Origin of the sequence: Pseudoalteromonas sp. SWXJZ94C, assembly GCF_015864385.1 — a bacterium.
Lineage (GTDB): Bacteria > Pseudomonadota > Gammaproteobacteria > Enterobacterales > Alteromonadaceae > Pseudoalteromonas.
On record NZ_JADYXF010000040.1, the window covers coordinates 1 to 48,921 of the forward strand.

Annotated in this window: 44 protein-coding genes and 1 tRNA gene; 27 read left to right on the forward strand and 18 right to left on the reverse strand. The window is 37.9% G+C overall.

The window, feature by feature from the left end; translation table 11 throughout:
• Positions 1–335, reverse strand: a 335-nt coding sequence (locus tag I6F65_RS16160) for a transposase (protein WP_197113913.1), incomplete at its 3' end; no start/stop codon positions are given.
• A gap of 976 nt (positions 336–1,311) precedes the next feature.
• Between I6F65_RS16160 and I6F65_RS16165 the strand changes: the two genes are divergently transcribed.
• From I6F65_RS16165 to I6F65_RS16200, 8 genes are all read left to right on the forward strand, one after another.
• Positions 1,312–2,487, forward strand: a complete 1,176-nt coding sequence (locus I6F65_RS16165; protein WP_197113916.1) for an exo-beta-N-acetylmuramidase NamZ domain-containing protein — start codon at positions 1,312–1,314, stop codon at positions 2,485–2,487.
• 9 nt (positions 2,488–2,496) lie between these two features.
• Positions 2,497–4,155, forward strand: coding sequence for a penicillin binding protein PBP4B (pbp4b, locus tag I6F65_RS16170; protein WP_197113918.1), 1,659 nt, complete (start codon positions 2,497–2,499; stop codon positions 4,153–4,155).
• A gap of 191 nt (positions 4,156–4,346) precedes the next feature.
• Positions 4,347–5,723: a Na+/H+ antiporter NhaC family protein gene (locus I6F65_RS16175; protein WP_197113921.1), complete on the forward strand. Its 1,377-nt coding sequence runs from the start codon at positions 4,347–4,349 to the stop codon at positions 5,721–5,723.
• Between the two features lie 269 nt (positions 5,724–5,992).
• Positions 5,993–6,688: a hypothetical protein gene (locus tag I6F65_RS16180; RefSeq protein WP_197113922.1), complete on the forward strand. Its 696-nt coding sequence runs from the start codon at positions 5,993–5,995 to the stop codon at positions 6,686–6,688.
• Positions 6,689–6,995: 307 nt separating this feature from the next.
• The gene (locus I6F65_RS16185) at positions 6,996–8,738 is read left to right on the forward strand and encodes a potassium/proton antiporter (RefSeq protein ID WP_197113924.1); all 1,743 of its coding nucleotides are present in this window, start codon (positions 6,996–6,998) and stop codon (positions 8,736–8,738) included.
• 385 nt (positions 8,739–9,123) lie between these two features.
• Positions 9,124–10,548 (forward strand): 3'-5' exonuclease, encoded by a 1,425-nt coding sequence (locus tag I6F65_RS16190; RefSeq protein ID WP_197113926.1) that lies wholly within the window; start codon positions 9,124–9,126, stop codon positions 10,546–10,548.
• Positions 10,538–11,167 carry a DarT ssDNA thymidine ADP-ribosyltransferase family protein gene (locus I6F65_RS16195; RefSeq protein ID WP_197113928.1) on the forward strand — a complete coding sequence of 210 codons (630 nt, stop codon included), beginning with the start codon at positions 10,538–10,540 and terminating at the stop codon, positions 11,165–11,167. Before I6F65_RS16190 ends, I6F65_RS16195 begins: the two co-directional genes overlap by 11 nt.
• A gap of 17 nt (positions 11,168–11,184) precedes the next feature.
• Positions 11,185–12,807 (forward strand): ADP-ribosylglycohydrolase family protein, encoded by a 1,623-nt coding sequence (locus tag I6F65_RS16200; protein WP_197113930.1) that lies wholly within the window; start codon positions 11,185–11,187, stop codon positions 12,805–12,807.
• A gap of 126 nt (positions 12,808–12,933) precedes the next feature.
• On the opposite strand, the gene I6F65_RS16205 is transcribed toward I6F65_RS16200, so the two are convergent.
• From I6F65_RS16205 to I6F65_RS16215, 3 genes are read right to left on the reverse strand one after another with little or no spacing between them, the layout of a single operon-like run.
• On the reverse strand, positions 12,934–13,557 hold the full coding sequence (locus I6F65_RS16205) for a hypothetical protein (protein WP_197113932.1): 624 nt from the start codon (positions 13,555–13,557) through the stop codon (positions 12,934–12,936).
• The gene (locus I6F65_RS16210) at positions 13,544–14,167 is read right to left on the reverse strand and encodes a sigma-70 family RNA polymerase sigma factor (RefSeq protein ID WP_166108893.1); all 624 of its coding nucleotides are present in this window, start codon (positions 14,165–14,167) and stop codon (positions 13,544–13,546) included. The genes I6F65_RS16205 and I6F65_RS16210 overlap by 14 nt, the downstream gene beginning before the upstream one ends.
• 14 nt (positions 14,168–14,181) lie before the next feature.
• The gene (locus I6F65_RS16215; protein ID WP_197113934.1) at positions 14,182–14,817 is read right to left on the reverse strand and encodes an energy transducer TonB; all 636 of its coding nucleotides are present in this window, start codon (positions 14,815–14,817) and stop codon (positions 14,182–14,184) included.
• Positions 14,818–14,962: 145 nt separating this feature from the next.
• Between I6F65_RS16215 and I6F65_RS16220 the strand changes: the two genes are divergently transcribed.
• The 3 genes from I6F65_RS16220 (at position 14,963) to I6F65_RS16230 (ending at position 16,561) form a co-directional block, all read left to right on the forward strand.
• Positions 14,963–15,469, forward strand: a complete 507-nt coding sequence (locus I6F65_RS16220; RefSeq protein WP_024612191.1) for a DUF3087 domain-containing protein — start codon at positions 14,963–14,965, stop codon at positions 15,467–15,469.
• Positions 15,470–15,503: 34 nt separating this feature from the next.
• Positions 15,504–15,953, forward strand: a complete 450-nt coding sequence (locus tag I6F65_RS16225; RefSeq protein ID WP_197113936.1) for a low molecular weight protein-tyrosine-phosphatase — start codon at positions 15,504–15,506, stop codon at positions 15,951–15,953.
• Between the two features lie 98 nt (positions 15,954–16,051).
• Entirely contained in the window at positions 16,052–16,561 is a 510-nt protein-coding gene (locus I6F65_RS16230; protein WP_197113938.1) for a hypothetical protein, read from the forward strand.
• A 67-nt stretch (positions 16,562–16,628) separates the two neighbouring features.
• Here the strand turns inward: I6F65_RS16230 and I6F65_RS16235 are convergent, their stop codons facing one another.
• Complete coding sequence (locus tag I6F65_RS16235; protein WP_024612194.1) at positions 16,629–17,726, reverse strand: TonB family protein; 1,098 nt, start codon at positions 17,724–17,726, stop codon at positions 16,629–16,631.
• 255 nt (positions 17,727–17,981) lie between these two features.
• Between I6F65_RS16235 and ribA the strand changes: the two genes are divergently transcribed.
• The 6 genes from ribA (at position 17,982) to csrA (ending at position 24,049) form a co-directional block, all read left to right on the forward strand.
• Positions 17,982–18,605 (forward strand): GTP cyclohydrolase II, encoded by a 624-nt coding sequence (gene ribA / locus I6F65_RS16240; protein ID WP_024612195.1) that lies wholly within the window; start codon positions 17,982–17,984, stop codon positions 18,603–18,605.
• A 77-nt stretch (positions 18,606–18,682) separates the two neighbouring features.
• Positions 18,683–19,471 carry a BPSS1780 family membrane protein gene (locus tag I6F65_RS16245; protein ID WP_024612196.1) on the forward strand — a complete coding sequence of 263 codons (789 nt, stop codon included), beginning with the start codon at positions 18,683–18,685 and terminating at the stop codon, positions 19,469–19,471.
• Positions 19,471–19,923: a regulatory protein RecX gene (locus I6F65_RS16250; protein ID WP_024612197.1), complete on the forward strand. Its 453-nt coding sequence runs from the start codon at positions 19,471–19,473 to the stop codon at positions 19,921–19,923. The genes I6F65_RS16245 and I6F65_RS16250 overlap by 1 nt, the downstream gene beginning before the upstream one ends.
• Positions 19,924–19,942: 19 nt before the next feature.
• On the forward strand, positions 19,943–22,543 hold the full coding sequence (gene alaS / locus I6F65_RS16255; RefSeq protein WP_197113939.1) for an alanine--tRNA ligase: 2,601 nt from the start codon (positions 19,943–19,945) through the stop codon (positions 22,541–22,543).
• 6 nt (positions 22,544–22,549) lie between these two features.
• Positions 22,550–23,767 (forward strand): aspartate kinase, encoded by a 1,218-nt coding sequence (locus I6F65_RS16260; protein WP_166108900.1) that lies wholly within the window; start codon positions 22,550–22,552, stop codon positions 23,765–23,767.
• 90 nt (positions 23,768–23,857) lie between these two features.
• On the forward strand, positions 23,858–24,049 hold the full coding sequence (gene csrA / locus I6F65_RS16265; RefSeq protein ID WP_004587515.1) for a carbon storage regulator CsrA: 192 nt from the start codon (positions 23,858–23,860) through the stop codon (positions 24,047–24,049).
• 51 nt (positions 24,050–24,100) lie between these two features.
• On the opposite strand, the gene I6F65_RS16270 is transcribed toward csrA, so the two are convergent.
• The 3 genes from I6F65_RS16270 to I6F65_RS16280 form a co-directional block, all read right to left on the reverse strand.
• Positions 24,101–24,568, reverse strand: coding sequence for a YcxB family protein (locus tag I6F65_RS16270; protein WP_197113941.1), 468 nt, complete (start codon positions 24,566–24,568; stop codon positions 24,101–24,103).
• 133 nt (positions 24,569–24,701) lie between these two features.
• Positions 24,702–24,893, reverse strand: coding sequence for a hypothetical protein (locus tag I6F65_RS16275; protein WP_024612200.1), 192 nt, complete (start codon positions 24,891–24,893; stop codon positions 24,702–24,704).
• 58 nt (positions 24,894–24,951) lie between these two features.
• A complete protein-coding gene (locus I6F65_RS16280) occupies positions 24,952–25,125 on the reverse strand; it encodes a DUF1328 family protein (RefSeq protein ID WP_006794345.1) in 174 nt (57 codons plus the stop codon).
• A gap of 520 nt (positions 25,126–25,645) precedes the next feature.
• Here I6F65_RS16280 and I6F65_RS16285 point away from each other — a divergent pair.
• From I6F65_RS16285 to I6F65_RS16305, 5 genes are all read left to right on the forward strand, one after another.
• Positions 25,646–25,888: an OadG family protein gene (locus I6F65_RS16285; RefSeq protein ID WP_007583814.1), complete on the forward strand. Its 243-nt coding sequence runs from the start codon at positions 25,646–25,648 to the stop codon at positions 25,886–25,888.
• A gap of 11 nt (positions 25,889–25,899) precedes the next feature.
• Positions 25,900–27,681, forward strand: coding sequence for a sodium-extruding oxaloacetate decarboxylase subunit alpha (gene oadA, locus I6F65_RS16290; protein ID WP_197113943.1), 1,782 nt, complete (start codon positions 25,900–25,902; stop codon positions 27,679–27,681).
• Between the two features lie 13 nt (positions 27,682–27,694).
• Positions 27,695–28,825, forward strand: coding sequence for a sodium ion-translocating decarboxylase subunit beta (locus tag I6F65_RS16295; protein ID WP_166108902.1), 1,131 nt, complete (start codon positions 27,695–27,697; stop codon positions 28,823–28,825).
• A gap of 140 nt (positions 28,826–28,965) precedes the next feature.
• Complete coding sequence (locus I6F65_RS16300) at positions 28,966–29,937, forward strand: aldo/keto reductase family oxidoreductase (RefSeq protein WP_166108903.1); 972 nt, start codon at positions 28,966–28,968, stop codon at positions 29,935–29,937.
• 13 nt (positions 29,938–29,950) lie between these two features.
• Complete coding sequence (locus I6F65_RS16305; protein WP_166108904.1) at positions 29,951–30,124, forward strand: hypothetical protein; 174 nt, start codon at positions 29,951–29,953, stop codon at positions 30,122–30,124.
• A gap of 143 nt (positions 30,125–30,267) precedes the next feature.
• On the opposite strand, the gene I6F65_RS16310 is transcribed toward I6F65_RS16305, so the two are convergent.
• Positions 30,268–31,581 (reverse strand): peptidoglycan DD-metalloendopeptidase family protein, encoded by a 1,314-nt coding sequence (locus tag I6F65_RS16310; RefSeq protein ID WP_024612203.1) that lies wholly within the window; start codon positions 31,579–31,581, stop codon positions 30,268–30,270.
• Positions 31,582–31,904: 323 nt separating this feature from the next.
• Between I6F65_RS16310 and tyrS the strand changes: the two genes are divergently transcribed.
• Positions 31,905–33,104, forward strand: coding sequence for a tyrosine--tRNA ligase (gene tyrS / locus I6F65_RS16315; protein ID WP_166108905.1), 1,200 nt, complete (start codon positions 31,905–31,907; stop codon positions 33,102–33,104).
• An 87-nt stretch (positions 33,105–33,191) separates the two neighbouring features.
• Here the strand turns inward: tyrS and I6F65_RS16320 are convergent, their stop codons facing one another.
• From I6F65_RS16320 to folE2, 4 genes are all read right to left on the reverse strand, one after another.
• Positions 33,192–34,136 (reverse strand): cobalamin biosynthesis protein, encoded by a 945-nt coding sequence (locus tag I6F65_RS16320; protein ID WP_197113945.1) that lies wholly within the window; start codon positions 34,134–34,136, stop codon positions 33,192–33,194.
• Positions 34,137–34,844 (reverse strand): 5'-methylthioadenosine/S-adenosylhomocysteine nucleosidase, encoded by a 708-nt coding sequence (gene mtnN / locus I6F65_RS16325; RefSeq protein WP_197113947.1) that lies wholly within the window; start codon positions 34,842–34,844, stop codon positions 34,137–34,139.
• A 130-nt stretch (positions 34,845–34,974) separates the two neighbouring features.
• Positions 34,975–35,571: a DUF2726 domain-containing protein gene (locus tag I6F65_RS16330; protein WP_024612207.1), complete on the reverse strand. Its 597-nt coding sequence runs from the start codon at positions 35,569–35,571 to the stop codon at positions 34,975–34,977.
• A gap of 113 nt (positions 35,572–35,684) precedes the next feature.
• Positions 35,685–36,605: a GTP cyclohydrolase FolE2 gene (folE2, locus tag I6F65_RS16335; protein ID WP_024612208.1), complete on the reverse strand. Its 921-nt coding sequence runs from the start codon at positions 36,603–36,605 to the stop codon at positions 35,685–35,687.
• A gap of 233 nt (positions 36,606–36,838) precedes the next feature.
• On the opposite strand from folE2, the gene arcB reads away from it, so the two are divergent.
• Positions 36,839–39,157 carry an aerobic respiration two-component sensor histidine kinase ArcB gene (gene arcB / locus I6F65_RS16340; RefSeq protein WP_024612209.1) on the forward strand — a complete coding sequence of 773 codons (2,319 nt, stop codon included), beginning with the start codon at positions 36,839–36,841 and terminating at the stop codon, positions 39,155–39,157.
• A gap of 17 nt (positions 39,158–39,174) precedes the next feature.
• Here the strand turns inward: arcB and arcA are convergent, their stop codons facing one another.
• The 4 genes from arcA to trmB all read right to left on the reverse strand — a co-directional run bounded on the left by arcA (position 39,175) and on the right by trmB (position 44,098).
• Positions 39,175–39,891 carry a two-component system response regulator ArcA gene (arcA, locus tag I6F65_RS16345; RefSeq protein WP_024612210.1) on the reverse strand — a complete coding sequence of 239 codons (717 nt, stop codon included), beginning with the start codon at positions 39,889–39,891 and terminating at the stop codon, positions 39,175–39,177.
• A 493-nt stretch (positions 39,892–40,384) separates the two neighbouring features.
• Positions 40,385–41,989, reverse strand: a complete 1,605-nt coding sequence (locus I6F65_RS16350) for a sensor histidine kinase (protein ID WP_197113949.1) — start codon at positions 41,987–41,989, stop codon at positions 40,385–40,387.
• A gap of 299 nt (positions 41,990–42,288) precedes the next feature.
• Complete coding sequence (locus I6F65_RS16355) at positions 42,289–43,314, reverse strand: methyltransferase (RefSeq protein ID WP_024612212.1); 1,026 nt, start codon at positions 43,312–43,314, stop codon at positions 42,289–42,291.
• Between the two features lie 58 nt (positions 43,315–43,372).
• Positions 43,373–44,098, reverse strand: coding sequence for a tRNA (guanosine(46)-N7)-methyltransferase TrmB (gene trmB / locus I6F65_RS16360; RefSeq protein ID WP_197113950.1), 726 nt, complete (start codon positions 44,096–44,098; stop codon positions 43,373–43,375).
• 161 nt (positions 44,099–44,259) lie between these two features.
• On the opposite strand from trmB, the gene mutY reads away from it, so the two are divergent.
• Together mutY and I6F65_RS16370 are read left to right on the forward strand one after the other, a co-directional pair.
• The gene (gene mutY, locus I6F65_RS16365; protein ID WP_197113953.1) at positions 44,260–45,321 is read left to right on the forward strand and encodes an A/G-specific adenine glycosylase; all 1,062 of its coding nucleotides are present in this window, start codon (positions 44,260–44,262) and stop codon (positions 45,319–45,321) included.
• A 33-nt stretch (positions 45,322–45,354) separates the two neighbouring features.
• Positions 45,355–45,627, forward strand: coding sequence for an oxidative damage protection protein (locus I6F65_RS16370; protein ID WP_024612215.1), 273 nt, complete (start codon positions 45,355–45,357; stop codon positions 45,625–45,627).
• Between the two features lie 56 nt (positions 45,628–45,683).
• Here I6F65_RS16370 and I6F65_RS16375 read toward each other — a convergent pair whose 3' ends face one another.
• Positions 45,684–48,461 (reverse strand): ATP-binding protein, encoded by a 2,778-nt coding sequence (locus I6F65_RS16375; protein ID WP_197113951.1) that lies wholly within the window; start codon positions 48,459–48,461, stop codon positions 45,684–45,686.
• 259 nt (positions 48,462–48,720) lie between these two features.
• Here I6F65_RS16375 and I6F65_RS16380 point away from each other — a divergent pair.
• Positions 48,721–48,796 (forward strand) — tRNA-Phe (locus I6F65_RS16380).
• Positions 48,797–48,921: the final 125 nt, after the last annotated feature.

Consider the following 48,921-nt stretch of genomic DNA (forward strand, 5'->3'; position numbering starts at 1 on the left):
TGAGCAAGCATCGTTGCATCAGATTTGTCTGTTTTGTGAATTATGTTTAAAGCGTCTGCATACTTTTTAGCTTTACCTGGATTCGCTAAAATAATATTAAAGCCTTGCTCGTGTAAAAAATCCATCAGTGCTTCATGATAAACACCCGTTGGTTCGAGGGTGATAACGAGCTCACTAGCAGCACTTTTAGTTGTATTTAAAAGCCATTTTTCTATTGTTACAAAGTCTTGGCGCTTGTTTTTAAAGACTTTTGTTTTAATTTTATTTGTAAGCTGGTCTCTCAACCACGATAAATCAATCTTCTCTTTACTAATATCAATGCCGATAAACATCATCTCTACTTACTCCCCTTGTACATACAGCATCTACTTAAATAAAAGTGTGCTTGGATACCATTCAGTTTCTGAGAATAGAAAGTCAGGGCTTTATCTACCGAGCAGTATTAAATACTAGACGCAGAGGCAAGCTCACTGACTTCGATGTGATAAATGATAGCTAATCATTTATCAACGAGAGATACAAGACGCTGAGCTTGCTTGCGTGAGAAGCGCGAGCTTCTAATCACTTACCACCGATATAACTGATACTTTATTTACGAGCGTTGCTCGTCGCGTCAGCAAGCTATACGCCTACAAGTAAAACCAGCTCTAATCTTTAATTTAAACTCCGAGCTTATTCATTCGTTGTAGACGCTGAGCTTGCTCGCGTGAGGAGCGCTTACCACCGATATAACTGATACTTTATTTGCGATCGTTGCTCGTCGCGTCAGCAAGCTGTACGCCTACAAGTAAAACCAGCTCTAATATTTAAATCCAAACTCCGAGCTTATTCATTCGTTTTAGACGCTGTGCTTGCTCGCGTGAGAAGCGTCAGCTTCTAATTACTTACCACCGATATAACTGATACTTTATTTACGAGCGTTGCTCGTCGCGTCAGCAAGCTGCACGCCTACAAGTAAAACCAGCTCTAATATTTAAATCCAAACTCCGAGCTTATTCATTCGTTTTAGACGCTGTGCTTGCTCGCGTGAGAAGCGCTAGCTTCTAATTACTTACGACCGATATAACTGATACTTTATTTACGAGCGTTGCTCGTCGCGTCAGCAAGCTGTACGCCTACAAGTAAAACCAGCTCTAATCTTTAATTTAAACTTCGAGCTTATTCATCCGTTGTAGACGCTGAGCTTGCTCGCGTGAGAAGCGCCAGCTTCTAATCACTATATCTACTCAAGCCCACTTAACCCCTTTCTAAAGCTGCTCTTTAATATTACCTATGTTACTTTAAACGTCTTGTTTAAAAGGATATTACAGTATGTTTAAAACCCTATTTATTACGTTTTTTTTTATTATTAGCGCTATTTTTATTTCCAGTGCCCAAGCCAACGAGGCTAATAACTCACTTGTTGTAGGTGCGCAGCAATATGCTAAATATTTACCGCAGTTAAAAAATAAACGCGTAGGGCTGGTAGTTAATCAAACATCAACAGTAGGGCAAACTCACTTAGTAGATGCTCTGCTGACTAAAAACATAAATATAACTAAAATTTTTGCACCTGAGCATGGCTTTAGAGGCGATCACGATGCAGGCGCTCATGTAAAAAATGCCGTTGATAGCAAAACCGGTATTCCGCTTATTTCTATTTACGGTAAAAATAAAAAACCAAGCCAAGCTGCTTTAGCTGATGTTGATGTCATTATTTTTGATATTCAAGATGTGGGAGTGCGCTTTTATACCTATATAAGCTCTATGCACTACATGATGGAAGCCGCAGCAGAGCAGGGGATAGAATTTTTAGTACTCGACAGACCCAATCCAAATATTGCCTACGTTGATGGGCCAATATTAGAGCCAGAATTTAAATCGTTTGTAGGCATGCACCCAATTCCTGTGTTACACGGCATGACCGTTGGCGAACTTGCCAAAATGATCAAGGGCGAGGGCTGGATCAATAAAGCGCCAGATTTAAAATTAACGGTGATCCCTGTTGATCATTACACTCGCAAAAGTACATACAGCTTGCCTGTAAAACCCAGCCCTAATTTACCTAACGATCAAGCCATTGCACTTTACCCATCGCTTTGCTTTTTTGAGGCAACGCCTATCAGTATTGGCAGAGGTACCGACTTTGCGTTTCAAGTAATTGGCTATTCGCCAGTTGCATTAGGTAATTTCAATTTTACGCCGCGTGCAATTAAAGGCGCTGCTTTAAACCCTAAATTTAAAAACCAAACCGTGCAAGGGCTCGATTTAAGACAAGTAAACATCACAGGTCTAAATTTAACTTACTTAATAAATGCGTACACGGAGCTTAGTAAAAATAACATCTCATTTTTTGAGCGTGCTGACTTTATGGATAAACTAGCGGGTACTAATAAACTACGCTTAGCTATTGAAGCAGGACAATCAGAAGCGCAAATAAAACAAAGCTGGCAGGCGGGGCTTTCGCAATTTAAAGCGCAAAGAGCGCCTTACTTGCTATATAAATAAGGGCTGCCCATGTTTATTGCTTTAAAACCACAAAGTATTGATTATATAAAAAAAGCATTTATAGCGGCTTTGAGTTTTATTGTAGTGGGTTGTAGTACACCACCGGAACCTATTGGCTCGCTGCCACTGCTTACAAAAAGCCAACTTTTAGAGCCGCCTAACGCACAAGTGGTCGTTACGTTTCCTGAGGTAAATCCAAGTAGCCGGTTTTATGTAAATAACCGAGGAACGTTTAAAGCTTACAAAGGACGCGGTCAATTATTAATACAAAACCACAACGCACAAAGCGCCGATATTTATATTAATAATCAAAAGCTCGACGTTAGCCAACTGAGCGCAAATACTTTGTATAATTACAGCTTGGCAAAAAGCACTCACAATGGTGTTAATACATTTAAGGTTGAAAATATAATTCCTGAAGGCGCAAGTTTAACGCTGCGTTTTGCATTCCCTACTTTAAATAGTCAGCCTGTTAAGCCTGTTGATTTTAGTGAAGTAGATGCACTTATTGAGCGTGATGTAAAAGCGGGTTTTCCTGGGGCTGTACTGGCTGTTGTTAAAAATGGTGAACTAATAAAATTAACCGCCTATGGCGATGCAAAACAATATCAGCAAAGTGATTTAATGTTACTTCGGCCAGAGCCAATGCAAACTAATACCTTGTTCGATCTTGCCTCAAACACCAAAATATTTGCAACCAACTTTGCACTTATGAAATTAGTAAGCGAAGGGTTATTGAATATTAATAAACCCGTGCAAAGCTACCTAAGCGAATATAAAGGTGAAGGGCGAACTGAGCGTACAATAAAAGATTTACTCACTCACAGCGCCGGATACCCACCAGTATTTGACTTTCATCGCAAAGATGGTCGTTATGGTGATGCGTTTTATTCGCAAAATAGCAAAATCACCAAACAGCTATTACTTACCAGCGTACCTTTTAGTAGTAAATCATCTGGGCAGCATGTTTATTCAGATATTGATTACATGATTTTAGGCGTGCTGATTGAGCGCATTACAGGGCAGCCTCTTGACGAATACCTAGAGCAGCAAGTTTATGCGCCATTAAAACTAACTAACACGTTATTTAATCCACTTAAAAAAGGCTTTAAGCGTAATCAATTTGCAGCCACCGAGCTTAGCGGTAACACGCGAGACGGGCGCATTAAGTTTGATAATATTCGCACCGGTGTTTTACAAGGGCAAGTACATGACGAGCGCGCCTACTACTCACTTGATGGCGTAGCAGGGCATGCGGGATTATTTAGTAATGCCCACGACTTAGCCGTGCTTTGTCAGCTATTATTAAATAGCGGTGGCTACGGCGACCAACAATTATTTAGTGCCAGTGCCTTAGCACAATTTTTAACGCCTCAAAGCAGCGATGAAACCTATGGGCTTGGCTTTAGGCTTGCTGGTAACAACCAAGCGAGGCGTTGGCACTTTGGTCCTTATGCAAGCGCACAAGCATACGGGCACACCGGTTGGACGGGGACAGTAACTGTAATCGACCCCGCTTACGACTTGGCTATTGTTTTACTTACTAATGCTCGCCATAGCGCAATTAAAGGTTCGCTAAAACGTTACGAATTTACAGGTAAAAAATTCGAAACCGCACAGTACGGATCGGTGGTGTCGCTTATTTATGAGGCGTTACTAAATCAATAAGCTATCGTATAGGTTAAAACGTGCTAACTGTGCCACCTTAAGTGATTTATTTACAGGTGACTTGAGTAAGGCAATCCATTAAGCTAAGCGGTCTATAAAACTAAGCCGGTTTATGTTGTTAGGCTTAACAAATAAGCGTTAAAGCGCGTACAAAGCGAGTATCACTCGCTGATAATTAAGGTTAACTTTTTATGCATTGGTATTCTATTTTACCGCCGTTGATAGCGATTGCTATCGTGTTTTGGCGAAAAGAAGTAATTATGGCGCTACTTGTTGCTGTTGCTTCTTCTGAGTTTTTACTCGCCTTTCAGGGCGAAGGTAATAGCTTGTTTGACACTTTTTTAAATACCATTGAACGTATTATTTCGGTTGCAAGCTCGCCAGGTAATACACGCATATTAATATTTAGTATTTTAATTGGTGCACTGCTTGCCTATATTCGCGAATCTGGCGGCGTTGCAGCAACTGTTAATATGCTAATGAATAAAGGCATTGCAAAAAGTAAGCGCCAAGTAGGCTTTTTAACCATGTTTACCGGCATTGCAGTGTTTATAGAATCTAACCTGAGCGTACTTACCTCCGGTATTTTATCGCGTGGCTTATTCGACAAATTTAAAATGAGCCGAGCGCGTCTAGCTTACATTATTGACAGCACCAGTGCGCCAGTGTGTATTTTAATACTACTTAATGGCTGGGGCGCATTTGTACTTGGTTTGTTAGGTAACTACGAGCTAGGTGAGTCGGCTGTATCGGTATTGTGGGGCAGCGTAGGGTATAACTTTTACGCCATAATTACCCTTGCCATTGTTTTTTACACAATCGCGTTTGATAAAGTGCACGGCCCAATGAAAGAAGCCGAAGAAAAACTAGAGCTTCAAACAACCGACTTAAAAGATGAAATAAAAGCCTCTAAAGCGCGTTACATGTTAATCCCGCTTATTACGCTAATTACCAGCATGGTTGGTTTTATGTATTACACCGGTAATGGTGTACTTGCCCAGGGCAGCGGTTCTAAATCAGTATTGTACGCAACGGTTTTAGCCATTGTTGTAGCTTACTTTTTAATGATTGGCTCACGTAAATTTACGCACCATCAATTAGTTGATACCGGTTTTAAAGGTATGGGCGAATTAATGCCGCTAGTCGCCATTGTACTGCTTTCGCTTACACTTGGCGCAAGCCTTAAAGAGCTTGGCACTGGCGTATTTGTAGCGTCACTTGTTGGCGACTACTTACCTATTTACTTAATCGTACCGGTGCTGTTTTTAACTGGTGCGGTTATGTCGTTTACTACAGGTACATCGTGGGGTACGTTTGCTATATTAATCCCAATTGGTGTGCCACTTATTCAAGCGTTAGGTTTACCGCCATCACTTGTTGTTGGTGCTATTTTGGGTGGTGGTATATTTGGCGATCACTGCTCGCCTATATCCGACACCAGCGCAGTATCGGCTATTGCATCGGGGTGTGATTTACTCACCCACGTTAAAACGCAGCTACCGTATGCCTTATTTGGCGGTGGTCTTACGTTTGTAGCTTACTTAGTTACAAGCATAATTGTTTTGTAAGAGCGTACTATAGAAGTAATGCTTTAATAAACGAGCAATAATAATTACCTAAAAGCCTGCAACTATGCAGGCTTTTTAATGCGTTAAAATCTTCCACTCTAAATATCAGTAATACTTTGAAGAATATTACGTTTGTAAAATTGTTTAGTATTTAATATCAATTTATACAAGTTGAATAAAAAACAATCCAAATATTTGTTTTTAGATATTAATATTATTGACCAACATGATATAATTTTGACCATAAAATGATTAATAAGGATATTTTAGTGGATATAATTATCGGGCAACACGCACTTAAGAAAAAATCTCAATTAATGCAACTTTCTGAACGTGCAATTGGTAAAGCCTTTAAAGATCAAGCTGCTTTAGCAATACAAATGACACAATGTAGCGCAGCTGTTTATCGTCGATTACAAAGAACTTATAAATCAAATATAACACCAAGAGATCAAAAGCGTGTTAAAGCGGGTGGTTTGAGTACTGAATCAGTTAAATTTTCTACAAGTAATAATAGCCAAAAATCTTTTAACAGCTTACTTCCTGCAATGCGAGGAAGAGCAGCTCCTACAAACACTTCAAAAACTTCAAACGATGTTGCAATTGCTTCTAATCAACCACAAGCTGTTAATTTACTCGCTTTATTACATCCAGTAATAAGCGGCGATATAATGAAAACAGGAAATGTCGTTGAAAAAGCCGCAACTATATTAGGGCTAGTAACAACAACGGTTGGTTTTATTGTTCCTGCTTCAACAATTGTTGGTTGGATTGGAAGTGGTGCTACTTATTCAAGTTTCGCTATGTCGAGAATCCGCCCTGACGCACCAGACAAAGCCTATCATCAACTAGTAAACTACACTACTTGCTTAGCCGCTTGGAATAAAAAAGCGTGTGAGTTAATTGATATAGCAGATCCTAATGGTCAATGGACCTTTAGAGATATTGAGCATGGACTTTCATAAAATTAGACTGTAAGCAGCGTTTTAAAAGAACGCGTATGATGCGCTAAAGTACGTTACCCCTTTAGCTTACTGTTATTGAAAAGCCTGCTTAATTGCAGGTTTTTTGTTTTAAAAATAAATAAAGCTAAGCTGAATCGAGCTAAGTAATATTAAGTCCAGCAACACTCTCTTTTTTATCTAAACCATTTAAATATAGACTTAAATACCCGTATTTATATTTTTTAGGTTATTGTATAGCAAGCGCTTTAAGTTTTTAATAGCTGACAATTCTTACTTTTTAACTCATATAAGGCTGTAAACCCACACTATGTTTGTAATTGATAATATCATTCTCGTTAGTGCTGTTTTAATTTTACTGGGGGTTATCTCGAGCAAGTTATCTGCACGCGTTGGCTTACCAGTGTTGGTACTATTTTTACTTGTAGGCATGCTTGCAGGTGAAGATGGTATTGCAGGTATTTCATTTGATAACGCAGAGGCCGCACATGCTTTGGGTACCCTCGCGCTTGCCATTATTCTATTTGATGGCGGCTTACAAACGCCTACCAGTTCAATTAAACAAGTGTGGAAACCCGCGTCTGCTTTAGCAACCGTCGGGGTGTTATTTACCGCTGTAATTACAGGCCTTGTGGCCACTTATATTTTAGATCTGCCTATATTGCAAGGTGTTTTACTGGGCGCTATTGTCGGCTCTACAGATGCCGCCGCAGTGTTTGCACTTTTACGAAGTGCGGGTATTCACTTAAATAAAAAGCTTAAATCTACGCTTGAAATAGAAAGTGCCTCGAACGATCCAATGGCTATTTTTCTAACGGTTGGATTGCTCGAAATGCTCGTTAACGACATGCCAATAGGGCTGGATTTACTACAGTTATTTGCTCAACAAATGGGTGTTGGCGCTATTTGTGGCCTTTTAATTGGTAAGGTATCGGTTTGGTTTATTAATCGAATTAAACTAAATGCATCGGGTTTGTATTTAGTGATGGTAACCGCATTTGGACTGCTTTCTTTTGGCCTTTCTGCAACGCTCGGCGGTAGTGGATTTTTAGCTGTATTTATAACGGGTGTTATTTTAGGTAACAGCAAATTTGTATATAAACGCGGTATTTTTCTTTTTCATGACGGCTTAGCATGGCTTGGGCAAATAACCATGTTTGTTGTATTAGGACTCCTTATTAACCCGTCATCGTTGGTTGATGTATGGCTAGAAGGATTGCTTATTGCACTGGCGCTCATTTTTGTTGCACGCCCATTAGCGGTAGCGCCTATTTTAAAACTGTTTGGCTTTAATAATCGCGAAACCCTGTTTGTATCTTGGGTTGGTCTTAGGGGCTCAGTACCCATTATTTTAGCTATATTCCCATTACTATTTGGCCTTTCAGGGGCTGAGCTTATTTTTAATGTTGTTTTTTTCGTGGTATTAATTTCAGCAACGTTACAGGGTTCAACAATGCCTTGGATGGCTAACAAATTAAACTTAGTAGAGCCACCACCCGATTTAGCAGCTGCAACACTCGAAATCACAGCCCTAAACGATATTGATATAGAAATTGTAGAATACACCTTAAGTGACGTTTCTCGGGTTTCTGGGCGCAGTTTGTCACATGCGGCACTTCCTGAGAGTGTGGTTGTTGCTATGATCACACGGGGTCCGTCAATCATACCGCCACGAGGTTCAACTAAGTTAAAAGCAAACGATCATTTATTTGTTGTTTTAAAACCAGATAACAGACCTTTTGTTGATTTAGTTTTTACAGCAACCGATAAAACAAACCATCAAGATAGCCACTTAGCGCACAACGAACTTAAAGTGAAAGGGGTAACGTTAGTAGGCGATATATTTTACTCTTACCACATGCACATAGACGCCCCAGAAGAGATAAGCTTGGAAGAAGTGATCAACCAAAAGCTTTCAGGAGAAGTTAGTAAAGGCGATATTGTTGTTATTGGTAATGTCCAAATACGCGTTATAACAATGGTACATACACGCATAGTTACCATTGGCTTAAAGTACTTAAAAAACCCAGAAAAACGACTTTTAAAGCAGTAATCATTAACAATGATTTATTTAGCGCTAGGCTCACGTTTATAGCGTACGTAGGTTGGGTTGAGTGACACGAAACCCAACGGATCTCTAATACAATGAGCACACCAAAGCTAGTTATATGTAGTGTTTGTTGCAAGCAAGCAGCTTGCTGGCGCGTCGGGCGTTAGATCGAAAAATTAAATGTAGCACAAAAGTCTTGTTCAAGCGTTTGTTGTATCGTGATTTCTTGAAGTCGATGCTATTTGGTAATGAGTATAATTGCTCAATAAATTACAATCGTTCGAATAGTCAAAAGCATGCTCAACTGTAGGCTCCTATCCAAAAAGTCAGGAGCATTGTTTAGTCTAAGTAGGAAGTTTAGTCACTTATATAAGGAGGATTATTAAAAATGAAAGATTTACAGCAAGTAAGACCAACACCAGAGCAACTAAAATTAATTACAATACCAACACCTGGGGTTCGAGTTATAAGAGGGGCTGCTGGGAGTGGTAAAACAACAACTGCAATTTTAATGTTGCGCACAGCAATTGGTTATTTGCTAGATATCTATAGAGAGACAAGTGGGTCACCTGCAATTAATGTCAAAGTGTTTTCATTTAATCGGACGTTGAAATCCTACATTTCAAAGTTAGTAAATGAAACTTCCATAGTTAAGGGGTCTCAAGTAAGTGAATTGAATATTGAAGTCACTACTTTAAGTAGGTATCTACAAGATAGGTTATTGAGCCCTCAGAAATTGATACATCAAGAAAATAAGAAAGCTTATATTAGGGAGTGGGGGAGGAATATAAATCTTGAAAATGATTTTTTAATTGATGAGGTTGAATATGTTTTAGGTAGGTTACCTCATAATAATTTGGAAAGTTATATGACAATGGAGCGAACTGGCCGTGGTAACTCTCCAAGAGTTGATAGCATATTAAGGCGAAAAATATTAGATGAGGTGATCTATCCGTATATCGAATATAAAAAAAATATGTTGCTCTTAGATTGGGATGATTTAGCCGAAAGAGGTAGTCATTACGCTATGGAAAGTATTGATATAGCTATTATAGATGAAGCCCAAGACTTCTCAGCTAACCAATTAAGATCAATTATTAAGCAGTTAAGTCCCAATTCATTTACTGTGATTATTTTAGATAGTGCACAGAAAATATATAAAAGGGGCTTTACTTGGAAAGATGTTGGTATAAGTAATCTAACTTCATATAGGCTTGAGAGAAACTACAGAAATACCGCACAAATAGCTGACTTTGCAAATAAATTTATAGAAAATTCAGGAATACTTTTTGATGATGATGCAACACTCTCAGATGTAAAAACAATAAATAAGGTTGGTTGTAAACCTAAAATTGTGCAGGGGAGCTTCTCACAACAAATGGACTACATAATTGCCTATATTAAAAGTAATATAGACCTAGAGTGTTATTCAGTCGGTTTTTTACATCCAAAGGGTGGTGGATGGTTTGATTATGTAAAGAGTAGATTGTTGAATGCTGGTATTCAATTTATTGAAATTTCTAGAACAAATGACTGGCCTAAATCTGACACAAATGTTGCATTATCTACTATCCATTCAGCTAAAGGACTAGAATTTGATTATGTTTTTCTAGTAGGTCTTGAAGATAAGCATTTTAATATTGATGAAAATGATCATGATAATACAAATTACTCGTCTACTATTCGTTTAATAGCCATGGGAATTACTCGTGCGAAAGAAGATGTTATTGTTAGCTATTCTTCAGACAGAGAGCCTCTATTTATGAAGCTTTTTGATAAAGGAACTTATGAGGGGCATAGTTATGTTCATTGAAAAAGCAGCTAGGGAAAGGGGAATAAATGAGGTCATTCATTTTACAACTAATGAAGGATTAGTAGGTATTTTACATTCTGAAAAAATATTACCTAACGCGAGACTACAAAAAGAAGATACTCTAGAGTTTATATTTAAACAAAATTCGGAAAAAAGAAAAGAGCGCGATCTAAATTGGCTCAATTATATAAATTTTTCTCTTACAAAGGTGAACAGCACTTTTTTTTCATATTCTCAATACCGAAGGCAATCTGATGAGATATTTTGGGTTATTATAGCTTTTTCAACTGAAGTGCTAGATCATTTGGGTGTATATTTTACTACAACAAATAATATATACCCTTCCAATATAAGAAAAGAAGGGATGAGCGGTTTTGAAAATATGTTCTCAGATGTAATCGAAGGAAGATTTCAACAAACTATTGCTCGTGATCAAAGTCATTTACCCTCGTGGACAACCTGTGAGCAAGCCGAAGTACTTTATCCAAATGAATGCTCTATTGAACATTTATCTAAAATATATGTTAAAAATGAAGAACATAAGCACTCCGTTAAAGCTATATTAGCTGGGCTGGACAAATGTTTTGATGTGGAAGTAGCACTTGATAAATTTCAGTAATTAAGGAGTATATCTAAATGAAAAAGATACTCGAAAATCAAATAATAAACTCAGCCTTATGGGCTGCATATGGTGATGCACTAGGGTTCATTACAGAATTAGCTGACGCTAAAATTCTAAAGTCACGCACTGGTCAGCAAACTATAGAGAGCTTAGTTGATTGGAAAAGACGGGTTGGTGGTAAATTCGGAACTACAATTAAGTTGCCAAAAGGATCTTACTCAGATGATACTCAGCTCCGTCTGGCTACATCTAGAGCTATTATGGGTAATGGTCACTTTTCTATTCATTCTTTTTCTAAGATTGAACTTCCTGTATGGCAATCTTACGCGTTAGGTGCTGGCAGAGGCTCAAAATTAGCTGCAAGTTCATTATCTAAAGCTAATGTAGCTTGGTATAGTAATTTTTATAATTCAGATAACGTCAGTTACTTACAGAGTGGTGGCAACGGTGCTGCTATGAGAATTCAGCCTCATGTTTGGAGCGCTGTTAAGCTAGATGAGCCAGAGTTGTTTTTACCAGATGTCATTAGAAATAGTCTTACAACACATGGTCACCCAAGAGCAATTATTGGTTCAGTATTTCACGCTCTGAGTTTATCTTACACTCTTTTCTATAAGAAAATTCCAAGTCTAGAATATTTGAGAACGTTTAATCAGTGGACTAATGAAGTTCCCAGAATAATTGAGTCAGATATTAATTTAAATACTATTTGGGCTTCACATTATGAAAATTCTTCTCAAAGTTCATTAGTTGATGATTACGAAGAAGTATATAAAGAGCTTGAAGCTCTGATAGATAAAGCTGAAGAGTGGTACAAAGATGAAGAAAAAACTTATAAAAGCTTGGCAACTCTGCTCAACTTGTTTGATGTAGAGACTAGAGGCTCTGGAACATTGACGTCTTTGGCTGCATCTGTAGCTTGTTTGTTACTAGAGGAAACCAGCGAGATTGACTTGATAAAAACTATCTCAAATGAACTTTTAACAGATACAGACTCAATTGCGACAATGGCAGGTGCGATTATGGGAGCTCAAACCGACATATGCCCAGATGAGCGCGTTCAAGATCAAGACTATATTATTCAAGAATCAAAGAGACTTCATTCAATCTCTAATCGTGAAGCAGCTAATAGCTTTAAATACCCTGAAAAGCTGGAGTGGAAGAGTCCATCTTCTCAGCTTGATTTCCTTGGAAAAGCAAATGATAGATTAGTATTATTTCCGTTTGGAGAGGTAAAAAGTATTTCTACAGAGGTTTTTATATCTACAAATAAAAGCTATTGCTATGAGTGGTTTGAGTCAAAGTTGGGGCAGTCTTTTTTAATAAAAAGAAGATATAATGGAGAGTTCAAAAAGGTCGCAGAAGAATTCTTGGAACCTCAAGTAAATATTCACAATTCTAAAAGTCTGATTGATGAAAGAGCTCTTGTACAACAAAATTTAGAATTGGAAGATAATGTATTCGCAACAAGTATTGATATAGATAAGTTAACAACAAAGATAATTAGAGATCAATTTGATCCTACTACTATTGGGAGCTCACTTCTTGAAATAGCCAACTCAGAGCTTGGAGTGAATGGTGTTGTGGCTTTCAGTGCAATAATTTCAAAAGCATATGTAGCTAGGAAACGAAAGTGAATTGATATGATTTTGGCTGTTAGAGAATAATATATACAATAGTCGATTATAAATCACGTACCTAAGATGCTTTTCCGGTGGTAATTTTTATCTAAATTACCACCAACCTTAACTGAGCCAAACCACCTAAGCCCCACACTGCCTCACCCCAGCACCCGCATGTTTAAGTGCAATAATCTGCCCTTTGCCGTTATGCGCCATAGCGAGCATATCACCGGTATTTATATTACTTTCAACCGCGTGTTTACCCTTTAAATCACTCAACAGCGAATGCTTAATTTGCACTAGCACTTCATCATTACAGCTGGCTATGTACCAGTCGTTATCTACCTTTACGAGTGTGCCGTATTCTATGTGGCGCTGTTGGTGGCGGTGTAAATCGTTAGCTAATTGACTATCAAGCGCGTGTTTTTGCTCTGTAATAGCGCTTGCGTAGCTGCCTGCTTGATTTATTTCGTGTGTTTTTATAAACGAATAGTCGTGAATGTCTATGGTGTTAAGCTCTGTGTTAAGCACTGTTTTAGGCTCTATATTTATTACGTCGTTATTATTAAGCACAATAAAGGCGAACACACCAAGCGCGCAGGCTAGGCTAGTTAGTTGTAGCGTAAAGCCTAGCTTTTTAGGCTTTGTGCGCGTGGCCTTTTTAAGTAGCACTTTTTGCTGAACGCTTGTAAGTGTTGTGCGCTCTTTTCGCTCTTTGTAGTGTTGTGTGAGCTTTTGATCAAACGGCTCATCAGGCTTGTTCATTGTTTGCTCCTAATAAACGTTTAAGGTTTTGCTTGGCATAACGCAGCCTTGTTTTAATGGTTTCGGTATTGCTTTGCGTTATGAGTTCTATGTCGGCGAGCGAAAAGCCTTCTTGTTGCAAAGTAATGGCTTCGCGCTGTACAAAGCTAAGTTGTTTTAGCGCGATGTTGAATGCTTCATAACTTATGTTTGAGCTGCCTATATTTAAGTTATCTATATGCGAGTCTCCACTAGTTAAGCCACCACTATTTAAGTCGTTTTCGCTTTTGTCATTTTGTGCTGGTAAGTGCGTGTTTTCGTCAAACTCTACAAAGCGTTGTTGCCTGCGGTATTCGTCAATGAGTGTGTTGCGGGCAAGTTTAAATAACCACGCTTTTGGCGTGGTTTGCGCTTGGTAAAGGTGGCGTTTTTCGATTACTTTTAGCCATGTTTGTTGGCTTACGTCGTATGCTAAATGCGTATTAGATTGAGTAACAAGGTAGTGGTATAAGTCGTTACTGTAGAGGGCAATAAGCTGCTCTAAGTAACGATTGTCGCCACTTTTTGCGTAACTTGCCATGCAGTCCTTGCTTGGCGTTTCAAATAACCATGACTTAATACTTAGTAGCATAGGCGTTTAGTCCGTTAAATAGAGTTATCTAATTTAAAATCGAGCTGTACGGTTTGACCTGTTTGTAATTGTGCCACACCTTCAATTACTTTGGGGCGATATTTCCAGCGTTTAATGGCTCTTATTGCTTCGCGGTCAAAGGTACGTTTTGGCTCGGCGTTAATGACCACTGGGTCGATTACTTCCCCCGTTGGCGAAATACTAAAACTTAGTTGCACCCAACCTTCAATACCATCGCGCGCGGCTGTAGTTGGGTATTTAGGGTTTATGCGCACAATGGGTGTTGCATCTCCCGTTGGGCGATTAATGGTGTTGTTAATGTCGCCATCAAAATCGTCAATTGTAACCGGCGTAAAGTCGCTAATTGCTAGAACAGGATCGGGCGATGAATCGAGTGGTGGTGCTTTAGGCGGCACTTTAGGCATTGGCGGTGGCGGCTGTATTTTTTGTATATGCCTTAGCTTTGAATCCTTAGGCGCCTGAAAAATCTCTACTATAATATCGCCGACAGGTTTAACCGGTGCACGCTGCTCGCCACTGATTAAATACTGCATAAACGCAAAAGCAGCAAAGGTCATTGCGGCGCCGCCAATAACAGCGGTCGATGTTTTAATAAATACTGAATTGTTAGGTACTTCAAGTGTGTGCATAAGCCGCTCCAAATTAACTCATTAAGGTGTTTTCAAAGCTATAACGGGTGGCAAATCAAAAAGGGGTGAAATAGTTTTATAAAAAATGCGGGGTTTAGTTACAATAGCCATTCGAAAATATTAAAACTCAAATTTTTAGGCTGTTATGCAACTCATTGAAATAAATAAAGCACGTTACCGTAAACATTTAAACCGTGTTATTGCAGGTTGTGGTGTAGGTTTGGCTGTAGGCAGCTTGGCTATATCGCAAACGTTGATTGCTTTATTTCCTGATGAAAGTGGTAGCCATTTTCATTGGAACTTAATAGGTGTTGCTATTACTAGCGTTGGGCTTGCATGGTTACTTCATAAATACCGTACTCATACGTTTATGACTGAAGTTGTTTATGTGTGGGAGCTTAAAAAAGCACTTAATAAAATAACTCGTAAAATGGCTAAGTTAAAAGCCGCTGGTCGTGAAGGTAATGCCGATGCGTTATTAGCGATTCATTATAGCTACGCGGGCTCTCGGTTATTGTGGCAACTAGACGACAATCTAATCACTATGGACGATTTAGCCATTAAACAAGCTGAGCTTGAATCTGTTGCAGCGCAGCATAACGTAACGCTTAACGTTGAAGATTACGACGCAAGTATTTTAAAACAGTTTTAAAGCTTAGGTTTTTAAATTAGTTAGAGGAGCCTTAATGAAAAAAGTACTCATAGTTTGTTTAGGTAACATTTGCCGCTCGCCTACGGCAGAGGCGGTATTAAAAGCCCGAGCTAAAAAGCTAGGCGTTAACGTTAAAGTCGATTCGGCAGGGACTATTGGTTACCACGAAGGTAAAGCGCCTGATAGTCGCTCAATGGCTGCTGGCGAAAAACGTGGTTATAGTTTTAAAGGTATTTATTCGCGCAAAGTACGCACCAGCGACTTTACTGAATTTGATTTGATTTTAGCCGCCGATAAGCAAAACTTAACTGATTTAAAAGAGCGTTGCCCAGCGCATTTACAGTATAAATTAGCGTTGTTTTTAGGGTTTGGCGAACAAAACGTTAGTGCAATTCCTGACCCTTATTACGGCGGAGATGACGGCTTTGAAAATGTACTCAATTTAATTGAAGCGGCGAGTGATAAAATTCTGTCAAAAATTTAATCACCAATAACGGCTAGTTTAAAATATAACTAGGCTTTTTTCGTATTGTATCAAGTTCCTAAAGTGAGTACATTTTATGCTTACTCAAAGGGAACTTAATGAAAACAAAAATATTACTACTCACTTTATCTATTGCTTCTTACTCTAGTGCTGCCAACGAGGTTAGTTTTTCGATTGGGGGTGGCTATCCTTATTTGGTTATTCCTGAAGTGTCTTTATCGGCTAACGACGACACACAACGCTGGTATGCTAACTATAAACTAGGTCTTGATGATGGATTTTCTGCGGGTTTTGAACAAGCAGTTAGCGATAATAAAAAGCATGCTTTTGGCGCGCTTGTGGGTGCTATTGGCGCAAGAGATACAGACCAAAAGTGTGAAAGTTTAACAAATGATGTAGCAACTGACTTTGCTAATACGCTAGGTTGTGTAATTGGCGGTATTTTTGATGAAGAAACAACAAACGGCATAGGGCTTACTTACAGCTATAGCTTTAATGGATTGAACAGCGCTGGTTTTAGATTAGAGCTAGATGTGGGCTATGGTAAAGCAAGCGACAGCAACGAAAAAAGAGCCGATGGCGGTATTAGCGTAAGTTATGAATTTTAACTACGTAGGATTTGTATTAGTTGGTATTAAAAAAGGCGCATAAAGCGCCTTTTTTAATGAGCCGCTTTTAGTGGCGGTTAATTTTAAAGTCGAGTTTTACCTGAGAAATAGCGCTAACGGGTTTGCCATTTTCAAACTTTGGCGCGTAACGCCATTGCTCAAGCGCTGCTTTGGCTGACTTTTCAAATGCGCTGCCGCCTTCAGAGCTAAGTACTTTTGGGTTTTTTACAAAGCCAGCTGCGTCTACCTCAAACTCCATAACAACGCTACCATCGGTACTAAACCTGGCTTTTTGCACTGGGTATCTAGGATTAACACGATAGAGTGGTGTTTGCTCTTGCGATTCTTTCCACGGCATCATTTTAGCTATAGCTAGGCAGTGCTTTGTTGCTTCTTCGCTTTTACCTTGTTTTTCGTAAAGTTCTATAAGCTTAGAATGTGCACTTAGTTCAGCGCTATGATCAAAATCAAAATTGTTATCAAACACACTAACAACGCGGTTTAATCGGCTAATTGCTTCGTCGTACTTTTTACGACCTTGTGCAAATGAAGCCATTAAAAAATCTGCTTTTATGCGATCCAGTGAGTTTTCTGGTAAGTTTTTTTGATAATACTCGTCGGCTTCTTCCAAGTAGCTTTTAGCTTGGCGGTACTTTTTGCTTACAAATTTTTGAGTCAGTAACGATGCAGCTTCAAATTTCATATCTGCAACAAATTTTGGCTTGTCTTGCTCAAGGGCTATTTCAATCACCTGTTTTAAATGATTATGGGCTGTTCGGGCTGATTGAGTGTTATTTGCCATGCCAAATATTGCATCAATTGTTTCTACTGATTTTTTACCATTGTTTTTAACTAAAATATCGTATGCTTGTTTGTAAAGAGCGTAGCGTTGATCGTAGTTATCACTGATTGCATCAATAGACTTTGCATAGTTAATAGCAAGGCTTGCGATGTTATCGGAGTCTTTTTCGTAATTATCTAAGCCTGTTGTATAAGCAAGTTTAGCTGCTTGTTTTACGTTTTCGTTTGCTTTTACTGCAGCTAAATAATCTTGGTATGCCTGTGAAAAAATAGCTTGAGAGTCGGTTGATTGGCTTGCAAATGTTGTAGTACTGAGAATAGATAAGCTCATACCTACAATTAAGGCGAGTTGTTTGCGTTTCATAATGATCCCTATTATTTATAATTATACTTTTAGGTACATTAGCAAATAGCATTGATTTTGTCATTAAATTGGGTAAATAAAAGTGAGTATAAAGCTGCTTTTATAGACTTATTTATTCGTTATAAGCATTGAAAATAGGGGCTGCCGTCGCCATATATTTGGCATAAACAGTGTTGTACTACGGTGTATTAATCCTATTTTGTGATATTATCACTTTATTGACGTGTCGTAGTTACTTAAATATTTGGATTTGTCGTGGCGCAAGTAAGAGCAAGAGTCCAGCTTAATGTTGGCAAAAATAGTGATATTCCTGCAGAAATAATCTCGTTTAGTGATTTAAAAGATGGCAAAGAACATGTTGCTATGGTGTTTAACAACGCCGATACAGAACAGGATGTTCCACTTATTCGTATGCATTCAGAGTGTTTAACAGGTGATGTGTTTTACTCATCGCGTTGTGATTGCGGCGAGCAGCTAAATGAATGTATTGAAATGATGCACGAGCAAGGCGGTGTTTTGTTGTATTTGCGCCAAGAAGGTCGCGGCATTGGTTTGTACAATAAAATAGACGCTTATGTATTGCAATCGCAAGGGATGAATACTTACGAGGCTAATAATCATTTAGGCTTTGCTGATGATTTGCGTGATTTTTCGGATGCGGTATTAATGCTTAATGCGCTAAATTTAAACCACGTTAAACTAATGACCAATAATCCTAAAAAGCTCAACGCACTAAGAGATGCCGGTATTACGGTTAACTCAGTTGTGGGCACTCATGCGCACATTAAAGCGGGCGTTGCGGGTAATAAAGCGTATTTAGAAACCAAAATTAAGCATGGTGCACACATGTTAGATATTAAAAAGATTAAAAAACCTTAATATTAATACTCCAACCCTGTGATCCCACTCAGCGCCAAGTTATACTTGGCGTGTTTCGTTATAAATTAAGAGTTAGTATGTCTACACAATTACGCGTTTTTAAAGCCGATGCCGGACTAAAGTGGTTTAAAGCAGGGTGGCTTATTTTTAAAACTCAGCCAGCAACCTTTATTTTTATGCACTTGTTTATTGGCATTGTAGGACTACTGTCGTTATTTTTACCGCTGCTACAAGTGGTTGCGGCTCTTGCGACACCATTTTTAACCGCAGGGTTTTATCAGGCGGTGCTTACAAAGCAGCAAGGCGGAAAAATTATGCTTGCTGATATTCTCAAGCCGTTTACGGCAAAGGGAAATAGATTAGGGCTGTTACGCTTAGCTTTGTATCAAATGGGTGCGGGTATTTTAATGGCGTTACTCGCCAATGGCTTATTTGCCGATGCAGTGGCTATTATGACTCAACCAAATGTTGACCCTAATGTAGCCCTTGAGCAAATGGTTGAGAGTATTTCGGGTGCTAACGTAATTTTATTTTTAATGGCAATGTCGATTTACTTTACGGCGTTTGCTTATGCGGTTCCTCTTGTTTATTTTAATAAAGAGAAACGTATATTAAATGCGCTTAAAGACTCATTTATGGTGTTTTATTATAATATTTTACCACTGAGCGTTTACTGTGTTATTTGCGCAATATTTATGTCGCTTTCGATGTTCTTATCGTTCTTACCACTGTTGATTTTAATGCCGATTTGCTACATTAGCTTTTTTGTATCTTATCAAGCCATTTTTATGCCTGTTGTGCCACCAAGTGACGATAGTAATGTTAAGCCTCTTAGCAGTGAAGAAAGCGGACGTTTTGACGCTTAATGGATGATAAATTAAAGCAAAAACTAAAAAACTATGTACTTTGGTTACTAGGGCGCCAAGAATATTCGCGTCGTGAGTTAACGCTTAAATTACAGCAAAAAGAAGCCACAGAAGAGTTTATTGAAAACTTGCTTGATTGGTGTGAAAAACACAATTTTATTAATGAGCAACGTTACTGTGAAGGCTTTGTAAGAAAGCACATATTTAAATGTCACGGGCTTAAGCGAATACAAAGCGAGGCTATGGGCAAAGGGATTGACCGTTCGCTACTAGGAATAGTAGTTGAAGAGCTTGAAGTAGATTGGTTTGAGCTTGCGCAGGATGCGTACAATAAAAAATATTCGAATACACCGGCAGATCTCGATTACAAAGATAAAGCTAAGCGCGTGCGCTACTTAATGTATCGGGGTTTTAGCTACGATGAAATTAATTTTGCAATGCAAGCACAGTAAATACAGGTGAGACTTTCAAATGCAGCACATGACTACCGCACAAATTAGGCAACAGTTTTTAGACTTTTTTGCCAGTAAACAACATCAAATAGTACCTTCTAGCTCGCTTATTCCGGGTAACGATGCCACGTTGTTATTTAATAACGCCGGCATGGTGCAATTTAAAGATGTATTTTTAGGCGCAGAAAGCCGCCCTTATACACGTGCGACAAGCTCGCAGCGCTGTGTACGTGCTGGCGGTAAGCATAACGATTTAGAAAACGTAGGCTACACTGCTCGCCACCATACATTTTTTGAAATGTTGGGTAACTTCAGCTTTGGTGATTACTTTAAGCAAGACGCGATTAAGTTTGCATGGGAGTTTTTAACTGAGGTAGTAAGCCTACCTAAAGAAAAACTTTTAGTAACTATTTATCACGATGACGAAGAAGCGTTTGGTTACTGGGCTAACGAAATTGGCTTACCAGAGGATCGTATTATTCGTATTGCGACTTCAGATAACTTTTGGTCTATGGGCGATACTGGTCCGTGTGGTCCTTGCTCTGAAATATTTTATGACCATGGCGAGCATATTTGGGGTGGACCACCTGGTTCACCTGAAGAAGATGGCGACCGTTTTATCGAAATTTGGAACCTTGTATTTATGCAATACAACCGTCAAAGCGACGGTACAATGGAACCATTACCTAAGCAGTCTGTTGATACGGGCATGGGTCTTGAGCGTATTTCTGCTATTTTGCAGGGCGTGCACTCAAACTACGAAATCGATTTATTTCAAGGCTTAATTGCCGCTGCTGCAAGTGTTACAAATGCACAAGACATGGACGACAAGTCGCTACGCGTAGTGGCGGATCATATTCGTTCGTGTGCGTTTTTAATCTCAGACGGTGTTATGCCATCTAACGAAGGGCGTGGTTATGTATTACGCCGTATTATTCGTCGTGCTGTACGCCACGGTAATAAGTTAGGTGCGCAAGGTTCGTTTTTCTATAAATTAGTTGCTGCGCTAATTGAGCAAATGGGTCAAGCGTACCCAGAGCTTGCTAAGCAACAAGAAATTATCGAAAAAGTATTACGCATTGAAGAAGAACAGTTTGGTAAAACACTTGAACGTGGCTTAGCTATTTTAGAAGAAAGCTTAAGTGACCTTAAAGGCGATATTATACCGGGCGACTTAGTATTTAAACTTTATGATACGTACGGTTTCCCAGCTGATTTAACGGCCGATGTTGCGCGTGAGCGCCAGATGACGATTGATCATCAAGGCTTTGAAGAGTGTATGGCTGTACAACGTAAAACAGCGCAGCAAGCAGGTAAATTTGGCGCTGATTACAATGACCAATTAAAATCTGATAAACACACTGACTTTAAAGGTTACGACAGCACACATTACAGCGCGACCGTTATTGAAATTTTTGCTGGTGGCGAAGCTGTACAATTATTAGAAGATAGTCAACAAGGTATTGTAGTACTAGACCGCACACCGTTTTACGCTGAATCAGGTGGTCAAACGGGTGATACTGGTACTATTACGGTTGCTGGTGGCGAATTTAATGTTACTAATACAACTAAGCTTGGTAATGCTTTTGCTCACCACGGTACTGTACAAGGTCGTATTGGTGTTAACGATAAAGTTGACGCAACTATTGATGATACGCGCCGCGATAGTATTAAGAAAAACCACACAGCTACGCATATTTTACACGAAGCATTACGCCAGTTATTGGGCGACCATGTAGGTCAAAAAGGCTCACTTGTTCAACCTGATCGTTTACGTTTTGACTTTTCGCATTTTGAAGCGGTTACAAAAGATGAATTACGTGAAATTGAGCGTGTAGTTAATGACGAAATTCGTCGTAACTTTGCACTTAATACTGAGCTTATGGCTATTGATGATGCTAAAGCGAAAGGTGCTATGGCGTTGTTTGGCGAAAAGTACGATGACGAAGTACGTGTAGTAACCATTGGCGACTACTCTATTGAGCTTTGTGGTGGTACTCACGTTGAGCGCGCAGGCGATATTGGTTTATTCAAAATTGTATCTGAAAGCGGTATTGCCGCTGGCGTTCGCCGTATTGAAGCCGTAACAGGCGCAGATGCAGTTGCTTATGTTAGCGAGCAAGAGCAACAATTACATGATGTAGCTGCTTTAGTTAAAGGCGATAGCGCATCGGTACTTGAAAAAGTAACTGCGTTACTTGAAAAGTCTAAAGGTCTTGAAAAGCAAATTGCGCAACTTAACGATAAGTTAGCAAGTGCAGCGGGTGCGTCTTTACTTGACTCAGTAGTAGAAATTAACGGCGTTAAGCTACTTGTAGCAAACGTTGAAGGTACTGAATCTAAAGCGCTTCGCGGTATGGTTGACGACCTTAAAAACAAAATTGGCTCAGGTGTTATTGCACTGGGTGTTGCCAGTGGCGACAAAGTAAGCCTAATTGCCGGTGTAACTAAAGACTTAACAGGCAAAGTAAAAGCCGGTGAGTTAGTTAACCATATGGCAGGTCAAGTAGGTGGTAAAGGTGGCGGTCGTCCAGATATGGCACAAGCTGGTGGTAGTGAGCCACAAAACCTTGTTGCTGCACTAGATAGCGTAACAGCTTGGTTAACTGAGCGTACTTAAGTTTAAGTGGCACTCATTGTTCAAAAGTTCGGTGGCACTTCGGTTGGCTCAATAGAGCGAATTGAAGCAGTCGCCGACCTTGTTGTTAAAACCAGACAACAAGGACATCAAGTGGTTGTAGTGCTTTCGGCTATGTCGGGAGAAACCAACCGCTTAATTAATCTCGCCAAGCAAATCGATACTCGCCCGAGTAACCGTGAACTAGATGTACTAATTAGCACCGGAGAACAGGTTTCTATTTCTCTATTGGCTATGGCTATTATTAAACGTGGGCACTCTGCTGTGAGCTTATTAGCCGATCAAGTAAATATTCTTACCGACAACATGTTTGGTAAAGCCCGCATAGAAGATGTTGCCGCAACACGTTTAAAGCATGAACTCGAACATAATCGCATTGCTATTATTGCAGGGTTTCAGGGGCGTGATGTAGAAGGTAACATTACAACGCTTGGACGCGGTGGTACTGATACATCGGCTGTAGAAATTGCAGCAGCTATAAAAGCTGACGAGTGCCAGATCTACACAGACGTTGACGGCGTATATACTACAGACCCTCGTGTTGAACCTAATGCAAGACGATTAAGCCAGGTTACATTTGCTGAAATGTTAGAGCTGGCAAGTTTAGGGGCAAAAGTTTTGCATATTCGTTCAGTAGAAGCTGCAGGAAAGCATAATATGCCACTTAGGGTACTTTCTAGTTTTAGTCCTGACGATGGCACGTTAATAAGTTTTGAGGAAAGCGATATGCCAAGCAATGTAGTATCAGGAATTGCATTTAATCGTGATGAATGTTTAATTGAAGTAAAAGGTGTGCCAAGTGGTACACAATATATTGCAAAAATTTTGAAACTTTTTGCCGAAAATGGCATCGAAATAGATATGATTAATCAAGTTAATCATAACTTTGAAAAAATAGACTATGCTTTCACTGTGCACCTGAACGATTATCTGCAAGCGCTTGACTTAGTAACTGAGCAAAAAGCTCAGTTAAGTGCTCAACATGTTAGTGGATCAACAACGGTGGCAAAAGTGTCTGCCGTTGGTATGGGTATGAAATCGCATTCTGGTGTCGCTAGTTTATTTTTTGATGCATTAGCGCAAGAAAATATTAACGTAGTTTTGGTTTCTACTTCAGAGATTAAAATTTCAGTTTTGATAGACGAAAAGTACCTAGAGTTGGCAGTTCGTGCATTACATAAGGCATTTTTAACAGAAAATAGATAGTTTGGGAGTTTTTACTTACTTTTCAGTCTAATTTTCATTAAAATGTTTAGCGGAATCTTATAATTTTTACTAGAACATTGGAGCAATAGAATGCTAATACTAACTCGACGAGTAGGTGAAACCCTAATGATTGGTGACGAAGTAACCGTTACTGTTTTAGGCGTAAAAGGAAATCAAGTTCGAATCGGTGTTAATGCACCAAAAGACGTATCAGTGCATCGTGAAGAGATTTACATGCGTATACAAGCTGAAAAGTCTAACCCTAATCCGGGCAATGCTTAATCAACAAGTATAAATAACTGAGTAATTTACTGAGTTATATCAAAAAACCACTCATTGAGTGGTTTTTTTGTTTATAAAAGCGAGTGTTTCTGGACTAAGTATTTTTTTTGAAATGTACTGCATACCACTTTTATTTTTAATAATAATACCTTGCTGCGTATTTATTACTTCGCTTATGTCTTGCCATGTTAATTGAAAGCTTTTGTAATGATTAGCAGACTTAATACCGTCTTCATCAAAAGTAAGTGTTACCTCAGAGCCAGATGCTCTGCTAAGCATTTGCCTAGTTACCCACCAAGGTCTGCGATAGTAAAAAGCGACGCACTCAAGTACACCCAGCATGATCATAAAAGATCCTAAGTAATGATCGTTTAAACCATAAATGCCAAATAAACCAAGCGCGACGAGGAGTACAAGTAAAAAGTACTTAGGTTTTGCGCGCTTACTGTAAGGGAGTGACTCATCAAAGCACTCGTAAAAGTAGGGTTTATCAAGTGTGTAGGTTGTTGTAAATGCCATATTGCCTTACTTTAGGTATCGTTTTTTTTATTTTAACAAGCTAATCTCTAAATGAGCAGCTTTATAGTCAGTGATTTTATTACAGGCACAAAAAAACGGCCCGAAAGCCGTTTTTTTAGCGATACCAGAAGAATTAACAGTTAGTTTCTTCAGCGTTTACGCCTTCTTTAACATTTTCACACGTGTCTTCTACTTTATTTTGCACGTCTGTTACTGCTTCATCAATACGCTCACCTGCATCTTCTGCATGGTTGTCTTCACAACCCATGATGAAAAAACTTGCGAATAGACCGATTAGTGCTGCTTTTACAGTTGTTGAATTCATAATGTGATTCCTTGTAAGTGTTTATTAAATTTCAGTGTTTGTTAGTTGAATGCTTTATCTACCTGGGTGATTTACCACGTAGTGCACCTGAAACTAATGAGATCACTAAAAGTACTATAAAGATAAAAAATATAATTTTTGCTATACCAGCTGCGGCACCTGCGATGCCACCAAAACCTAACACTGCAGCGATTAAAGCAATAACTAAAAATGTGATTGTCCAGCGTAACATTGTTTTCTCCTTGGTTTATCAAATTTGCTCAAATATATTAATGCGAGTTACATGCCATATTTTATTTTTCTTTTATATCAATTGCTTATTCGTTTTAACTGTGTTTTAAGTTAGTGGCTAGTTAGTAACTTTTACGCTTTGTTATGTAAGTTATTCACACTGTTACAAATTATTGGTAAATATTCATTGAGGATAATATTCTTGGTAAGACCAATTAACAATTGATGTGTGTTTTTATGTTTATTTTGAAGTTTGACGTTTATTTTAATTAAGCTGAATAGTTAATTAACAACTTCCATATAACTAATAGCTATAGTCGTTATTTCTTGTATGTATTGTAGAGCGCATGATTGCTGGGTTATGGCATGTAAATTAGTTGAGTGTTATGTTGTTTATAGTTTAATTGGTTTTACCAATTTACAAGATGTAGACAAAGCGACTAGTTTTGTTATTATTCAGTGAATAAATATTTAATTAAATCGATTTTTTATTTTCGATATGGGTTTCAAGGGGGAGAAAAATGGATATAGGTGCTCTACTCACAACGGCTGGTAGCTTAATGCTAACTGGTATGGTTGGGGTGTTTGTATTTCTGTCGATATTAATTGGTGCAGTAACGCTTATGTCTAATTTGGTGACGCGCTATAGCGAACCAGAGGCATCACCAGCTAAATCACCGTCTTTTAAATCTCAAGGTGTGCCAAATGAGCACATCGCTGCTATTAGTGCTGCCATTGCTCAGTACAAATCAAATAATAAATAAGGGGCACACACATGGCTAAATTAAAATTAACAGAATTGGTATTACGCGACGCGCACCAATCATTACTCGCAACACGTATGCGCCTAGACGATATGCTACCGATTGCTAGCAAGTTAGACGATGCAGGTTATTGGTCTATTGAATCGTGGGGTGGTGCTACATTCGATTCGTGTATTCGTTATTTAGGTGAAGATCCTTGGGAGCGTATTCGTGCGCTTAAAAAAGCGATGCCTAATACTAAACAACAAATGCTATTACGCGGTCAAAACCTATTGGGTTACCGCCATTACGCTGATGACGTAGTTGAAAAATTTGTAGAACGCGCACATAAAAATGGTGTTGACGTATTTCGTATATTCGATGCAATGAACGATGTGCGTAACCTAGAAACAGCGATTAAAGCGGCTATAAAAGTAGGCGCACATGCTCAAGGTACTATTTCGTATACTGTAAGCCCTGTTCATACACTTGATATGTGGTTAACTCTTGCTAAGCAATTAGAAGATTTAGGTTGTCACTCAATTTGTATTAAAGACATGGCGGGTTTATTAAAGCCGTACGATGCTGAAAAACTAATTAAAGCACTTAAAGAAACCGTGTCGGTTCCTATTGCTATGCAGTGCCACGCTACAACAGGTTTAAGTACTGCGACTTATCAAAAAGCGATTGATGCAGGCATTGACATGCTTGATACCGCTATTTCATCTATGAGTATGACTTACGGACACACCGCAACTGAAACTATTGTATCGATAGTTGAAGGAACTGAACGCGATACTGACCTTGATTTAAACCACCTAGAAGAAATTGCGGCTTACTTTAGAGATGTACGTAAAAAATATGCGGCATTTGAAGGTAGCTTAAAAGGGGTTGATGGTCGTATTTTACTAGCTCAAGTACCTGGTGGCATGCTTACAAACATGGAAAACCAACTTAAAGAGCAAGGCGCGGCAGATAAGCTTAATGAAGTTTTACTTGAGATCCCACGTGTACGTGAAGATCTTGGCTTTTTACCTTTAGTAACACCCACGTCGCAAATTGTAGGCACTCAAGCAGTACTTAATGTACTAACCGGTGAGCGTTATAAAACAATTACTAAAGAAACTGCTGGCGTATTAAAAGGTGAATATGGCTTAACACCTGCACCAATGAATAAAGAGCTACAAGAGCGTGTGCTTGATGGAGTAGAGGTTATTACTTGTCGCCCTGCAGATAACATTGCACCAGAGCTTGCAACGCTTGAAGCTGAATTATTAAAAGAAGCGCAAGAGCAAGGTTTAACACTTGCTGATGAGCAAATTGATGACGTACTAACTTATGCATTATTTCCACAAGTTGGTTTGAAGTTTATTAAAAATCGTAATAACCCTGATGCATTTGAGCCTATTCCTACTGTTGAAGATAAGAGCAATAAGATAGCACCAAAATCAGGCTCAAATAATAGTAGCGTTAAAGCTGAGCAATACAGCGTAAAAGTAGACGGTAAAGTTTACGACGTAGTTGTAGCGCAAGGTGGTGAACTCAAAGAAGTAACTTTAAAGGATTCTGAGCACATTCCTCAGTCTGCATCGGTTGCATCGGGCGAAACACTTAATGCACCTTTAGCAGGTAATATTTTTAAAATTAAAGTAAAAGCTGGGCAAGTTGTTAACGAAGGTGATGTAGTGATTATTATGGAAGCCATGAAAATGGAAACTGAAATACGCGCAATGCATACCGGAACAGTTGCTGAAGTGTTAGTTGGTGAAGGCGATGCTGTATCTACTGGCGACGCTATGATTGCATTAGCTTAGGAGTAAATAGAGGATGGAAGGTATTTTAAACCTCTGGAATGCTACTGGCATTGCTAACTTTACAATCCCATCGTTAATAATGATTGCGGTAGGGTGTTTATTACTGTTTTTAGCGATAGTTAAAGGCTTTGAACCACTATTACTATTACCTATTGGTTTTGGTGCAATTTTAACAAATGTACCTGTGGCAGGATTGTCAGACCCAGGTGGGCTTTTGTATTACGTTTATTATGTGGGTATTGATACGGGGATTTTTCCGCTGCTGATATTTATGGGAGTAGGGGCGCTGACTGACTTTAGCGCACTTATTGCAAACCCACGTATGTTGCTATTAGGTGCGGCTGCACAATTTGGTATTTTTGCTACACTGTTTGGCGCTATATTACTTAATTATGTGCCAGGCTTTGAGTTTACCCTACAGGATGCATCGGCTATTGCCATTATTGGTGGTGCAGATGGACCTACTGCAATATTTTTAGCATCCAAACTGGCACCCGATTTACTTGGTGCAATAGCGGTAGCTGCATACTCATATATGGCACTTGTGCCAATTATTCAGCCGCCAATTATGCGTGCATTAACAACCCCAGAAGAACGTAAAATAAAGATGCCAGAGCTTCGTAAAGTATCTAAAAAGGAAAAGATTATTTTCCCTCTTATGGTACTGAGTTTAACGGCTATGTTTTTACCGGCTGCTATACCGCTTGTAGGTATGTTTTGTTTAGGTAACTTAATGCGAGAGTCGGGTGTTGTAGATAGATTAAGTAACAGTGCTCAAAACGAAATCATCAACGTTACAACTATATTTTTAGGTTTAGCTGTAGGTTCAAAGCTTGCTGCAGATAAGTTTTTAACTGTTGAGACGATTGGTATTTTAGTACTTGGCGCACTTGCGTTTGCAATTGGTACGGCATCGGGCGTATTTATGGCAAAAGGGCTTAATCGCATATCTAAAACACCTATAAACCCATTAATTGGTGCGGCGGGTGTGTCTGCTGTGCCAATGGCGGCACGAGTAGTAAATAAAGTAGGCCTTGAAAGCAATCCTCATAACTTTTTACTTATGCATGCAATGGGACCAAATGTTGCGGGCGTTCTTGGTAGTGCCGTAGCCGCAGGTATTTTATTAGCACTTGTTGGCTAATAATTAACTTGGTAATTAATAAATGATTTAGCGCAGTTTACTGCGCTTTTTTTTGCTTTTTATTTCCATCGCTTAATGGTTTCTTGTTTAGTACTTTTTGTTTACAGTAACAACTCTTCGCAATTTTAAGGATAGTCATAATGCTTCATAGACCTTTGGCAAAATATTTACCAAATGTTAGTAAACTAGTATTTGGTTGCATGGGGTTAGGCGGCGGTTGGAATAAAGACGCTATTAATAGCTCGCATATTAAGCAAGCACACGACTGTATAGATCATGCTATTGAAGGCGGTATTAACTTTTTTGATCACGCTGATATTTATACATTTGGCAAAGCCGAACAAGTATTTGGTAAAGCATTAAGTGAGCGACCAGATCTTAGAGAGCATATGTATATTCAATCTAAGTGCGGAATTAAATTTGAAGATGAGCATGGTCCAAAGCGTTATGATTTTTCGGCTGACTGGATTGAGCAATCAGTGGAGGCATCTCTAAAGCGGTTAAATACAGAGTACTTAGATATACTTATGCTGCACAGACCTGATCCGCTAATGGAAGTAGAAGAAATAGCTCAAGTATTTAGCTGCTTAAAAGAAAGCGGTAAAGTACGTCACTTTGCAGTGTCTAATATGCAGCAACATCAAATGAACTTTTTACAGCACGCACTTGATATGCCAATAGTCGCTAATCAAATTGAAGCGAGCTTACAAAAACATCAGTTTGTTGATGAAGGTGTTTATGCTGGAAATGTAGATGGCAAAAATATTAACTTTACATCAGGTAGTATTGAGTATTGTCGCCACTTTGATATTCAAATTCAAAGCTGGGGGAGTTTATGCCAAGGGCTTTATACTGGTAGTGATTTATCTAATGCGTCGCAGGCAGATATAAACACCAGCCTTTTAGTTAATAAGCTGGCTGCGCTTTATGGCACCTCTGCTGAAGCTATTGTAATTGCTTGGTTGCTTCGCCATCCAGCTTCTATTCAACCAATTATAGGAACGACTAATGCTAAGCGCATTAAAGCCTCTTGTGATGCTGTTAACGTAGAGCTAACTCGTGAGCATTGGTATGCACTTTATGTAAGCGCTAAAGGTCATGAATTACCATAAGTAGGGTATTGATATGAATATATTTGTTATTTTAATAAGCTTGTTTGTAGCACTGGTTATACTTATACCGTTACTTGAAAAGTATCAAAGTAAAATAGGGCTTGATGGGGCAGCTAAATATAGTAAATATATTTGGCCCTTAGTGATGGTGTCTTTAGTAATTCAGCTTATCTATGTACTGTATTAACCCATATAAATTAAAATAATTTAACGGGTTAAGCCGCTACTATATTTAAGCTTATGGGTATTAATAAAGTAGCTAAATAATATATACAAAAAGCCTTTGCAGATTAACTCCGCAAAGGCTTTTTTATTTTTTATAAGTGAGTTTTACTTAAGTGCTAATTGTAGCTCACGATTACGTTCAAGCTGAGCAATAAAGTTATCAGCAATTGGCTTAAACTTAGCAAGTTCTGAGCGCGGTAATGGCTCTGACTTAGGTAGTTTTACTGTTTTAGGGTTGCGATGAACGCCATTTACTAAAAATTCGTAGTGTAAATGTGCGCCTGTAACTCTACCCGTAGATCCTACAGTACCAATTTGTTGGCCTTGTTTAACTTTTTGACCTGTTTTAACTAGCTTTTTATTTAGGTGCAAGTACTTAGTTACATACTGCGTACCATGGCTGATAAATACATAGTTGCCATTATATTTACTGTAACCTGCTTTAATTACTTTACCATTTCCCGATGCAACAACTGGTGTGCCTGTACGAGCTGCAAAATCGATACCACGGTGAGCTCTAACTTGTCCTGTAACTGGGTGTAAACGTTTAGGATTAAAGCTTGAGCTTATATATTTAAAATTAACTGGGGCGCGTAAAAACGCTTTTTTCATACTACGGCCTTCAGGAGTATAAAAACTACCATCTGTATGGCGAATAGCAGCAAAGCGTTGACCTTGGTTAATAAATTCAGCGGCAATAATTTTGCCAGTGCCAATAAATTCACCATCTACGTAATGAGATTCGTAAATTAAACCAAACTGATCACCTTTACGAATGTCGTTCGCAAAATCTACATCCCAGCCAAATATATCAGCAAAGTTCATTATTTGGCGTTCGCTTAAACCAGCTGATATAGCTGAGGTCCAAAAATTACTAGAAATTTCGCCACCGGCTGTTTTAGTCAGAGTTTCAATTTCTTTGCTATCAATGGCTGTATCGTAATTACCTTCATCATTTAAGGTAACAAATAAGGTGTCAGTTTTAGATATCACATAACGCAGCTGAGCGAGATCGCCATTTTCAGCGGTTGCAAAACTTAATACTTCACCTGGATGAATTTTGGTGAGTTTGCGCGTTTCTGCATTAGTGTTAACTAGTTTATAGAGCGTTTGTGCCGAAAATCCAGCACGTTTAAAGATAATAGCTAAATTGTCACCATTCTTAACTTGGTGATCGACTAGGTCGTATTCTGGTAGCTTTTCTGCCGCTTGTTCTGAATTTAACTCGGTAAGTTTTTCGTTGTTATCAACTTTAACTTGTAAATCATAGCGCTTACCAATTTCTAGTGCGTTAACACTGTTGTCTTTGGATGCAGTCGCTTTTTCAGAAGGAAGAAAGGTCAAAGCAGTAATAGCAGAAACCAGACCTAAAATAAGCAATTTGTGTTTTTTGGGGAGCGTGTTAACCACGTGTACCATAAAGTGCCTTTTCCTGCTGTCAACATAATAAATACATAATATCTCAGGATATAACGAATAATGTACGAATACCAGTGTTTTGTAGATTTAAACTGGCGTCAAATTGCGCTAAAATTAGGGTTTGAAAGCCTTTTTTAACTGCATATTAAGCTGAGACTGTACTCTTTTTATTAAGTTGCATTAATCGTTTAAAAATTTATTTAAATTAGGTAAAAATTTGTTATGTTAGCAATATATATAAATTCGGTTTAAACCTTTTTAAACCGTGATTGCGCAAGTAACTAGTCGCCCCCTTCGTCGGCAGAATTTTGGAGTAATACACAGTGGATTTACAAACCGCTCTAGCAGAGATAAAACGCGGTGCAGAAGAAATATTAATTGAAGACGAATTAGTTGAAAAACTAAAGTCGGGTAAAAAGCTAAAAATTAAGGCTGGTTTTGATCCAACAGCACCTGATTTACACTTAGGTCACACTGTACTAATTAATAAAATGAAAACGTTTCAAGACCTAGGACATGAGGTTATTTTCTTAATTGGTGACTTTACCGGAATGATTGGTGACCCTACAGGAAAAAACGTAACGCGTAAGCCACTTACTCGCGAAGACGTACTTGCCAATGCTGAAACGTATAAAGAGCAAGTTTTTAAAATTCTTGATCCGGCTAAAACTACAGTTGCCTTTAACTCTACCTGGATGGAAAAGTTAGGCGCTGCGGGTATGATCAAATTAGCAGCAAATCAAACTGTAGCTAGAATGCTAGAGCGTGATGACTTTAAAAAGCGTTACGGTAGCGGTCAGCCAATTGCAATACATGAATTTTTATATCCATTAGTACAAGGGTGGGATTCTGTTGCACTTGAGTCTGATGTTGAGCTTGGTGGTACTGATCAGCGTTTTAATTTACTTATGGGGCGTGAGCTGCAAAAAGTAGAAGGTCAAAAACCGCAAACAGTATTAATGATGCCATTACTTGAAGGGACTGACGGCGTTCAAAAAATGTCTAAGTCGCTTGGTAACTACATTGGTATTACTGATGCACCGAACGATATGTTTGGTAAAATAATGTCTATTAGTGATGTACTAATGTGGCGTTACTATGACTTGTTAAGTGCACTTTCAATTGAAGAGATTGCAGCTCAAAAAGAGCGTGTTGAGCAAGGTACTAATCCACGCGATATTAAAATTGAACTAGCTAAAGAGTTAATTACTCGTTTTCATAATGCACAAGATGCACAAGCCGCTCATGACGATTTTATTCAACGCTTTCAGAAAAAAGCGTTACCAGATGAAATCCCAGAAGTGACTGTAACGATTGATCAAGACACTATATTAATTGCTAACTTACTTAAAGAAGCAAATTTAGTGGCAAGTACGTCAGAAGCTATGCGCATGATTAAGCAAGGTGCAGTTAAACTTAACGGCGAAGATAAAATTACAGACACCAAACTTGAAGTAGCAAAAGGTACAACGGCTATTTACCAAGTAGGTAAACGTAAGTTTGCAAACATTACCATTGCTTAATACCGCAGGTAATAAACAAAAACCAGCTTAGGCTGGTTTTTTTGTGTTTGTATTTTAGAGGGGTAAATAATTTTTAGAAAATAGGCACTAAACCACTTTTAATATTTCAACAGCCACAATGACTAATAGCCAAAATGCACGAGCTTGATTTAATCTGTTAATTATTACGGGTACATCGTCAGCAGTGGGAAGCCTATCAGTACCAATACGCATTTTATTAAAGCGTGCACCAAAATAGACTGCGGGTCCGCCTAGTTGTACACCAAGTGATGCTGAGCATGCGCTTAGTAACCAACCAGTATTTTTTTGATAAAAGTGCCTGCCATAATGCTTTATGTAATGCATGCTTTGTTTGGTTGCTTTACTTGCTGCAATAGTCAGGGCAAGTAAGCGCATAGGAATAAGCTCTATAACAAAAATAATTATTTTCAATGGTTTTAAAAAAGGGCTATTAGGTGCTATTTCATTTCGCCATGCTTGCTGGATTAAAGTTAGTAATCTATAGGCAAGTGCAGCAATAGGACCCAATATTAAAAATATAAATATAACGACAAAATAGTAACGTGCGGTTCGCAGTATTAAACTCTCTATTAACGCTTTAATAATTCCTGGAGCTGAAAGCTTACTCACATCACGCGCGAGTAAAGGCTTTAATAATTCGCGAGCTGTAGATTTTTGATTTTGCTTAGTTAGTTTTGCAATACGCAGTGCTTTTTTATCAATAATTTTACTCTCTAAACATAAGTATAAAATAAGCCCCGCAAGTAGTTCAGGGTAAAAAGCAAATTCTAATAGTAGAATAATAATAGTGAGGATAATGCTTAAAATAAGTGTGCTTGCCAGCAATGAGGATAAGTACTGATAGCTATTGGGTTCTTTGCTTTTATATATTCGTTTACCAATTGCGTTAAAAACAGCAACTAAAGCGGTATTAGGATGATACCAACTTACTAATGGTAAAAAGCGCTCAGCAAGGAGCGCTACAATAAATGCAATAAAGTCCAAATGATTTTGAACAATATTGCTTAGCATTTATAGCTTAACTGCTGTTAACTTTTCAAGAAGTGCTACAACCATTTTAGATGAGTTGATTGACGCGGTTTCTAGGTACTCTTCAAATGATTGTGGTGACTCTTTACCAGCAATATCAGACATAGAGCGAATAACAACAAATGGTGTATTAAGTGCAAAACATGTTTGCGCGATAGATGCGCCTTCCATTTCAACAGCAAGCATTGTTGGGAAATCGCTACGTGCTTTATCAATACGTACAGGGTCACACATAAATGTATCGCCAGTACAAATTAAGCCAACTAAGGTTTTTACTTCACTAATTTGTGCAATTGTTTGCTGCGCGGCTTCAACCAATTTAGGGTGAGCAATAAAAGCAGGTGGCATTTGTGGTACTTGACCTATTTCATAACCAAATGCTGTTACATCTACATCGTGGTGACGAACTTCTGACGAAATTACTACATCGCCTACGCTTAGCGATGGGTCAAACCCACCGGCAGAGCCAGTGTTAATAACACAATCAGGCTTAAAGTTATCGATAAGTAGTGTGGTAGCAATAGTTGAAGCTACTTTACCAATACCAGATTGAACGAGTGTTACTGTATTACCAGCAAGTTCGCCAGTATAAAAAGTAAAATCTGCTTTTGTTAAAATTTGTGGGTTTTGCATTGCTTCACGTAAAATTTTAACTTCTGGCTCCATTGCGCCAATAATACCAACGTTCATAGTTTTAAATTCCTGAGTTTGAATAAATTTATTATACGTGAAGTTAGTAATAAAAAACAAAAAAGCGAGCCGTTTTATGCAGCTCGCTTTGAATACTTTTAGGAGAGTATTTAATTAGGAAACAAAATTGTTAAATTTCAGCTAGGGCAGTTGTATGTGCTTTAGCTTGAGATGGTGAAAGTACGGCCGGTTTGTTTACGCGATTTCGAGCTGGGCGTTGTGCTTGCGAAGGTGCAGGCTTACCAAGTTTAAACATAATGGCATCGCGTACTTCTGAAGGACGGTATCCTGATTTTACTTTCATACGAATATGTGGAATACCCGCAGCTTCTAAAGCACCATTAACAAACCAATCTCGTTGTGCTTTATGTCCATCTTTGTTGGCGTTGTTAACTAAATCAACAGCAGCCACAATCGTCATTTTTTCTTTATCGATTAACACAAAATCAAGTTGTTTGTTTTTTGCTTTAGCAATTGCTGCGCGTTTAGATTTAGGAGATAAGCCTTCTTTACAGTCAATTACATCTATTAGCTTTACACGGCTAACAATTTTATATTGATCGCCTACAGCGCGTTCTAATAAGTTTAAAAAAGCACTTTCTACTTGTGTAAATACGCTTTGTTTGCGCGTAAAAGGATAAGGGTTTCCGCCGTCATCATTAAATTTTGACGCAACAATTGATGCACCTACGACTAATACTAAGATTGATAATAAAGCAAATTCCATACGATAACTCCATAACAACAAATTGACACTGCTTGAGTTAAGCAATTTATATGCCTAAACACAGGTGGTTATGAAATTATTATCGTATGGTTTATTTAAAGGTATTTTACCTATTATGCTTTGTAACCGTTGGTAATTCCTTTAACGGCAATTGCAACTGCATCATGGGCGTGTAGCGACTCATAATGGTTTATTTGCAACCAATAGTCTGCATATTTGTCACGCTCTAAAATTGCCTTTATTTTTCGGGCTGCATCTTCGCAAAACATTAAATTTTGACCATTTAAGCGAGCAAACTCTTGTTCATCTTCACGCTTTACAGCCGCTTGTACCGGTGTTTTAAGTTCATCTTCAAGAGTATTAATTAAGCTAACAACATCGAATTCATTAATATCGTTATCAAGTTTTACTTTTACATTCGCAATTGAGCGTTGAGAGTGAGGTGTTGCTACAATTCCTTGTGTTGTGCCAAGCCACTCGTGTACATCTTTTTGACTTAATGTTTCTTGATTAAACTTTTCGCTAAATGCATTCTGTATAAGCTGGCGCGCAAGTGCCGCAGAGCATGGGCAAGTTGATGAATAAGTAACATCAACACTCAGCTCATAACTAATAATATTATGCTCAATAGTACTCGTTAATATAATAGGGTAGCTTTTCCAACCTACTTTGCCGCTTAATAGTGATTTACGGCGCAGTGGCAGCTCAAACTTAAACTCAATTTGTGCTTTATCGCTCAAGTTTTCATGGCTGGCAATAAAAGAGTTTAGAGTGCCCGCTAATGTTTGTGGATTAACATGTTGCTCGGTTGATAGCGTATCTAGTGCCAAGTATAAGCGTGACATGTGAATGCCTTTAGCATCTTCTTTGTGTAAGTTAACAAAGGCGCGGGCTTTAGCATTAACAGTAACTGGGGATGTATCACGCGATTCAAAAATAAATGGCAACTCAATTTCAGCCATGCCAACCCAGTCTAATTTACCTGTTTGTAAGGCGGGTGCCGTGTCGGCTATATCGGGCATGTTGATTTGCATGGTATGTTACTCGTTATTGGCAATGATAATGCGCCGCATTTTACACGAAATAATCACTAGCTGAAACGAGGACTTTTACCTGCGTTTACTTTCAAACATGAATTTTTTCTATTTTTATCACACAACATGAAAATAGCTAATAGAAAAATGCTAAAATCTGGCAAAATAGTATGTTTAGTAATTTGTACTGCCTCATTTATATTTAAGCACACAGCTAAGAGATAAACTTAACTATGACCGATTATTCTTTGAGCCCTTGGGTTCGAGTTCTTTCCAGCCTAATAACTCGATTTGGTGAGTTTAAAACTGCCGCTATTTGTTATGCGTTATTGCTAACCGCATCCCTTATTTTATCAAGCATGTTTTATTATGTTGCAGTAGGTGAAATTCATTTAGTTGATATTTTAGCTGTGATATTTTTTACAGCAGTGGTTTCTCCACTAATTATAAGCGTATTATTAAATTCAATTCGTCAATTAGATGCCTCATACGCTTACCTTGATAGCGCAACAAAACAAGAAAAGCTATTAAACCAAACACTTAAAGACAATATCAACCGTTTAAATATGGAGATAGATGAGCGTAAAATGGCATTTCATGCTAAACATCGCGCCATTGAAGAGTTGCGTAAAGAAATTGCTGAACGTAAAAAAACACAACAAGAACTTGCACAGCAAGGTATGTTACTGCGCTCTACTGTCGACTCATCCCCCGATTTATTTTATTACCGCGATAATAATGGTGTGTTTGCTGGTTGTAATAAAATGTTTGAAGAAGTTATGGGTAAAACCAGTGCTGAACTTATTGGTAAAACGGCGGAGCAAATTTTTCCAAGCGAATTTTTGTCTGATGTACTCGAAAGTGATAAAAAAGTAGAGCAGACTCATCAAGGTATTACTATCGACGTTGGGTATGACGTAGATGGTGAAAAGCGTTGGTTTGAGTTACGTAAATTACCTTTTATTAATGATGAAGGTGAATACATAGGCTTACTTGGCTTTGGGCGTGACATTACTAGTCGTAAAGAAGCTGCCCAAGCACTCGAAACTGCCTATAAAGATAAAGGTAAGTTTATTGCAACTCTTAGCCATGAATTGCGCACACCGTTAAATGGTATTGTTGGTTTAACGCGAATGCTGCTTGATACCGAATTAAACAAGCAGCAACGTAGTTGGGGTAATACTATTTTTTCGAGTGCTGAAACATTAGGTAATATTTTCAACGATATTATCGATCTTGATAAAATAGATAGAGATCAGCTCGATATAGCGACTAACCCTATTAATGTATCTGACTTTATTAATGATGTTGTTAACTTTGCAGGTCTGATTGCAGAGCAAAAAGAATTAGAGTTTAATATTGAACGCGATGGTGTGCTTGATGTTTACGCTCAACTCGACCCGACTCGTTTACGCCAAGTGGTTTGGAACCTTATTAATAACGCTGTTAAGTTTACTCAAAATGGCCAAGTTAAACTTGTTTGTAGTCGCGAAAATCGTGTTGAAGGTCCTTGGCTAATAATGAAGGTATCGGATACTGGGCAAGGTATTCCGCAAGAACAACTTCCACGTATATTCGATATGTATTATAAAGCACCTGATTTAAAAGGAACCAATGCAATAGGTTCAGGAATCGGCTTGTCAGTAACTAAAGCATTAGTTAGTGCAATGAAAGGGGTTATTACGGTAGATAGTAAGGAAGGCGAGGGAAGCTGCTTCACTGTGCAAATTCCACTAAACTTATGTATAGCTCCAACAGAGCAAAGCTATGTTGGTCGTGGCTTGTATATTTTATTAGTTGAGGATGTTCCGCTTAATGCTGAGATTGCAACTAACTTACTAGAGCAACGTGGGCACGAAGTGTTATGGGCTGAAACGGGTGAAGACGCACTCTCTTTTGTAGAAACTGAAGATGATTTAGATTTAGTCTTACTCGATATGCAATTGCCTGATATAAACGGCGATGAAGTGGCAAGACAAATTAGGGCTGATAGTCACTTTGATAAACTTCCAATAGTTGCACTTACTGCAAACGTGCGAAGCGCCGAAGAAGACCTTAAAGGTATATCTATACAAGGTGCGTTGGCTAAACCAATCAATACAGTAAAACTAGATAAAATGTTAGCCGACCTATTCGATATCAAAAAAGTTGAATGTGATAAACCACAATTAAAAGTGAGCGAAGAAGCACTTGTTGGAATTAACGCACATTTACTCGATGTTGAAACAATAGAAGACTTTGTTAATTCAATGGGCTTAGTTGTATTTAGACGCAGCAGCCAATTATTTGAAAAACTAAATCCGCAATATCAACAAGAGTTACTTACTTCATTAAATACAGGCGATAGAGAAGAGTATAAGTCTGTTGCGCATAAGCTTAAAGGAGCTGCAGGTTCTGTAGGCTTAAATGATGTGCAATTACATGCAAAAGTAATGGAGTATGGTGCTATTGATGAAACAGATGAAGTACTAAATGAGTGGTTGGAAGTATTAGCGGATAAAATAAATGAAGGACAAGAAGCCCTTCATTTATTTTTACAACAATTAGAGTAACGTAACGTTATTCTAATTTAGCTGTCGATTTTACCAATGAAGCGGTAACCTTCACCATGAATGGTGCTGATTAACTCAGACGTTGAGTTATCGCTTTCAAAGTGTTTACGAATACGGCGTATAGTAACATCAACAGTACGGTCGTTTGCACGAAGCTCACGCCCTGTCATATGTTTGATTAGTTGCTCACGGCTAAAAATACGACCTGGAGAATCAAGCATTAAACGCAATGCTCTGTATTCACCTTTAGGCAAACGCTTAGCATCACCACTTGGAGAAGTAAGGCAACGACTATTTTCGTCTAATTCCCAACCATTAAACGTAATAACACCATTTGTTTCTAATATTGACTCTTCACCACCTAAAGCAGTACGAGTAATTAGATTGCGAGCTCGAATAGTTAGCTCACGTGGGTTAAACGGTTTAGTGATGTAATCATCTGCACCGATTTCAAGACCTAAAATACGATCAACGTCGTTATCACGACCGGTTAAGAAAATAAGGCCTACTTTACGCTTTTGGCGTAATTCACGGGCTAAAATAAGACCGTTTTTACCTGGAAGATTGATGTCCATAACTACAAGATTGACGTCATCGTTATTTGTAAGCTTGTCATGCATATCATCGCCATCAATGGCTTCAATAACTTTGTAACCTTCAGCTTCAAATAAACTAACGAGGTTTAGTCGAGTTACGTCTTCATCCTCTACGATCAGAATGACTGGCGTTTGCATTATTAATTAACCTTTTTGGATTGTTTTACGTACAAAAAAATCGACGTTATTCAATAAAATCGATTACTAGAGATTATAAGATTATATCCAATTGTTAACAAGAAAAACAATTTGGATAAAAATAAAACAGTAGAGGAATCCAAAGTCTACCTAAAAAGGGCTGTGCAAAAGCTACTGTTTAATTGATATATTTACGGATGTAATTATTTGAACTAGGAAGTCGAAGCCATTTCCTTTAAAAATTGATACATCGATCAATCAGGTAAAGGTGCTTAAAATAATCAGACTAATTCAAATCGAAATTATATCATTTTTTAACCTTTCATCAATGTATGTGATATCGCAAAGATAATAAAGTTCATAAATTGCTAAGTATTAATTATTTAATGTAATTAAATAACATTACAAGTTTTATCACATGCCTTCTTAATGAGGTCATAAAATGTTAATTCAAGTATAAACTTAAAGTTTATACTTATTTAATGATATTTATTCAAGGTATTGTAATTATAAAGCGTGCACCGTGTTTTTCTTCCAAATCAAACAGAATTCGTCCGCCTAAAGCCTGAGTCACTAAATTATAGACAAGGTGCATACCAAGACCGCTTGCGCCTTGCCCTCTTTTTGAGGTTACGAAAGGATCAAAAATTCGATGTTTAACATTTTTATCCACGCCTTGACCATTATCACTGTAAATAATTGTTAATTTTTTATCCGTTAGTTCAACATCAATTTTGATTTCATTATTTTCAGTGCCAATAAAGCCATGCACAACAGAGTTGATTAGTAACTGCTGAAATACTTGCTGCAAAGGGTCTGACTTACTTTGCACTAATAAGTCGGTAGGACAGTTAACGGTTACTATAGGTTTTTTAGTAATAAGCTCTGATTGCACTGATGTTAAAACGTCACTAATGAGTTTATGAAGATTAATGCTTTTCTTAATTCCATCATCTTGAATAACCGCTACCTTTTTAAAGTTAGCAATTAAATCGGCAGCGCGGTTTAAGTTACGATAAATTAAATCTAAATTCTCGATGCCTTCATCAATAAATCGTTTTAATTGATTAGAGGTTAGGTTTTGATCGTTAAAGCTTATTTGAATATCAGCTAACTTATCCCTTAGTAATGTAGAGCCTGTAATCCCAAGTCCAATTGGTGTATTAACTTCGTGAGCAACACCGGCCACCATTTGCCCTAAAGATGCCATTTTTTCGTTTTCAACAATTTGAGTCTGATATTGATGCATTCGCTCTAAGGTCGACAGCAGTTCTTGATTGGCTTCTCTGAGTGCGATTGTGCGTTGATTTACTTTTTCTTCAAGGCTCTGGTTTAGCTGTTTTATTTCTTCTTTGTCTTTTTCGTGACGAGTAAGCTGTTTTTGAGTCCGGGCAAGCATTATATTTAGGCTATTTGAAAGTACCGTAATTTCTTTCACATTTGTTATAGGCGCACGCGCATCATAGTTATGATTTTTTGATACGTCTTGCAATAACATGCTCAAATGCTCAATAGGTTTTGCTATTCTTTTTTGTGTTTTTACAGCAATAAAATATACAACAACCAGTATTAATAAAGTTAGTAGCATATCAATTAATATTTTATGTTTTATATAAATATCAAGGCTTTCAAGGCTGCCTCGCATGTAAACATAGCCAATTAATTTTTCATTGTGAGAAATAGGGCGTATAAGCTCAATATATTCATTTGTTATACGTGGCTCAGCTAAATCATTAACACTGTCTATTCGAAGAGGAACAGGGGGCGTTTTTTTTGCATTAAAACTAATAAAAAACACTGGCTTCTGTGATGTTTTTTCAATTGTGTAAATATGAATGTTTTTTATAAGGGGAATTTTATCAAATGACTTTAGGCGTTTTTCTTCTGTTTTCCTATCATCATTCGCAACAGATTTTCCAGCATCAAAAGCAACAATTTCAGAAAGAATAACAAGTTTATTAATTATTAATTGTTTTTGTTCTTTAACGCTTAAGTATGTAGAAATAGAAATAGATAACGACAGGCAAATAGCAGTTATGAGCATAATTAAATTTATTAATGCTTTACGAATGCTACTTTGATGTACTTTTTTAGGCATTATGTCATCGTCGCCTGAGTTATTTTCAATGTTCGAGAGTTTTAGTTTAGCAAAGACAAGAGAAAGTGGAGGAAAAAAACTAAATTAATCTTTATATTTTTCATCAGCTAGGGTGAGTACCTTAAATACTCACCTAATAATTAAAGTTGTTAGATTAAAATTCATTTAAACTAACTAGAATGTTATTGACTCAGGGCTCTAAAAAAGTATTTTTGCGTATCGGTGTAGTTTGGTATCTATACACTGTAATGATTAATTTATAGATATAACGACACTAATTTATCGCCGCTAATTTTTATTTAACTGCTATATACAGCAAATTTATTATTTTTGAACACGGTTTGGTAATTATCAAATTGTGTTTCTAAAATTGGCGGGTATTTTAAGAAGCTATTTGCCACAATATTCAATTTACCTAATTTAGTTAGATGCTGTTTAGCATTTGATAAAAACGCTTCAGCTACCGTGTAATCAGTAGAGATACCCGTGTGAAATGGTGGGTTACTAATTATTAAATCAAACTTTCCAGTAATGCTGTTAAGACCATCACTTAATATAGCTTCACCTTTGATGCTATTGAGCTTTAAAGTTTGCTCAGTGGCATAGGTAGCTAAAGCACTTACATCACTGCACAGAAAATCTAGTGCTGGATTTTTTAATCCTAAAAATGTAGCAATTAAGCCTGCACCACACCCAAAGTCGAGTACTTTACCTTGATTAAGTGTCGGTGCGTTTTCAAGCAGCACTTTTGTACCTATGTCTAAACCACCGTGATTAAATACACCAGGTACACTAATAGCTGTAAATTCTGTGTCGGCAACTGTTACTAAAAATTGCTTATGGTACTCAGTAATATCAAAGCTAGAGCGCTGTTTTATTTCAGAAAAAGAGTAAAGAACACAATGCCTTGCTGAATCAATTTTATTACTATAAACCGTTTTTCCTGCTAATTGTTTTTCAATCGATTTAACACCACTTTTATTTTCACCAACAACAAGTAGTTTAGCATCTGGTGTAATAATGGCTCGAATATTATCAAGCGCCATTAGCAGTTCAGGCTTTGATTTAGGGTAATAAAGAATAACTAAATCATAGTCATTACCTGTCATTATGTGATTTACACATATCTCAACATCTTTAGTGTTTTTAGCAAAAACGCCATTAGCGTGATTGTAACTAAATGCGGTTACTTTACTTTGTGGATTAAGTTTTTTAAGTTCGGTTAAAAAGCCATCCTGAGCAAAGTTGACCACCAAGATAGATTTCCCCGTTAGTTCCTCGCTATTTCGAAGTAACAGTGAACTTGGGTTGGTTAATATGCTCATAAATGACTTTGCCTTACAGTTTTTTAGTATTATTGATAAATTAAATAACAGTATTAAGTTATTTAGTACGTTCAAACATTAAATCCCATACGCCATGACCTAAACGATGGCCGCGTTGCTCAAATTTAGTGAGCGGACGCAAATCAGGGCGTGGAACATAGTCGTTCGTTTCAGATTGGTTTTTAAAACCAGGCGCTGCCTGCATTACTTCAAGCATATGCTCTGCGTAGTTTTCCCAATCAGTAGCCATATGAAAAACACCGCCCATTTTTAATTGCGAACGTAATTTTTCAACAAAATGGCCTTGTACAATACGACGTTTGTGATGGCGTTTTTTGTGCCAAGGATCTGGGAAAAATAATTGTAATGTTGTTAAGCTTTCTTCAGCAATACAATCGGCAAGTACTTCAACTGCATCGTGCTCAAAAATACGTAAATTAGTAATGCCAGCTTCGTCAGCATCCATTAAACAAGCACCAACACCAGGACGATGTACTTCAATGCCTATAAAGTTTAGATGTGGTGCATTTTTTGCCATCTCTACAAGTGACTTGCCCATACCAAAGCCAATTTCAAGCACTACATCATTGTTGTTGCCAAAAACCTCACTTAAATTAAGCATGCCGTTTTTATGCTCTAAGCCCATAGTTGGCCAGCATTTTTCAATTGCAGCAGCTTGACCTTTGGTCAATCGACCTTCGCGTTTTACAAAACTGCGAATAGTGCGGATGTATTTACCTTCTTGCTTAGCTTGCTCAAGATTACTGTTGGTTGATTCACTCATATTATTGGCCTGACAAAAACAATGTGTTTAAAAATGGTTGAGTATTATCCCTGACCAGCGCACCAATCACAAGGTTTAGCTGATTTAACAGCCCTCATAGCTTGATCTTTTTAATAACTGCAATAGACTGAGCCGCCATTGAGCATTAGTGAAAGTAAAATATTTTGGATTTAAATAAAGAACAATCAAATTGGTTTTCTAACCAAGTTGTTGATTGGTATCACCTTCATGGTCGAAAAACATTACCTTGGCAATTAGCAAAAACACCTTATAAGGTATGGGTGTCTGAAGTGATGCTGCAGCAAACTCAAGTAGTTACTGTAATTCCTTATTTTGAAAAATTTATGGAAAGCTTTCCCGATATTATTGCGTTAGCGAATGCGGATGAAGATCAGGTACTACATCATTGGACTGGTTTAGGTTATTACGCTCGTGCACGTAATCTACATAAAACAGCTAAAATAGTGCGCGATAAATATAATGGACAGTTTCCTACAACGCTTGAAGAAGTAATTGATTTACCTGGAATAGGGCGCTCAACTGCAGGTGCTGTATTATCGTTATCGCTAGGTCAGCATCATCCAATTTTAGACGGTAATGTTAAGCGAGTGCTAGCTCGCTTTTTTATGGTTGAAGGTTGGTATGGTGTTAAGAAAGTAGAAACTCAGTTATGGCATTTAAGTGAGCAGCTAACACCTAAAAATAATGTTACAGAGTTTAATCAGGCTATGATGGATTTAGGATCAAGCTTATGCTCTCGAAGTCGTTTTGATTGCCAAGCATGCCCGTTAAACTCACGCTGTGGCGCTTATAAAATGGGGGAAGTAAAAACATTTCCGCATTCAAAACCAAAAAAAGCGGTTCCTAAAAAGGTCTGCCACCAGTTAATCATTCAATGTGACAACAAAGTATTAATGGAAAAAAGACCAAATTCAGGAATTTGGGGAGGATTATTTGGTTTTTTTGAATTTAACGAACTTAACGAACTTGAAGTATTTATAGCACAGCAAGGGCTAGAAGCTAACTTAAGTGCGCTTGAGCCTTTTACACATGTATTTTCGCATTTTGAGCTGACTATTAATCCGCATGTCCTTAATATTAAAAATATTCCCGATGTAGTTAATGACAGGCCGTTAGTTTGGTATCCGTTAGATCAATCAGTTGAAGTGGGTTTGGCTGCCCCAACTAAAAAGTTGGTTAAACAAATTGCACCAATAGGTTAAACTATTGGCATTTAGCGCTAAAGAGAATCAATCATGGCACGTACCGTATTTTGTCAAAAGTTACAAAAAGAAGCCGAAGGTCTTGGATTTCAACTATATCCAGGTGAAATTGGTGAAAAGATTTTTAACAACATCTCTAAAGAAGCTTTTGCTCAGTGGCAACATAAGCAAACAATGCTTATAAACGAAAAGCATTTAAATATGATGGACCCAGAGCATCGCATATTTTTAGAAGAACAAATGGTTGGCTTTTTGTTTGAAGATAAAGATGTAGAAATTGAAGGTTATAGACCACCAGAAAAGTAATATTTTCTGAATTTTAAAAAAAAGGGCTATATAGCCCTTTTTTTATGCTCATTTATTTAATCAACCAGTTCGTCTTCTTGTTCAGCGATTTTAACTTGCTCTTTTAAAAATTGAGCTGCCTTTGAGTATTCAATTTCTAATTCATCTCTTAAATTAATTAACTCATCAGTTGTAAGTTCATCTTTTTTGCATTTCTCTTCAAAAGTACTGGCAAGGTCGGCAACCATTTGCGCACCAATTGTTTTTGAAATGGATTTTAATTGATGACAACCGTCAACTATTTCGTCTAAATCATTTATCATTACACCCGAGTTAATAGATTTAATTAAACTTTGGCTCTGCTCTAAATACATTTTGAAAAAGCGGACTTGTTTAGCTTTGTCTCCATCTACATATTTAGCAACTGCTTCCATGTCTATCGGTAGTGCCATATTTTGATGCGCCACTACATTTTGTCCTTGGTTTTGTTTGTTACTCCAGCGCTTCAATGTATCTTCTAAAGAATTTAGCTCTATAGGCTTTGTAATAAAGTCATTAATGCCTACCGCTAAACAGCGCTCTTTCTCGCCTTTTAAAGCATTTGCTGTAACAGCAATAATATGAGGTTGGGCATCAATGGAGTCTAACAGTTCGGCTTCATTACGGATTTTTTCGACCATATCGTAACCCGACATTTTAGGCATATGTAAATCGGTTAAAATAAGTGAGTAGTTACCTTTTCTCCACATATTAAGCCCTTCTTCACCGTCGTTAGCAACTTCGACCCCATAACCTAAAATATGCAGCTGATCAGTTAAAACCTGTTGGTTTAATAGGTTGTCTTCAACAAGTAGTATTAACTTATTAGCTTGACGAGCCTGTTCGGTGCTTAAAAAGTTATTAAGTGTTTTAGCTTTTTTAATTTGTTTTGGTTGATGCAAACCTGCTGCTACCAGTATCGAGAGCATAAAATTAGATTTACATAATGGTGCGGCATTAATATAAAAAATATTTTTATGGTTAATTGCCGCTTCGTCTAATTTACTTAACACAACAGCTTGTTGGTTGTTATCTTCTAAAGAGTAAAGTAAACGCCTTAAAAGCGCGTTGATAGCGTCCATATTATCTATGCCATCAACTACCCATATTATATCTGTATCATCTTGATGCTCTGCAATTTCTTGTTCATTATGGACATACGTTATTTTAGCGCCCATAAAAGATAGATAACGATACATGATTTTTTCGCGCTCAAGATGATTACTCACAACAACAATATGTTTGCCGTTTAATGCGCCTTTGTGAGCGTATTTAATCTTTCCTGAAGTGCTAAATGGCAACTCAACGATAAACTCACTACCAATACCAATATGGCTGGTAACGTTTATAGTGCCCAGCATTAATTCCGTTAAACTCTTACAGATTGATAAACCTAAGCCAGTACCGCCGTATTCTCGAGTAATTGAGTTTTCAGCTTGAATAAAGGGATTAAATATTTCGCGTAGTTGCGCTTGATTCATTCCTTTGCCGTTATCAGTTACACAAAAGCGTAAAGTAAAGTGATCAGCCGTGTTATGCGCCACTTCGACTGATATTTTCACGTGCCCTTGTATTTTTTCATCGGTGCTTGTGAATTTAATCGCATTACTACAAAGGTTATAGAGTACCTGGCGAACTCTTACCGTATCACCAGTAAGATTAATAGGGATATCAGGAGCTATTGATAGCTCTAAATCAAGCTCGCGCTTTTTAGCCACTGAAGAAAGTACTCGAGCAACCTCCTCAATAGTATCTGTTATTGAAAAAGGTGTGGGGTCTATATTTAATTTACCGGCTTCAATTTTAGAAAAATCTAAAATATCATCCAATATACTTAATAAAGAAAAGGCAGACTCACGGATAATAGTGCTTAAACGATGTTGTGCGCCATCAAGCTCTGTTTGACGCAATAAATCAATGGTACCAATAACCCCATTCATAGGGGTTCTGATTTCGTGGCTCATGGTCGCTAAGAAGGTTGTTTTGGTATCGTTTGCTCGCTCGGCTTTTAATGTTGCTTGTTCAAGTGCAACTGTACGGTTATGTACTTCTGTTTCTAAACCATTTTGGAGCTTTTGTAATTCTTTTTGTGAAGAGTCATTACTTGCCATTACAGTTTGAACTTTTTGCAGGAGCAAATTAATATTTTGAGCTACTACACCTAAACCAATATCTAAACGTTCGCTTACACTACTATTGTAATTATCCGTTTCGGTTATTTCTTGAAGTTCTTCGCTCAACAACCCAGTACTTTTACGCAAGCGAAAATTAATGTGCATATTAAATAATAAAGCTAATATAAATAGAGAGATTACACTGGCAATTGCAATTATATATGCAATAACTTGAGAATTTTGTGTACTTAATGCTGGTGGCGGCAGGTTTTGTTGAATGATTAACTCACCAATAGGTTGATCATTCAAAGTTAAAATATGATGTAAAATACCTTGTTCGACTAAATGCTCTTTTAATCCAGTTGAAGGGATTGCTGGTTTAGTGCTGCTGTAAACTAATTCTGCTTGTGACGTTGGGCTAAAACGGTACAGAGTATATTCTAAATCATCAGTTAATAACGATGTTAAATCAAGGAGTTGTTTTACTTTTCCCTGTCCATACATCGTTAAAGCATCGACCATCGGCAAGTCGAGTCTTGTTGCAAGCGTTGCTATATCGATAGGAGTTGCTATTTTTTCAGATTGTTCTTCATTTTGTAAGTAAAATGAATAGGCAACAATAGCGAGTGTTGTTACTGCAATGTTCATGATCAAAAAAAGTGGCAGTAAGCCTTTAACCGGTGAAGAGAATTTACTCTGCATTAATTGTTCCCGTTGGTATATGTTGGCTACGATAAGCTATTATCGTATTTTTCAAAGTGATCGTAACATTTACAAATATTAATTCACTACGGTTTTAGTCTGGTTTAATTATATTTATTATAGTTATAGTCTGGTTTTGTAGGAAAAATAAACGTTATTAATAAAAAATAGACTCAACTGGCTGAAAACCGTTCAAACAGTTATAAAGGGTAAAAAAAAAGTTGACTTGTAAGGGCAAAACTCGTTTAATACGCCGCACGCCCAGATAGCTCAGTCGGTAGAGCAGAGGATTGAAAATCCTCGTGTCCGTGGTTCGATTCCGCGTCTGGGCACCATTATTAAATAATAATGTTTGAAATCAATAAGATTTAATATTATTATACGTGCCTTAGCACACAGTTTTGTGTGCCGACTTAGCTCAGCTGGTAGAGCAACTGACTTGTAATCAGTAGGTCAACCG

Excerpts from the sequence above, each read along its gene's own strand:
- I6F65_RS16165 (WP_197113916.1), top strand. The coding sequence starts at position 1,312 with ATGTTTAAAACCCTATTTATTACGTTTTTTTTTATTATTAGCGCTATT.
- pbp4b (WP_197113918.1), top strand. The coding sequence starts at position 2,497 with ATGTTTATTGCTTTAAAACCACAAAGTATTGATTATATAAAAAAAGCA.
- I6F65_RS16175 (WP_197113921.1), top strand. The coding sequence starts at position 4,347 with ATGCATTGGTATTCTATTTTACCGCCGTTGATAGCGATTGCTATCGTG.
- I6F65_RS16185 (WP_197113924.1), top strand. The coding sequence starts at position 6,996 with ATGTTTGTAATTGATAATATCATTCTCGTTAGTGCTGTTTTAATTTTA.
- I6F65_RS16190 (WP_197113926.1), top strand. The coding sequence starts at position 9,124 with ATGAAAGATTTACAGCAAGTAAGACCAACACCAGAGCAACTAAAATTA.
- I6F65_RS16195 (WP_197113928.1), top strand. The coding sequence starts at position 10,538 with ATGTTCATTGAAAAAGCAGCTAGGGAAAGGGGAATAAATGAGGTCATT.
- I6F65_RS16200 (WP_197113930.1), top strand. The coding sequence starts at position 11,185 with ATGAAAAAGATACTCGAAAATCAAATAATAAACTCAGCCTTATGGGCT.
- I6F65_RS16205 (WP_197113932.1), bottom strand. The coding sequence starts at position 13,557 with ATGAACAAGCCTGATGAGCCGTTTGATCAAAAGCTCACACAACACTAC.
- I6F65_RS16210 (WP_166108893.1), bottom strand. The coding sequence starts at position 14,167 with ATGCTACTAAGTATTAAGTCATGGTTATTTGAAACGCCAAGCAAGGAC.
- I6F65_RS16215 (WP_197113934.1), bottom strand. The coding sequence starts at position 14,817 with ATGCACACACTTGAAGTACCTAACAATTCAGTATTTATTAAAACATCG.
- I6F65_RS16220 (WP_024612191.1), top strand. The coding sequence starts at position 14,963 with ATGCAACTCATTGAAATAAATAAAGCACGTTACCGTAAACATTTAAAC.
- I6F65_RS16225 (WP_197113936.1), top strand. The coding sequence starts at position 15,504 with ATGAAAAAAGTACTCATAGTTTGTTTAGGTAACATTTGCCGCTCGCCT.
- I6F65_RS16230 (WP_197113938.1), top strand. The coding sequence starts at position 16,052 with ATGAAAACAAAAATATTACTACTCACTTTATCTATTGCTTCTTACTCT.
- I6F65_RS16235 (WP_024612194.1), bottom strand. The coding sequence starts at position 17,726 with ATGAAACGCAAACAACTCGCCTTAATTGTAGGTATGAGCTTATCTATT.
- I6F65_RS16245 (WP_024612196.1), top strand. The coding sequence starts at position 18,683 with ATGTCTACACAATTACGCGTTTTTAAAGCCGATGCCGGACTAAAGTGG.
- I6F65_RS16250 (WP_024612197.1), top strand. The coding sequence starts at position 19,471 with ATGGATGATAAATTAAAGCAAAAACTAAAAAACTATGTACTTTGGTTA.
- alaS (WP_197113939.1), top strand. The coding sequence starts at position 19,943 with ATGCAGCACATGACTACCGCACAAATTAGGCAACAGTTTTTAGACTTT.
- csrA (WP_004587515.1), top strand. The coding sequence starts at position 23,858 with ATGCTAATACTAACTCGACGAGTAGGTGAAACCCTAATGATTGGTGAC.
- I6F65_RS16270 (WP_197113941.1), bottom strand. The coding sequence starts at position 24,568 with ATGGCATTTACAACAACCTACACACTTGATAAACCCTACTTTTACGAG.
- I6F65_RS16275 (WP_024612200.1), bottom strand. The coding sequence starts at position 24,893 with ATGAATTCAACAACTGTAAAAGCAGCACTAATCGGTCTATTCGCAAGT.
- I6F65_RS16280 (WP_006794345.1), bottom strand. The coding sequence starts at position 25,125 with ATGTTACGCTGGACAATCACATTTTTAGTTATTGCTTTAATCGCTGCA.
- I6F65_RS16285 (WP_007583814.1), top strand. The coding sequence starts at position 25,646 with ATGGATATAGGTGCTCTACTCACAACGGCTGGTAGCTTAATGCTAACT.
- oadA (WP_197113943.1), top strand. The coding sequence starts at position 25,900 with ATGGCTAAATTAAAATTAACAGAATTGGTATTACGCGACGCGCACCAA.
- I6F65_RS16295 (WP_166108902.1), top strand. The coding sequence starts at position 27,695 with ATGGAAGGTATTTTAAACCTCTGGAATGCTACTGGCATTGCTAACTTT.
- I6F65_RS16300 (WP_166108903.1), top strand. The coding sequence starts at position 28,966 with ATGCTTCATAGACCTTTGGCAAAATATTTACCAAATGTTAGTAAACTA.
- I6F65_RS16305 (WP_166108904.1), top strand. The coding sequence starts at position 29,951 with ATGAATATATTTGTTATTTTAATAAGCTTGTTTGTAGCACTGGTTATA.
- I6F65_RS16310 (WP_024612203.1), bottom strand. The coding sequence starts at position 31,581 with ATGGTACACGTGGTTAACACGCTCCCCAAAAAACACAAATTGCTTATT.
- I6F65_RS16320 (WP_197113945.1), bottom strand. The coding sequence starts at position 34,136 with ATGCTAAGCAATATTGTTCAAAATCATTTGGACTTTATTGCATTTATT.
- mtnN (WP_197113947.1), bottom strand. The coding sequence starts at position 34,844 with ATGAACGTTGGTATTATTGGCGCAATGGAGCCAGAAGTTAAAATTTTA.
- I6F65_RS16330 (WP_024612207.1), bottom strand. The coding sequence starts at position 35,571 with ATGGAATTTGCTTTATTATCAATCTTAGTATTAGTCGTAGGTGCATCA.
- folE2 (WP_024612208.1), bottom strand. The coding sequence starts at position 36,605 with ATGCAAATCAACATGCCCGATATAGCCGACACGGCACCCGCCTTACAA.
- arcB (WP_024612209.1), top strand. The coding sequence starts at position 36,839 with ATGACCGATTATTCTTTGAGCCCTTGGGTTCGAGTTCTTTCCAGCCTA.
- arcA (WP_024612210.1), bottom strand. The coding sequence starts at position 39,891 with ATGCAAACGCCAGTCATTCTGATCGTAGAGGATGAAGACGTAACTCGA.
- I6F65_RS16350 (WP_197113949.1), bottom strand. The coding sequence starts at position 41,989 with ATGCCTAAAAAAGTACATCAAAGTAGCATTCGTAAAGCATTAATAAAT.
- I6F65_RS16355 (WP_024612212.1), bottom strand. The coding sequence starts at position 43,314 with ATGAGCATATTAACCAACCCAAGTTCACTGTTACTTCGAAATAGCGAG.
- trmB (WP_197113950.1), bottom strand. The coding sequence starts at position 44,098 with ATGAGTGAATCAACCAACAGTAATCTTGAGCAAGCTAAGCAAGAAGGT.
- I6F65_RS16370 (WP_024612215.1), top strand. The coding sequence starts at position 45,355 with ATGGCACGTACCGTATTTTGTCAAAAGTTACAAAAAGAAGCCGAAGGT.
- I6F65_RS16375 (WP_197113951.1), bottom strand. The coding sequence starts at position 48,461 with ATGCAGAGTAAATTCTCTTCACCGGTTAAAGGCTTACTGCCACTTTTT.